This is a genomic window from Halorubrum xinjiangense (genome assembly GCF_900102375.1).
GTDB lineage: Archaea > Halobacteriota > Halobacteria > Halobacteriales > Haloferacaceae > Halorubrum > Halorubrum xinjiangense.
The window spans coordinates 169,432-224,342 of sequence record NZ_FNBO01000001.1; the positions used below are offsets into that span (position 1 = coordinate 169,432).

The window sequence follows — 54,911 nt, forward strand, 5'->3', positions numbered from 1 at the left end:
GAGCGCGTGAGCGACCGCTTCGACCACCCGATCGCGACGGGGAGCGATCTGGTCCCCCACAGCGACCACTGGCCGTTCGTGAAGCGGGGGATTCCCGGCTACATGGTCTCCGGCGAGACCGAGGGACGCGGCCGCGGCTGGGGCCACACCCACGCCGACACCCTCGACAAGCTGGAGTCGCGCAATCTCCGGGAGCAAGCGATCCTCCTCACCGAGTTGGTCGTCGACCTCGCCGAGGCGGACGCGTCGATCCCCCGCCGAGACACCGACGAGATCGCCGCGGCGCTCGAAGCCGAGGGGAAGGCGACGGGGATGAAGCTCACCGGCGACTGGACGTTCTAAGCAGCGAGCAGAGAGAGGAACCGCAAGCGGCGGAAGAAAGCGCGGTCGGGGGCGGAGTCCGTCAGGCGACGACGAACTGGTTCCAGATCCCTTCGATGAGGAAGAACAGCGCGTAGTACGACGACCACACTAACACGACGAGCGAGGCGGCGATCGAGCTCTTCGGCGCCTCGATCTCCATGTCGTTGCGGGCCTCGACGTTGCGCGCCTCCAGCTCGAAGAAGTCGGCGATGAACATCGCGAGCACGAGCACCGCTAGGATCGTCCCGCTCACCGGCGAGTCGAGGATGAAGAGGAACGAGAGGAGGACGAGCCCGACGTTGGTGAACACGTGCGGAGTGTACGCCTCCACGCTGTCGGCGTCCTGTCCCTGGTCGACGTGTCGCTTGTGCGCGAGGTGCCGCGTCGCGAGGTTCGCGACGGTCATCACGAAGATCGCGTACGGCAGCGCCGGCCCGGCGGCCGCCAGCCAGCCGAGGGGAACGAGGAACTGCAGTGGGTCCATATCCACCATTTCCGTTCACGACGTATTAGAGTGTTTCCGATCGCTGCGCTCGCGTCAGGGGCGCGAACGCGGCGACGGTGGGCGAGGCGTCGCCTCACTCGGCCGTCGGCGAGAGGAGATCGACCGTCGCCGCGACCTCGATATCGACCCCGCGGTGCGGCTCGACGGTCCCGCTGCGGGCGCCGTCGATAACAAGCGCGACCGGTTCCTCACCGCGCTCGACCGTGACGCGGACGCCGCCGCTCGCGACCCACGTGTCGGGACGAGTCGTGAACGGCGCCACGGGGACGACCGAGAGGCCGCCGCCGGGCGACACCACCGGGCCGCCGGCCGCAGCCGCGTACCCGTCGCTGCCGAGCGGCGTCGCGACCACAGCGCCGTCCGCGCGCACCGAAACCGACTCGCCGTCGGGGAACCCGATCCCGTACTCGGAGATACGCGCCGGTTCCGCCGTCACGAAGGCGACGTCCGCGGCCGCGAACTGCGGGCGATCGTCGTCCGTGCCGCCGACCGTCAACACCGGATGCTCGACGCGGGCGAACCCGTCGAACGCGGCCGCGTCCCCCCTGACACCGTCGACCACGTCCGCGAGGCGGTTGGCCGCGAGATCGGGGTCGATCGCGTGACGCTCGTCGCCGACCGGGAGGATCGGAACCGAGCGCGAGCCCTCGCTCGCGGCCGCGCGCATCGCGCTCCGGAGCGCGGCCGCACCGACGGCGACGACGGCGTCCGCCGCGGAGCGGTCGACGAGAGGCGCGTCCGCGGCGGTCGCCGCCGATCGGATGGCCGCCGCCGGCTCGCCGCAGCCGAGAACCGCGAGGCGGCGCGTCGGCTCACTCATGCGCAGGGCTGGGGCGAGCGGCGGTGAAAAGCTCTCGGTTCGTCGGCGGGTGCCGACGCGCCGCGGACGGACGAGACGGAAGGGTCAGAGAAGCGAGACGAGCGGTTTCGCGGTCAGTTCGCGGCCGCGTCGTCGTCGCCGTTGAGAGCCTCGCGGAGCTGGCGGCTGGCGGGGATGAGCACCCAGAACGTCAACGCGCCGATGACCATCAGCCAGAAGAACACGTCGCCCGCGAGCAGGCCGGCCTCGCCGTACGCCGTGTTCACGCCCTCCGCCGGGTTCACGAGCTGTGACACCTGGTAGTATGACGGTGTCCGGTACCAGCCGCCGAAGGTGATCCACCCGAGACCGCCGATCGCGAACAGGGCGAAGCCCTTCATGAACTCGTCTGCCATTATCTCACGTTTCGCTGGGGTCGTCTTGAGACTTTCCCATCTCTTGTCCGCGGAACCGGGTCCCGAGCACGTACACGGCGGTCCCGAGGACGATGAAGCCCACGCCGGTGATCGCCAGTATCGCCACGAGTACGTCTTCGGGGGGCAAGATCCCGGCGCTGTCGAGCAGGTAGACGATCGTCGTCCGGATAAAGCTGATCTGGAGCGTCGCAGCGTCGATGAGCGTGAACCCGACGAAGTAGGTGACGACCGCGGCCAGCGTCGAGAAGACGGTGACGGCCTTGTACAGCCGGAAGGGGACGACGACCTCTCGGCCGCTCGATCCCTCTCGCGGGCCCGTCGGTTCGTTGCGCGGGTCGGCGTCGTCGTCGGTCGCGATCGGATCGCCGGTCTCGTCGAACGACTGCGAGGAGTCGCCGTCTGTTGAGGATGACATTGGTATACGGAGCGTCGGAACGGCGGGAGCGGGGCCCGGAACGGGAGCCCGGTCGCGCCTCGGTCGCTTTACCGCGGCGGAGTGGTTTCGGCCGCTTACTTCGGCGGCCGCAGCATGTAGTACCGGCGGTTGAGGTCGTACATGTACCCCTCGCGCATCGTCTTCAACACCGCGTAGGTGATCACGCCGCCCGCGACCGGGAGCATGAACACGAGCGAGAACAGCAGCTCGAGCGGGACCGGGAAGAAGTTCTGGATGGCGAGCACCGCAAGCGTGATCGCCAGGATGACGCCGGCCACACCGAGCGCGGCCCAGCCCGGCTCCTCGACGGGGCGCCGCGCGTTCCCCTTGTTGAGGAAGGGAACGAGCGTGATGACGCCGAAGATGGCGCCGTGGGCGATGAGCCCGAGCAGCTCGTTCGACATGACGATGTTGCCGCCCAGCACCGCGAGGTCCGGGTTGATCGGGTCGAGCTTCAGCAGGCCGAACGACCAGTAGAGGTACCAGTCGGGGAGGATGATGGCCGGCGTCGAGCCGGGGTTGGCCGGATCGCCGAAGTGCCCCGGCATGATCGAAGCCACGAGGAGCATGATCCCGAGGAAAAAGGACGTGATCGCGAGGTTCCGGATCGTCTCGTGGGGCCACGTCGGGAAGCCGAGCACGTCGCGCTCGACGTACGTCGACTCCGTACGGAGGTCTTCGTCCTCGCGCCGGGAGCGCTCGAAGTACTGGTAGGTGAGCTGGGCGAGCCCCTGGCTCCGCTCTTTCCGCTCGGACCAGGTCGGCGTCTCGTCGTCCGGCGGGACCGTCGCCGGCGGGCCGCCGTCGGTGCGCGCCTCCTCGTCGGTGCCTCCGTCCGTCATGGGGGTGGTGTCGTCGGTCATTGGATTAGTGCGGCTCCGCGATGCCCTGCACCCAGACGATGCCGACGTGGATCGCGATGAGCGCGGTGACCACGAACGGCAGCACGAACACGTGCAGGATGTACATTCTCACGAGCGTCGCCTGTCCGAGGGTGAAGCCGCCGAACAGCAGCTGGGCCGCCCACTCGCCGATTATCGGGGTCGCGAGCGCCAGTTCGACGCCGATCTGCGCCGCCCAGAAGGACAGCTGCTTCCACGGGAGGACGTACCCAGAGAAGCCAAACAAAAGCGTCAGGGCGATGAGGACGACGCCGAGGATCCAGTTGACCTCGCGCGGCTCCTTGTACGCGCCGGTGAAGTAGACGCGCAGCATGTGGAGGAACACCGCGGCCACCATGAACTGCGCCGACCAGCGGTGGATCGACCGGAGCATGAAGCCGAACTGGACGTCCGTCATGATCATCACCATCGAGTCGTACGCCGCGGTGGGGTCGCCCTGCGCGGCCGCGCCGGCGGTCGACGGGGCGTAGTAGAACCCGAGCAGCGCGCCGGACACTGCCGCGAGCAGGTACGCGATGATAGAGAGGGACCCGAGCGAGTACAGCGGGTACCAGTACCAGAACTTGTTGTCGAGGTCGTACTGCTCGGTGTGGCTCTTCGGCATCTGGAGGTTGGCGCGGTAGTACATCGTCTCCAGCAGCTCGAGGTAGTCGACGATGCGGAGCCGCTTGTCCAGCCAGATGAGCGTGGTCAGGAACGCCGTCTCGATCGCGGTGAGGTCCTGACTCTTGAGCCACGCGTTGTGGTCCATATCGTCTTGTTTTTTCAGGCTCATTGTCGAATCACTTCTTGTAGTACGGGTACACCGCGCGCTTCAGCGTCTCGGCGAGTCCGCCGGTGTCGATTCCCTTGCCCTCCTTGTCCTCTTCGCGGACGTACAGGTCCTCCCACTTGCGGCGGCGCTTCTTCACGATCATCACGTCCGGGAGGAACTCCTTCCGGTACAACAGGAGGATGAACGCGAGATCAATAAAGATGAAGGCCAACAGCGCGCCGACGTACATGTTCCCGGCCTCCGTCGAGGCCCACGCGGACATCAGTCCGTAGGTGAACAGCGCGACGAAGACGACCTCGATGACGGTGAGGAGGACGATCGCAATCGCGGCGGCGGTGCTCTCGCGGGCCGGCTCGTACCGGTGGATATCGCCGTACGAGGAGCCGCCGGAACTCATCTCGCACCTCCGTGGCCGGTGTGGGCGGACTCGCCGTACTTGAGCATGTAGAACGTGAACACGAACGTCAGCCCGATGCCGAGGATCGCGGAGATGCCGACCCAGTGGGCGTGGAGCGGCACGCCGACCTTGGCGATGTCCTCCGGCCACCCGGTGTTCGCGCCGCCGACCTCGACCGTTTCGACGTCCTCGCCGACGGCGATACCGCCGTGCATGCCGACCGCGGTGTGGGGGACGCAGTGGTAGTGAGTGATACCGGCGTCCTCGCCAGCGGTCTCGTACTCGTATGTGTACCCCTCCTCGCCGACCGGGTCGCCGCTGTCGAGGGCGGCCGGGCCGCCGTCGTCGACCGTCTGGACGTTGTGGTCGCCGCCGTTTCCGGTCCACTCCCAGACGATGGTCGTCCCCTCGTCGACCCACACTAGGGTCGGGTCGAACGCGAGGCCGTCACTGCCGGCACCGACCGAAATGGTCACTTCGTCTTGGCCGCGGGCGTCGGTGTACGACCCGACGTTCCCGTCGGCCGCCCCGCTCGGCCAGTCGGGCTGTACCTCCTGTGCGGCCACCGTTCCGGTCGCCCCGGCGGAGGCCGCGACGGCGGCGGTCGCGCCGCCGGCCGTCCGCACGAAGTCCCGCCTTTTCATACAGACTCACTCAGGACGGGGTTCGCTTAAACCCACCGACTGAAACCGCCAACACGGAGGAGGCTTCGGGGGCTGAAACCGCCGAAATCGGCGGATTACGCGTCTCGGTCACGATCGGTTGCGGCGGCCTCCTCGTCGGTCACCACGCCGTCCTCGACGGGGACGAACTCGGGCCGCTCTTTCGCCTCGCGGAGCGCGCGCAGACGGTCCCGGTACTCCTCCGAACGGAACCGGTCCGAGAGCCGCGCGTTCGCCACCATCGCGAACAGGAAGACGCCGACCAAGAGGAAGACGATCCCCATCGCGGGGGCGACGATGGTTCCGAGGTCGGCCACGGCGCTCGCGACGAGGAGCGCCGCGCCGGCGAGCACCTGAACCGCCGCGACGGCCTGTATCACGAGGTTGCCGAACTCGCCTGACCCCTCCGGGACGCTGTCCGGGTGCGGGAGCGACCAGTCGTCCGGCGGCTCGGGCACCTCGTACGAGTCCATCGCCGCCAGCGCGACGACCGGCTCGATGTCCCGGAGGACCGTCCCCTCGCCGCGGACCTGACCCGTGGGGCTGATGATCGCGTACCCCTCGTCGGAGTAGACGAGGATACGCTCCTCGCCGTCCTCGCGGACGCGCTCGAGGACGCCGAACACGTCTCGGGTCGCGATCCGCGACTTCAGTTCGGCGTCGACGCGGTCGAGGAGCCTGTCGCCGGTGATCCACGTGTCGGGGTCGAAGGCGGCGTCCCACTCCTCGGCGCTCATCTGAGCCATGTCCGACGGCCCAAAGTCGTCGAAGTCGTACTCCGACTCGACGCGCTCGCGGAGGGCCTCGATGTCGGTCTCGTCCGCCCGAGTCCGGTCGGCGTCGGCGGGCGAAGCGCCTCCCGCCGGAGTCCCGTCGGCGTCGCCGTCCGGAGATCCGTCGTCTCCGGTCGCCGAGTCCGGGTCTCTCGGACCGTCGGGCGCCGGATCGGCAGACTCCTCCGGCGGCGACTCCGACTCTGACCGCGTCGAGGTGTCCTCCATCGGCTCGGTGTACGTGCTCCTGACGCTAACTGTTTTCGTCCGCGCCCGGCCGCCGAGAACCCGGGACCGCACGCCGAGCGGCGGGAGTCCGGGCACGGATCGCGGGGCTTTACGCGCCGGAGCACGTAGCCGCGGACATGGTCGACGAGTCGGTCATCGCGGCGCTCGCCGGGATGTCCGTGACGACGAGCCTCCCCTTCCTGCTGTACGGCGCCTGGATCATGATCGACGCGGAGACGGTGTCGTGGAACGTGCTGATGCGGCACCTGCGGTACATCGTCGCGGGGCTGGTGCTCACGACGGTCCCCATCGTCGGGTGGATGATCCCGCGCGTCCTCGACCAGCTGACGGGGATGGCGATCCTCCACGCGTTCTTCGGCGTTCAGGCGTACGCCCTTCTGGCGTTCGCGCTCACCGGGATCGTGCGGATCTTCCAGGCGAAGCGGAACGCGGACGCCTACGAGGACCTCGACGTCGACATCGACGAGATCCACGAGGACATGGGCCACTGGCGGAAGCGGCTCCGCGCCGGCGTCGCCGGCTTCATGCTGCTGTGGCTGTGCGCGTGGGTAACTGGGCTCTACCGCCTGTACACGCTCCACCTCGCGTCGATGATCTGACGGCGGCGCGGGGGCGACTCGCATCGATGATCTGACCGGGACCCGCCGGCGGAGCCACCGCGACGCCCGCCCCCGCGACCGACAGCTTCAATCCGCGTTTGGCCCTAACGGTGGTATCGTGGCAGTCACCTTCGATCTCTTCGGGACCCTCGTCGACGTCGAGTACCCGTCCGACCCGGCGGAAGCGGTCGCGCGCGAACTGGAGTCCCGCGGCGTGCCGGTCCCCGACGACTGGCACGTCGCGTACGGGGAACGGCACGTCGAGGCGCCGGCCGGCGCAGAGGTCCCCCTCCCCGCGCACGTCGCCCGCGCGCTCGACTCCCGCGGCGTCGACGCGGATCAGAACGTCGCCAGACACGCCGTGATCGCGGCGTTCGACCCGGACGTGACCCGACGCGACGGCGCGCTCGACGCGGTCCGGGGCGCGGGCGAGCGCGGCCCGGTCGGGCTGCTCTCGAACTGCGCGGTCCCCGAACTCGTCCCGCGGACGCTGATCCGCGCCGGCCTCCGCGGCGAGTTCGATGCGGTCACGACGAGCGTCGGCTGCGGCTGGCGCAAGCCGCACCCCTCGGCGTTCGAAGCCGCGGCGGAGGCGCTCGGCGCGACCACGACCGGGCTCGTCCACGTCGGCGACGACCCGGAGACGGACGGCGGGATCGTCGCTGCCGGCGGTCGCTTCGTCGACGTGACGGAGACGCCGCTGTCCGAGGTCGTCGGCGAACTCGAAGCAGAGCAGTAGGCGGCTCGCCGGGGGAGAGGACGGCGATATCCCGAGTCAGTCGAGTCCGTGGTCCGCCAGTCGCGCGCGCCACGCCTCGTCGACCCGTCCCTCGGCGACCAGCTTCTCGACGTGCGCGGCGACCGTCGCCAGCGCGAGGTCCCGCACGCCGGAGAGGTCCTTCGCGTAGGCGCCGTCGACGACCGCGTCGAGGTCCGCGGCGCCGCCGTCGATCGCGGCGATCACGTCGCGCTCGCGGGCCAGCCGATGATCGATCAGACGGTCGCACACCGCCGTGGGGTCGTCGATCGCGGGCCCGTGTCCGGGAAGGAGTCGGTCGTAGCCGGCGTCGCGCACACGTTCGAGGCTCGCAAGGTACGCCGAGAGGTCCCCCTCCGGCGCGGCGACCGCGACGCTCCCCTCGGCGACGGCGAGGTCGCCGCAGCACAGCGCGGACCGGGTCGACGGCTCCCCCGCTTCGGGCCCGCCGACCGCGAACCCGACGTGGTCCGGCGCGTGTCCCGGCGCGTCGACGACGCGGACCCCGGTGTCGCCGACCGTCTCGCCCGGCGCGACCGTCTCGTCAGGGGCGACCCCGGCCGCCGCGGCGAACCGGTCCGCGTGGCCCTCGCGCGCGACGACCGTCGCGTCGGTTAGCGCCGCGTAGTCGGCGACCGCGCCGACGTGGTCCGGATGGGCGTGAGTGACCGCGATCGCGTCGATCGATGGACCGGCCGCGTCGGCCGACCCCCGCTCCGCGAGCGCGGCGTCGAGCGCGTCGGTCCGGCTCGCCGGGTCGACGAGGACCCTATCGAGGAGGTACGCGTTCGTGGTCCCGCCCGGGGCGCGGGTGTCGACGGGGACCTCGATCCGGGTGACTGCGGGGTCGTCGACCGATCTCGGCCCGTCGCCCGCCATCGCTCAGTCCCCGCGGCCGAGCGACGACCGCGCGGCCGGGCCGGGGCCGGATCCGGGCCGGTCGCGGCCGGGGATCGGCACGTCGGTGTCGCCGGCGACGGCGTACGCCGCGAGGTCGACGGTCCCCGGAGCGACCGCGTCGACGGCCTCGACGGAGTCGTAGGGCCGTCCGACCACCACGTCGCCGGCCGTGCTCCGGTTGATCCCGGGGATCGCGGTGAGCTCGTCCATCGAGGCCGCGTTGACGTCGAGGGGGTACGGCACGCCCGTCACGGAGCGGTAGCCGTGGTCGGTGATCGCCACGTCGATGCTGGTGCCCAGCTCGCGCTCCCCCGGGACCGCGACGAGGAGCGCGTAGGTGCCGAGCTGGCGCCCGAACGTCTTGCCGTCCTGATGGTACTCCAGGTGGACGTCGGGGAGGACAGTTCCCGGCGGGACGACGCGGTCGAGCATCGGGTTGTCGATGGTCTCGCGCACCTCCCGCTTGTACGCCTGGAACTGCTCTTTGTGCTCCTGCGCGATATCGGCGCCCGTCTCGGCCATCTCCGTGCCCGCGAACGCCATCACCTGCCGGATGTTGATCCGGCGGAGCATCAGCCCCTCGTCGTACACTGTCTGGAGGAACTCCTTGTTGTGTTCGTACGTCTCGGGGCGCTCGCCGGTCAGGCCGTGGACGAGGTTGATCCCGGGGAGGAGCTTCGGCAGCCGCGGCGAGGCGTCCGGACCGGTGGAGGGACCGGTGACGCGGGTGGTGTCACCGGGCGTCGTCTCCGGGGTGTCGCCCGGGCGCCAGCCGCCCTCCTCGTTGACGACGCGGACGGCCTCTAAACACTCCTCGGCGGTGACGAGCAGGTTGTTCTCCTCTTGGACGACCGGGTCGGCCGATTCGAGCCCGAACGCCGCCGTGTCGCCGGGCGTGTTGTGCGCGGCGATGACGCGGATCGCCTCCCGCGACGCCTCGGGGTAGTCCGTGATCGTCACGGGGTTCATGTTGTCGAGGTGGAGCGTCCGGAGGTCGGGCGCGACCTCGCGGATCCCGCCGTACAGCTCACGAAGCGCGTCGGGGTCCGGCGCCTCGCCGTCGCCGCCGAACGCGAGGATGTCGGCCTGCCGGCCGAGCCGGAAGTGCCGAACGCCGCGGTCGGAGAGCGCGTCGACCTCGTCGACGACCGAGCGCGGCGCGCGGAACGCCGGGTCGCCGTACAGCGGCTCCGTACAGAACGAGCAGCGGTACGCGCACCCGCGAGAGGTCTCCATCTCGCAGATGAGGTAGTTCGGGTGGTTCGGGTGCTGCTCGACGACGAACGCCCCCCGCCGGGCCCAGCGGTCTACCTCCTCGTTCGTCCGCATCCGGTTGCCGTACCCCTCTAACCCCTCGCGGACGAGGTCGTGGGCCGCGGCCTCGACGTCGCCCATCGCGACGAAGTCGTAGTCGAGGTCGTCCCGCTGCGTCTCCTGTGCGCCCGCGTTCTCCTCGCCGACCCCGAACCGTACCGGGCCGCCGAGCAGCGTCACGCCGTCGGCCGTCCAGCCGAGCTCGCGCACCTCGTCTGGCTCCGCGGGGGTCCCACCGACGTACTTCCCGGGCACCGTCATCCCGCCGACGTACACCATGAGGTCCGCGTCCGCGACGTCGGCGTGTTTCGACCGGTCCTCGCGGAGCTCGTCGATGGTGTGGTAGGTGATCTGCGACTCCGGGACGCCGGCGTCGACGAGCGCGCCCGCCGTGTACCGGGGGTACGTCGAGAGGTACGGCGGGACGCCGAAGTGGGCCGGCTCGTCGACGTACCCGTCGACGATGGTGACGGAGAGGTCGTTCGGGTCGGCCGGGAGCGACCCCCGGGCCGACGCGGGCGAATCGGTCATGTTACCCTCCGTACTCGGCCGAGACGGGAAAAGCGTGCGGAAGGTCGGCCGGGAGGGACGCCGGATCGCTTATGATGGAACGCGCGGAAGCGCCGGCTATGCCCTCCAACACGCCCGCGACCGGTGAGACGTGCTCGGGCGACGGCACGCCCCCGGCCGCCGACGAGCCCTCTCGCTGGCAGCGGGTGGGGAACTACCTCTCGTTCGCCGCGCTCTGCGGGCTGGCCGCGATACAGTTCCTCGGTGCCGAGCCCCGGCCGTGGGGACTCGCGGGCGGCTGGGCCGCGGCGACCGCAATCGCTCTGGGACCGATCGCGTGGCTCGCCCGCGACCGCCTCTCGCCGGACCGCTACGAGACGCTGACCTACGTCGCCTTCGGCGCCGCGATCCTCTCCATCGCCGTCGGGCTGGGCGCCGCGCTCGCGTTCGGGGTCCCGTATTACCCGTACGGTCCCGGCTTCCTCGCCGGCGTGGCGCTCGGCACTGCGGTCGTCTCGGTCGCCGAGCGTGCGGTCGTTCCGGAGCGGCTCCGCGGATCCGCGGTCTGATTGCCTCCGGGGAGTCGGCACACCTCCTCGACCGCCGCCGCCACGCCGTTTAAGCCCTCGCCGACACAACTGGTTGGTATATGCCATCGACGATGGAGGTCAAGTGCGTCAGCGACGACTGCGAACTCGACATGTTCGAGAATCACTACACCTACGACGTGCCCGACGACCACGCGGTCGAGGACCTCTCGTGTCCGTACTGCGGCGGGAGCGACCTCGTCGAGATCGAGGTGTGAGCGCGTGAGCCGACTCGTCGAGACCGGTCGGTCCGCGCTCCGGAGCGCCCTCGAACGCGTCGGCCGCGGGTGGGGTCGCGTCCAGGAGCGCCGCCCGCTCTCCACCGACCTCCTCGAGAGCGACGACGCGTACCTGGTCGTCTTCGACGCCCCCGGCGTGCGCGGCGAGGACGTCGACGTCACCTTCCTCGACCGCACCGTCGAGGTAAACTTAGAGCGCTTCCGCGACTTCTACGACGGCTATGACCTCGTGTTCCCGGGCCGCGGCGTCTCGCTGTCCGGGAGCGTCACCCTCCCGCGCGACGCCGACGTGACACCCGAGGGGGCGAACGCGACGCTCACGCGCAACGGCACGCTCCACGTCGAGATACCCAAGCGCGGCGGGTCGAGCGACGTCGACGTCGTCGAAGAGAACGACTGACGCGGCGGCTGTTTTTTAGCTCTCCTCCGTCCGAGTCGACAGCGACATCCCCTCCGCGATCTCGAACGACTCGTCGCCGTCGAACCGCGCCGGGTCGAACGCGCCGATCCACGGGGAATCCGGAGCGTCGAACGCGACGCCGGCGAGCGACGCCAGCACACCCTCGGCGACCGTCTCGCCAGTCGCCGGCGCGCGCATGAACCCGTGTCCCTGCCAGCCGGCGGCGACGAAGAGCGTTGGAGAGACATCGCCGTCCCCGTCCACCGGCCCGACGAGCGGGTCGCCGTCGGGCGTCGCGGTACAGAGCCCGGCCCACGCCCGGGAGACGTCGAGGTGGCGGTCGACTCGCTCGGGAGCGTCGCCGCGATCGGTTCCGGCGAGCCGCTCGTCGAGGACGGCGGCGATGTCCTCGCGGAACCAGTCGTCCGCCTCGCGCCGGTAGTCGTCGGGGTCGGCCGGGACCGGTTCCGTGCCGTCACCCGCGAGCAGGCCGTCCGGGTGTGGGCGGAGGTACGCGTCCGCGCTCGCGTCGTATACCATCGGGCCGTCGTAGGTCCCTCGGGCGACGAGCGCCTGAACGCGGTAGGGGACGACCGGGACTGAAATCCCGGCGTCCGCGAGCAGCGACCGCGTGTGTGCCCCGGCGGCGACGGCGACCGCGTCGAAGGCGCGCGTTTCGGCCCCCGAGTCCCCGTCGGCTCCGGCATCGCGGACGCGGAGCTCTCGGCCCGTATCGGTCCGCGAACCGAGCGCGACCGCCGTCTGCGTCTTGACCGCGACGCCCTCCCGGGCGGCCCGCTCGCCCAGCGCGCGGACGTAGCTCGGCGGGTCGGTCCAGCCGGCCCCTTCGGCCACCGCCGCGACGGCGAGGTCGGCGGTCCGGAGGGCGGGGAAGCGCTCGCCGAGCGCGTCGGGGTCGACGAGCGACACTTCGCGACCGTGGTCGCGCATGCGCTCGACCATCGCCGGGACGGCGTCGGCGTCGGGGTCGCCCTCGCGGACCGCGATCACGTACGGGCAGGAGAGAAAAGAGAAGCCGGGGAGCGACCGGTCGAAGGCGCGGAACCGCTCCAGCGCGCGGGCGCCGACCGCGGCGTCGACGTCCTCGGCGTAGGCGTCGTAGAGGACGCCCGCCGCGCGCCCCGAACTCTCGGCCGCCAGCTCGCCGCGCTCGTAGAGCGTCACGTCGGCGCCGCGAGCCGCGAGATCGCCGGCCGCCGTGACGCCGACCGCGCCGCCGCCGACGACCGCGACCGACGGCGCCGGCTCGACTTCCTCGGTCATGGGTCGAGATACGCGAGCGACGACGAAAAGCCACCGGGACGACGACCTTTGTTTATAAACGAACGCTGTGCGGTGGCGCGTGCCTGCGAGCGGCCGCCCCCGGCGGCCGCGAGGCAGCACGCGCGAGGTCGCCGGCGCTACGCGCCGGCTGCCAGAGGGACCTTCGGTCCCTCGCTGGAGTCGGCGGTCCGGAGCGAAGCGAAGGACCGCCGACGAGGCTGGGGAGGCGTGAGGCGCTGTGCGGTCGCGGTCGGGTGGGACTCAAAGGGGCAGTCGCGAGGGCGGCGCAGGCGACGCAAGCACTGGAGGGAGTGAGCGAAGCGAACGACCGAAGCGCGCAGCGAGCGTGCGCCGCCCTCGCGACTGGGGCTTTGGAAGTGTTCTCCGGCGTCCTGCTGCCAATCGTTTATAAATGATCGACTGGGGCTTTGGAGGTGTTCGCTACCGATCCACAGTCAGTCATTTATAAACGAGCGATTGGGGCTTTCGAAGTGTTCTCCGGCGTCCCGCTGCCAATCATTTATAAGCGATCGACTGGGGCTTTGGAGGTGGTCTCCGTCGATCCGCAATCAACGATTTATACTCGATCGGATCGAGAGCTCTCACAGAACCCAACTTAAAGAGGTGACACGCGTGTCCCCGCCCACGTTATACGGGTCGAACCCCAACTATCGAGTATGAATCAGCTCGTGGACGGCGAGTGGCGCACGGACACCTACGAAACGACCGACGAGGAGGGCGCGTTCCAGCGCGGCGAGACCACCTTCCGGAACTGGGTCGCGGGCAGCGACGTACCGGACCACGTCGACGCGGAGCCGGACGAGCGCTTCCAGCCGGAGGCCGGCCGGTACCACCTGTACGTCTCGTACGCGTGCCCGTGGGCGCACCGGACGCTGCTCGCGCGGTCGCTGCTGGGCCTCGAAGACGCGATCGGCGTCTCGGTCGTGGACCCGTACCGGGGCGAGGACGGCTGGCAGTTCACGCCGGAGAAGGACGGCTGTACGCCCGACCACCTCCACGGCAGCGACTACCTCCGCGAGCTGTACGTCGAGGCTGACCCCGACGCCACCTGCCGGGTGACTGTGCCCGTGCTGTGGGACACCGAAACGGAGACGGTCGTCAACAACGAGTCCAGAGAGATCCTCCGAATCCTCTCGACCGCGTTCGCGGACCTCGGCAACGGCGCCTCGCTGCTCCCCGACGCCGAGGACGACGCGACCGTCGCGGACGTCGACGAGACCATCACCGACATCTACGAGCCGATCAACAACGGCGTCTACCGCGCCGGCTTCGCGACCTCGCAGAGCGCCTACGACGAAGCGATAGACGACCTGTTCGACGCGCTCGACCGCTACGACGACCACCTCGCGGACCAGCGCTACCTCGTCGGCGACTCGCTCACCGAGGCGGACATCTGCATGTTCACCACGCTGGTCCGCTTCGATCAGGTGTACCACACCCACTTCATGTGCAACCGGAAGTTCATCCACCAGTACGAGAACCTCTGGCCGTACCTGCGCGACCTCTACCAGACTGAGGGCGTCGCGGAGACGGTGAACATGGCGCACATCAAGGAGCACTACTACACCACGCACCCGGACGTGACTCCCTCGGGCATCATCGCGCGCGGCCCCGACCTCGACTTCGAGGCCGCCCACGACCGCGGCCGGCTCGCGGGCGCGCCGCCGACGCCGACCGCCGACGACTGAGTGAGAACGGCGCCGACTGGCTGCGGCCATTTTTGGATGCTGACACCTTGGCGCGCCTTCGAGCGGCCGCCATCGGCGGCCGCGAGAAGCCCGCGAGGGAGGCGGCGGCTCGGCGCGGCTCCGCCCGCGCCGGGCCGCCCGCCGAGGCTGGGGAGGCGTGAGGTGCGTGGCCGTGCGGAGCGGTACCGGACAGTGCGGAGCGGTACCGGACGGTGCGGAGCGGTGCCGACGATCGAACGCGAGTCGGACCGCTCGGCCGAAACCGAACCACGAAAGCGAGAAACGAGAACAGCAGACGGACGGCCGACGGACCGCGCTCGGTCCGTTACCCTTCCATCCCGCCGAACGAGAGGCCGTCCTCGACGGAGCGCTGCGCGGCGAAGTAGACGATCGCGACCGGCAGCGCGAACAGGTTCGCGAACGCCGCGAACCGCGTCCACGGCGTCGAGAACCGACCCTCCGTCGCGATGTTGTACAGCTCCACCGAGAGCGGGTAGTTCTCGGGGCGCAGCAGTGTCTGCGCGATGATGAACTCGTTCCAGCCGGCGAGCCAGACGAAGATCAGGACGACGGCGAGCCCCGGCTTCGTCAGCGGGAGGATCACCTCCCGGATCGTGTCGAGGAAGCTCGCGCCGTCGACCATCGCCGCCTCCTCGTAGGAGACGGGGATGTTGTCCATGTACGTCTTCAACAGCCACGTGTTGAACGGGATCGCCCCCGCGGCGTAGAACAGTCCGAGGACGAACAGGTTGTTCGTCAGGCCGTACGAGCTGAAAAGCGAGTACAGCGCCACGAGCGTCGCGATCGACAGCCCGGCGCCGATCTGCGTGAAGAGCACGTAGCCGTAGAGGATGCGTTTACGCGCCACGAACTGCCGGCGCGAGAACGCGTACGCCGCCGGGACGATCATCCCGAACCCGGCCGCGAGCGTCACGCTGACGATGTAGAGGCTGTTGAACAGCGCGCCGGGACCGGTTTCGGTGCCGGCCCACCGGAAGCTCACCAGCCCGCCGCCCCCGCCGAGGACGAGCTGGGGGTACCCCCAGTCGCCGTCGACGAAGAAGAAGTCGGACTCGAAGATCACCCACCGGTACGCGCCGAGGTTGTACGTCGACGGGTCGGGGAAGATTCCGCTCGTGTTGAACAGCCGCGACCCCTCCGCCAGCGACGCGGTCGTGATCCAGAACAGCGGGAACAGAAGCACGAGCACCATCACGAGCCCGAACAGCGTCATGATGACGCTCTTCGTCACGTCCCACGAGCTGCGCTTCCCCGTGCGAACGTCGTAGACCGCCCGCTGGACCAGCACCGAGAACCGCTTCGGCGCGGTCGCGAGCCCGACCAGCTTCGAGCGCACCAGCGCGAGCGCGCCGCCGATCAGTCCGGTCGCGGAGTCGAGGGGGCTCATTCGTCACCCACCCCCTCGGCGAGGCCGCCGTAGCGCACGGCCACGTACATGAACATGCCGACGAACGCGATCCCGACGATCAGGATGGCGGCCGACAGGCCAAACTGGTTGAACGTGATCGCCTCGCGGTAGCCGTACACGATGATCAGCTCGTTCTGTCGCGACGGCCCGCCCTGGTTGAACACCCACGGGATCAGGAACTGCTGGAACGACGTCGCGGCCGTGAGGATCGACGCGAACAGCACCGGCCCCTTGATCGCGGGCAGCGTCACGGTGCGGAACCGCTGGAGCGCCCCAGCGCCGTCGACCATCGCGGCCTCGTGGAGCGACCGTGGCACGTCTTGTAAGGCGCTCACGATTATGATCACCATGAACGGGTACGCCAGCCACACCTCCGTGGTGACGTACGCGAAGAACGCCTCCCAGCGACCACTGAGGAAGCCGATCGGCACGTCGAACAGGAGGAGTTCCGGGGCGGACAGCGACGACATGAACTCGTTATATCGACCCAGTATCGTGTTGAACACGCCGTAGCGCGCGTCGCTGAACATCCCGCGCCAGACGGTGATCGTGAAGATGCCGGGGAACCCCAGCGGGACGATGACCGCCGCGCGCATGTACCGCTTGCCCGCGACGCGCACGTGGTTCAACAGCAGGGCGATCCCCACCGCGAGGAACACCTTGATCACGAGCGAGACGGCGACGAACAGCCACGTCGTCGTCATCGACGTCCAGAACTGCGAGTCCCCGATCAGCTGGACGTAGTTCGCCAGCCCGATCAGCTCGGCACCGCCGCCGATCACCGACCCGGCGAACGTCGCGTCGGTCAGCGAGATGTAGAAGAGATAGAAGATGGGGTACAGCATGAAGCTCGAAAAAAGCAACACGCCGGGCGCGACGAGGAGCAGCCCCCAGTCGCGACTGGAGAACGGCAACGCTGACTGCAGCCGCGCCAGTCCGCTCACGCCGGTTCCGGATTGCGAAGAGGCCATCGCTCCGGGAGGTGCCTACAGCGCCTCCCGGATCTCGGAGGCGGCCTGGTCGAGCGCAGCGTCGCCCTCCTGGTCGCCGTTGAAGACGCGCTCTAACGCGTCCGTCACGGGCGTCCAGACGCTGTCCATGTCGGGGTGCGTCGGGATCGGAACGCCGTGGTCGACCTGCTGGGCGAACGCCTGGACCTCGCTGGAGAGGTCGTCGTTGCCCACCACGTCGGCCAGCACGGGGATGTACCCCTGCTCTTCGGCGTTGGTCTGGATGATGTCTTCGTTAGTGGTGTACCACTCGGCGAGGCCGGTCGCGGCGTCGACCGTGGACTGGTCCGCGTCGGCCAGCATCGACGAGAAGTAGAACAGCTGGATCCCGGAGTACGAGCGCGGGTTGTTCCCGTCGACGGTCGGCAGCGTCGTGACGCCGAGGTTCTCGATCTCGCCGCTGAGGTTGCCGAGCTCCCACGGGCCGTTGATCGCGAACGGCGCGAGTCCGTCGGCGAACGCGACGATCTGCGACTCGTAGCCGGGGTCGGACGGGACGTAGTCGAACAGCGTTTCGAGCGCGGCCATTCCCTGCTTACACTCGTCGCTGTCGACGCCGACTTCGAGGTTCTCCTCGTCGAAGATGTCCCCGCCGTACGCCTGGATGAAACCGCTGACGAAGTACGGGTCGACGACCGGGTACGACAGGCCGTACTGGCCGTTGTCCGGGTCGTGGTGCTCGTCCATGATCGACACCATCTCCTCTAAGCTCTCCGGCGGCTCGTCGACCATGTCCTCGTTGTAGAACAGCGCGACTGTCTCGGAGGCGAATGGGAGCCCGTAGAGCGAGCCGTCGAACTGTGCGGCCTCGCGGGCCGCCTGCGTGTAGCTGTCGAGCGAGACATCGATCTCGTCGCTCGCGTCGTAGAGGAACGGTGGGTCCTCGCGGACCGCGAACCGGCCGACCCAGTCGTGCGCCCAGATCCACGAGTCGGGGCCGTCGCCGGCGGGGATCGCCGTTTCGAGCTGCTGGTCGAGATCGCCGCCTGGCGCCTCCTTGTTGATCGTGTTCCCCGTGTCCGACTCGTACTGGTCGATGAAGCCGGAGATCGCCTCGTCCTCTGCGTCGGAGAGGTCCGCCCACAGGCGCGCGGAGCCGGTGTCCCCACCGTCGGAACCGTCGTCGCCGTCCGAACCGTCGCCGCCGTCGCTTCCGTCCGACCCGTCGCCGCCGTCACCGCCGTCACCGCCGTCACCGCCGGTGCTGATACAGCCCGCGAGCCCCGCGAGCGCAGTCGTTCCCCCCATCGCCTTGAGCAGCGTTCTACGTTTCTCGTTCATGTGGCTAGAACAAATGATGAATTATATTTTCATACATTTAGTGTTTGGGGTACATCCCGATCGATCCGGATCGATCCGTGTCGACCGTGAGATTCGACGATCGACTGTCTCGGCGCAGCGGGTCGATATTTGAGAAGAGATTCTTCACCAAATATCAGGAAAACAGCAAAGAACTCATATGCCAGCGGACCAGTTTTGAGGAAAATGGCACGAGTCACGCTCGATACGCTCCGGAAGGAGTTCGACCGGGGAACCATCGTCGCCGTCGACGACCTCGACTTAGAGATCGACGACGGGGAGTTCGTGACCGTGGTCGGGCCGTCGGGCTGCGGGAAGACGACCACGCTCCGGATGGTCGCGGGGCTCGAAGAGCCGACGTCGGGTACCGTCCACTTCGACGACGAGGACGTCACGGAGATCCACGCGAAGGAACGCCCGGTCGCGATGGTGTTCCAGAACTACGCGTTATACCCGCACAAGACCGTCCGCGAGAACATGGCGTTCGGGCTCAAGATGAGCACCGACATGACGAAAGAGGAGCGCCACGAGCGCGTCCGCGAGATGGCGGAGATGATGGGCATCGCCGACCTCCTCGACGACAAGCCCGACGAGCTCTCCGGCGGGCAGAAGCAGCGCGTCGCGCTCGGCCGCGCCATCGCGCGCGAGCCCGAGGTGTTCCTCTTCGACGAGCCGCTCTCGAACCTCGACGCGAAGCTCCGCACGGAGATGCGCGCGGAGATCCAGAAGCTGCAAAAGGAGTTCGGCGTCACCGCGATGTACGTCACCCACGACCAGGAGGAGGCGATGACGATGGGCGACCGCCTCGCCATCTTAAACGACGGGAAGCTCCAGCAGGTCGGCGCGCCCACGGAGGTGTACCAGAACCCCGTGAACGAGTTCGTCGCCGGCTTCATCGGCTCGCCGTCGATGAACTTCCTCGACGTCGACGTGGAGACGGACGGAACGACGGCGACGATCCGCGACGAGTCCTCGGGGCTCGCGCTCTCGCTCAGCCGCGAGTACGTCGCCGGCCACGACATCGAAAGCGGCCCGTACACCCTCGGGATCCGCCCCGAGAACATCGAGATCATCGAGGAGCCGACCGGCGGGGAGACGCTCACGTCGACCGTCGAGGTCGTCGAGCCGATCGGCTCCGACAACTACGTCCACCTCGACGTGAACGAGGACTTCCTCGCGCGGTCGCCCGCCGACGTCCAGCCCGAGGCCGGCGACGAGGTCGGCGTCACCTTCGCGGAGGAGAATCTCCACCTGTTCGACGCCGAGACCGGCGAAGACGTGTTCCTCACCGACGAGGAGATCGCGGCCGCGGTCGCTTAAGAGGGGTCGATTTTCGGATCGGGCCTTCGCTGTGAACCGATCGTTCGTACTTTCTCACCGTTTTGAGAGTGAGCGTCGTCGGTAGTGAGCAAGCCTCCGAGGGTTCGGTACCCCAGTCACTCCTCGAAGGACGCCGAATACACCCGCCCCTGAGTGTGATGTTCCGTCGCGGACACGTATCGAAACCCGCCGCTGCGCGTTGCCTCCACGCGGTAGCCCTGTGATGCTAACGCGTCGTTACAACCACTTTTGGCACCGTCGTCAACGCCGGCGACCAGCAGGTCCAGACGCTCTTGTGACTGTTGGTACTGAGCGTAGACCAGTTCGAGGTCGGCACAATCGGTCGATCCGTACGTGACAGTCCCTTCTACAAGTATCGTCTCGCCCTCGACCGTGATCGCAGGTGGAGAGTCGGCGTCGATGTCAGTTTCCACCTGTTCGAACGTGACGTCGAAACCGACCACCGGAAGCCTGTCGAGACACCCACCGCTGACGGTGGCGAGTACCGTTCCGGTTCCGGCGAGGAGGGCTCGTCGGTTCATGGCTGAAACCACTTAAGCCAGCGGAATATGTGTTATCCCGGCCGTTTTGGTTCCGGATTATCCCTGTCTCGAATCGGATACTACGGGCCTTCGGAATGGCCCGTTCCGCGCGAGCATATTCCTGACAAGCAGGAGTTTTGGCAGCGCCTGGTTTATAAATAACTGGCTGCGGATTGACCGAGAACACCGCCAAGGTCCCAGCCGTTCGCTTATAAATAGTTGACAACGGATCGGCGGCAAACACCTCCAAAGCCCCAGCCGCGAGGACTCGCGCGGCTTGCTGCGCGCCTCGCTCAGTCGCTGGCTCCTTCGCTGCGGTGCTTCCGTCGCCGTGCTTCGTCCTCGCGGCTGCCCCTTTGAGTCCCGCCCCGCACAGCACCGCGCCTCACGCCTCCCCAGCCTCGTCGGTGGTCCTCCGCTTCGCTCCGGACAACCGACTCCAGCGAGGGACCGAAGGTCCCTCTGGCAGCCGGCGCGTAGCGCCGGCGACCTCGCGCGTGCTGACTCGCGGCCGCCGAGGGCGGCCGCTCGCAGGCACGCGCCACCGCAGTTTTGTTTATAAATAGCGCACTCGCAGAGCTTCAGTCTGTCTCGCGTCGCCGCGGACGACAACGGCTTGAAGTGCGCGCTCGTCAGACGGAGCGTACGAATGGAGCCGCCAGATATCGAGCGGTTGGACGAGCGGACCGTCCAGCGGATCGCGGCCGGTGAGGTCGTCGAGCGCCCCGCGAGCGTCGTGAAGGAGCTGGTCGAGAACAGCCTCGACGCGGGCGCGAGCCGCGTCGCGGTCTCCGTCGAGTCGGGCGGCACCGAGGGGATCCGCGTCCGCGACGACGGCGTCGGTATCCCCGAAGGCCAGCTGGAGGCGGCCGTCGCGGAGCACGCCACCTCGAAGATCGGCGACATCGAGGACCTCGACCGCGGCGTCGCCACGCTCGGCTTCCGCGGCGAGGCGCTGTACACCGTCGGCGCCGTCTCCCGACTGACGGTGCGGTCACGCCCCCCGGACGCCGAGGCTGGCGCGGAGATCACCGTCGAGGGCGGCGAGGTCGGCGAGGTCCGTCCCGCGGGCTGTCCCGCGGGGACGACCGTCGAGGTCGACGACCTCTTTTATAACACGCCGGCCCGCGAGAAGTTCCTCAAGCGGACCGCCACGGAGTTCGACCACGTGAACACGGTCGTGACCGGCTACGCGCTAGCGAATCCCGACGTCGCGGTCTCCTTAGAACACGACGGCCGCGAGACGTTCGCGACCGAGGGGAACGGCGACCTCCGGTCGGCCGTCCTCGCCGTCTACGGCCGCGAGGTCGCCGAGTCGATGATCGACGTGGACTGGGCGCCGGAGGGCGAGGGGAACACGGACGGAGCGGCTGACGCCGACGAACCCCCGGTCAAGCGAGTCACGGGGCTGGTCTCGCACCCCGAGACGGCGCGCTCGACCCGCGACTACCTCTCGACGTACGTCAACGGCCGGTACGTCACCGCGAGCGCGCTCCGCGAGGCGACTCTCGACGCCTACGGCGGGCAGCTGGCGCCCGACCGCTACCCCTTCGCGGTCCTCTTCGTCGAGGTCCCGGCCGGCGACGTGGACGTGAACGTCCACCCGCGCAAGCTGGAGGTGCGCTTCGACGAGGAGCCCGCGGTCCGGTCAGCGGTCGAGACCGCCGTGGAGGAGGCGCTACTCGATCACGGCCTGATCCGCTCGACGGCGCCCCGCGGCCAGTCGGCGCCCGACGAGACCGCCGTCGAGCCCGAGACGCCAGACGTCGAGGCCGTCGGGGGCGCGAACACCGACCACGAGCGCGCCGCGCGTGAGGGGCGCGATTCCGGGGCGTCGGCGGGCGTCGCAGACTCGCCCGACGCCGGCGACGACGCGTCGCCGACCGAATTGGACCCCTCGGACGACGCGGCCTGGGCGGTCGACGGCCTGGGCGGCGAGGACGCGGACGAAGACGCCCGTCCCTCGCCGCGGAGCTGGCAGGAGGACGCCGCGGGTCGCGATCCGGACCTGCCGACGGACCCCGGCGACGCCACAAGCGGGACCGACAACGCCGGGAGCGGGACCGGCGACGACGCCACAGATACCCTGACCGACGCGGTCGACCGCGCCGCCGACAGCGCGGACGCGGGCGCGCCGTCCCGAACGCCCTCGGTCGACGAAGACACGCCGGCCCCGGGCGAGACGGAGTCCAGCGACGACGCGACGCGCCCGACCGCCCGATCGCGCTCCGCGACGCGACAGCGGACCCTCGACGGCGACGGGACGGAACGCGAGCGCGAGTTCGACTCGCTGCCCTCGCTGCGGGTGCTGGGACAGCTCCACGAGACGTACGTCGTCGCCGAGGTGCCGGACGGGCTCGTGTTGATCGACCAGCACGCGGCCGACGAGCGGGTGAACTACGAGCGGCTGAAGGCCGTCTTCGCGGACGGCGCGGACGCGCAGGCGCTCGCGGAGCCGGTCCGCATCGAGCTGACCGCGCGTGAGGCGGCGCTGTTCGAGGAGTTCGTCGACGACCTAGCCGATATCGGGTTCCGGGCGGAGCGCGCGGGCGACCGCGAGGTGGCGGTGACGGCGGTACCGGCGGTCTTCGACGCCGCGCTCGACCCGGACCTCCTGCGCGACGTGCTCTCCGCGCTGGTCGACGACGCCGCCGCGGCCGACGACCCGGTCGCGGACGTCGTGGACGAGCTCCTCGCCGACCTCGCCTGCTACCCCTCGATCACCGGGAACACCTCGCTGACCGAGGGGCGCGTCGTCGACCTCCTCGACCGCCTCGACGACTGCGAGAACCCCTACGCCTGTCCGCACGGGCGCCCGGTCGTGATCCGGCTCGACCGCGACGAGATCGGCTCCCGGTTCGAACGCGACTATCCGGGTCACGGCGGGCGGCGCACGGAGTAGCGTTTCCGGGGCGACCCCGGCGATGCCGTGGGGAGAGTCGTGGCTCGGCGACGAGCGGAAATATCACGACTGATACCCTCGGGGGGCAGTTTAACACGGTGGTTCTCCTGATCGATCACATGCTGATAGCAGCGGTGAAAGACAGCTACGGGGCGAAACTAGGCGCCGGCTACGTCGCGACGGGCGCGTTCGTTATCGCCGTCGGTCTGGTCACCGACGACGCCAACGCGACGGTCGTCGCGGCCGTCGCCGGACTGTTAACCTTGGGGTCGATCAACGCCGCCGAGACGATCGCGAGTGTCACCGAGATCGGCGCGCAGACACGGCGCGTCGCGAACGGCGACATCGATCAGGCGGTCCGGTCGACGCGGACCGACGAGTTCGGGCGACTGGCCGGATCGATCGAGGAGATGAGAGTCTCGCTGAAGGATCGCTTGGGGGAGATGGAGCGGACGCAGGACGAACTCGAAGACGCTCGGTCGGAAGCGACCGAGATGGCGGACCGATACCGACGGACCGCCGACCGCTACGCCGAGGTGATGGAGGAGGCGGCGACCGGCGACCTCACGCGGCGCGTCGACGTCGACGAAACCGACGAGAGCCTCGCGACCGTCGGCGAGTCGTTCAACCGGATGATGGACGACCTTCAGGGGACGGTGGAGACGGTACGAGAGATGGCCGACCGGATCGAGGCCGACGCCGGGGAGATGGCCGAGATGAGCAACGAGGTCGAGCAGCGCGTCGCCAGCGCGACAGGGAGCGCGACGACGATCCGCGGGCAGGCGAGCGACCAGCGCGCCGAGCTGGAGTCCATCGCGGCCGACATCGAAACCGTCAGCGCGTCCGCCGAGGAGATCGCGGCGACCGTCGACGACCTGTCTGACCGGAGCGAAACGGTCGCGGCGACGAGCGACGACGCCCGCAGCTCTTCCCAGAGCGCGCTCGACGAGATGGCCGAGGTCGAGTCGGAGGCGGAGCGCGCCGTCGACCGCGTCGAGCAGCTCCAAGACGGGATGGAAGAGATCACCGAGATCGTCGACATCATCGGCGAGATCGCCGAACAGACCAACATGCTCGCGCTGAACGCCTCCATCGAGGCCGCCCGCGCCGACGGCTCCGGCGACGGGTTCAGCGTCGTCGCCGAGGAGGTCAAGGGGCTCGCCGAGGAGACGCAGTCGCGCGCGAACGAGATCGACAAGATGATCGACGACATCGCCGACCAGACCGAGGAGGTGACGGTCTCGATTCGGTCGACGCAGGAGCGCGTTCAGACCGGGACCGACACCGTCGAGTCGACGCTTTCCGACATCGAGGCGATCGCCGACTCCGTCGACGAGATCAGCCGCTCGCTCGGAGAGATCCGGCGGACGACGGCCGACCAGGCGGACACGGTACAGGACACGGCGAACTCCGTCGACGACATCACGGAGCTGAGCACGGAGACCGCCGAGACGGCGGAGCAGACGGCGACGGAGATCCAGGAGGGGCAGTCGGTTGTTGAGGACGTGTCCAGCTCGCTGCGGGAGTTCCAGACCGACGCCGTGACCACGCTTCAAGACCGAGTCGCGGCGTTCACCGTCGAGGGGGGTGAGTCCGCTTCCGGCGGTCCGGCGGCCGACTCCGGGACGGCGCACTCGCGGGCGACGACCGACGGGGGTGCGCGATGACGAGCGCCGTCACCGTCGCGTACGGCCTGGCGGCGGCCGCCTTCCTCGTCGGAGTCGGGATCGCTGCGGTCCTGTATACGAAACTGGAGGGATCGAGGGACCGCAGCCGACTGGCCGCGCTGGCGGTTATCCCCGGCTTCGCCGGGATATCGTACGTCGCGATGGCGTTGGGGATCGGAACGGTCACGATCAACGGGACCGAGCTCGTCGGGTTCCGCTATGTCGACTGGGTCGTCACCACGCCGCTCCTAGTCGGCTTCATCGGCTACGTCGCGGGCGCGTCCCGCCGCGCCATCGCGGGCGTGATGCTCGCCGACGCGCTGATGATCGCGTTCGGCACGGGAGCGGTCGTCGCTGACGGGACGCTCAAGTGGGCGCTGTTCGGCGTCTCCTCAGCGTTCCACCTCTCGCTTTTCGCGTACCTGTACGTGGTGTTCCCGCGGACGGTTCCGAACGACCCGATGCAGAAGGGACTGTTCAGCCTGCTGAAAAACCACGTCGGACTGCTGTGGCTGGCGTACCCGTTCGTCTGGCTGATGGGCCCCGAGGGGATCGCCTTCGCCGGTGCGGTCGGTACCGCGATGACGTACGTCTTCCTCGACGTGCTGGCGAAGGTGCCGTACGTCTACTTCTTCTACGCCCGACGGCAGGCGTTCATGGACGTGACGTCGGCGTCGACGGCGGCCGTCGAGGGCGACCCGACCGCGCTCGGCGACGACGCCCCGACCACGGCCGACTGAGTCGGCGGGCGTCTCGCCGCGGCCGACCGCCCGAGACTGCGTTCGTCCCGCGACCGCAGAGAGGTACGTTTTAGGCGACCCCGGTGGACCCACTGACATGGAACGCGTAGCGATCGTCGGCGCGTCGATGACCCGGTTCGGGCAGCGCGACGCCTGGGTGCGGGAGCTGCTGGCGGAGGCGGGCGCGGCCGCGCTCGACGACGCCGGCGTCGACGGCGACGACCTCGATCACCTGTACGTCTCGAACATGGCCAGCGGCGAGTTCGAGGGGCAGACCGGCGTCCCGAACGCGCTCGCCCACGACCTGGCGGCCCAGCCGGCCTACACCGCGCGGATCGACCAGACCTCCTCGTCGGGCGGCGCGGGCGTGTACGCCGCGTGGCAGTCGGTCGCCTCCGGCGCGAGCGACCTCACAATGTTGGTCGGCGGCGAGAAGATGACCCACCGGACGACGGCGGAGGCGACCGACGTGATCGCGTCGCTCACCCACCCGGTCGAGTACAAACAGGGGGTCACGCTCCCCTCCTTCGCGGGGCTCACCGCCCGGCTCTACCTCGACACCTACGACGCGCCGCGCGAGAGCCTCGGGAAGGTCGCCGTGAAGAACCACAAGAACGGCGTGGACAACCCCCACGCGCAGTTTCAAAAGGAGGTCGACCTCGACACGGTCCTCGACTCGCCGATCGTCGCCGACCCCCTCCGCTTGTACGACTTCTGTCCGATCACGGACGGCTCCGCGGCGCTCGTGTTCTGTCCCGAATCGGTGGCCGAAGAGTACGCGCCCGACGGCAACTACGCCGTCATCTCGGGGATCGGCGGCGCGACCGACACCCACGTCGTCCACGAGCGCGCGGACCCGACGACGATGGGCGGCGTCGTCGACTCCTCCGACATCGCCTACGAGATGGCCGGGATCGGCCCGGACGACGTCGACGTCGCGGAGCTTCACGACATGTTCACCATCCTCGAGTTCCTCCAGAGCGAGGACCTCGGCTTCTTCGAGAAGGGCAAGGGGTGGAAGGCGGTCGAGGAGGGCGTCACCGACCGCGACGGCGACCTCCCGATCAACACCTCCGGCGGCCTCAAATCGAAGGGCCACCCGCTCGGGGCCAGCGGCGTCGCACAGGTGTACGAGATAGTCCAGCAGGTCACGGGCGACGCCGGCCCGCGGCAGGTCGAGGCCGACACGGGCCTCGCCTGTAACGTCGGCGGGTTCGGGAACTGCGTGACCACGACGATTCTGGAGGGAAGCCAATGAGCGACCACGAGACGACTGACGACGCGGCCGGAAGCGACGGACGAGGGAGCGACGAGCCGGTGAACGGCGACGAACCGGCCTTCGAGGCGGCGGAGTACGCGGACGGGACGGTCACGTACCCGCCCCACACCGTGGGCCCGAACGGCGCCGAGCGCGTCGGGACGGTCGACCTCCGCGAGTACGCGGGCCGGGTCGTCACGTGGACGACCTCGACCGCGACCCCGCCGGGCGTCCGCGAGCCCAACACCCTCGCTATCGTCGAGTTCGAAATGGACGACGGGTACGACGGACCGCCGGTCCGCGCGCTCGGGCAGATCGCGGAGCGCGGGGACGGCTCCGGGGAGACCTTCGACGTCGACATCGGCGACCGCGTCGAGCCCGTCTACGCCGACGAGCTGCGCGAGCCGGGCGCCGGCATCCGCGAGCCCGAGAGCCAGGAGTGGGACGGGTTCCGGTTCCGGCCGGTAGAGGAGTAGTCGAAGGGGAGTCGGACTCGTTTTCCGCGGTTCAGACCCGGCGGTAGTCCCCGAGCCGCGTCCCGTCGAGCAGGTACGCGTCCGCGCTCGGCAGCGCGGCGGGGAGGTACGGCGCGAGGAACGACTGCCCCTCGACGTTGACCCAAGTGCCCCCAGATCGCTCGTTGAACGCCGGGAAGACGACGATTTCGGGCGGATCTGAACAGTTCCCCTCGTTTCCGCCGTTCTCCACGAACGCCGCGGGGTCGAGTTCCCCGCGGAGCCACGCGCGCTCGACGCGCGAGCCGCCGACCGCGTCCTCCAGCCGCACCTGCGGGTGTTCGTGGCCGGTACATACCACCTCGGCGTCGAGGAGCGCGGGGTCGGGCCACGTATGGCCGTGACAGACCGCGACGTCGGCCGCGGAGTCGCCGGCGAGAACCCCGCCCTCGGGGCCGATCACGGCGAGGTCGGCGGCGAACGCCTCGGCGACGCCCGCGTCGTGGTTCCCCTCGACGAGCGTCATCGGGACGCGGTCGGTGACGGTGGCGATTAGCGTCTCCAGCTCCTCGCGCTCGTCGCCGTCGGGCGCCCCGATCCGGTGCGCGAGGTCGCCGAGGACGACGAGCCGGTCGGCGTCGGTCTCGCGGATGAGGTCGCAGAGGCGCTCGCGCCGCGCGTCGGCCCGGGAGTCCAGTTCGACGCCGCGCTCGTAGCGCAGGCCGACCTCGATGCCGGCGTGGACGTCCGCCACGAGCAAAGCGCGCTCCCCGCCGAGGTCGGCCACGGCCGCGGGCTCACCGACGACCGGCTCGACCCGCGCCATCAGATCGGCTTGAGCAGTCCGTCGCCGGGCTCGTAACACTGCCCGCTCATCAGTGCGTCCTGGATCGCGTCCTCGACGGCGCCGGGATCGACCCCGTGGTCGTCGGCGACGCGCTCGACGACCGCCTCGCGGGGCGCCCCGTCGCCGTCGTCGAGGTCGCCCATCGCCGCGACCGCTGCGGCTTCGAGGTCGACCTCCTCGTCGTCGCCGTCGGCGTCGGTCTCACCCTCGGCGTCGGCGGCGGTCGTGGAGTCGGTGGCGTCGGCCTCGTCGCTTTCGGCACCGGGCGCGACCGCGTCGTCCGCGTGCGCCGCGGAGTCCTCGGCCGCCGCGGGGTCGTTGGCCTCCTCGGCGAGATCCTCCGGGTCGGGCACGTCGATGTCGGCCTCGCCGGGCTCGTCGACCTCGGTCCCGGTCGCGAAGTCGGTGCCGAACTCGGACTCGATCTCCTCGCGCTCCTCGTCATCGAGCTGGTACATGTCGTCGGCGTCGGGATCGAGGTCCGCGGTCGCGTCCGCGTCGCTTCCGGCGTCGAAATCGCCGACAGCGTCCGCGTCGCCGCCGGCATCCTCATCGCGTCCGGCATCAAAGTCGCCGAGACCGCCATCGTCGCTCGCGGCATCGGCGGTGTCGGCGGCGGCGGTATCGTCGTCAGCCGCGGTATCGTCGGCGGCCCCGGCGTCGACGGCGGCCGGCTCGGTAGAGTCGCCCGCGTCGCCGAGCGACTCGGGTTCGTCGGTCGAAGCCGGCTCCGACTCGGTGGTTGCGTCCGTCCCGGGTTCGGCGGTTTGGTCGACGTCCGGCTCGGTCGAGTCGTCGAGCGACGCGGCGGCATCGGTAGTCGCCGACCCGGAGTCGGCGGTCGATTCCGACTCCGCGGTCGGTCCGGCGCTGCCTTCGCCGGGGGACGGTGCCGACTCGGCGTCGGCGTCTTCCCCGCTGGCCTCGTCGCTTCCGGGCGTCGCCGACGGCTCCGCGACCGTCACGTCGGTGTCGGGGAGCGGGCCGATCGCGGTCGCGTCCCCCTCGTCGGGCGCGAGGTCGAGGGACCGGACCTCGTCGCGGTCGCCCGCGATCATCTCGAGGGCGTCGACCGCCATCTGGCGGACCGCCTCGGCGTAGGCCGCGGTGGTGCCGTAGTGGTCGAGCGCCTTCGGGATCCCGGCCGCGAGCGGGGCGGGGGCGCCGCCCGCCTCCAGCCCGGCGCGGAGGTCGTCGCCGCGCAGGTCGGAGTCGAGCGCCGTCGCGAACACCGCGAGGCGGTCGAGCGTCGCCTCGGCGGCGGAGACCACCCAGCGGTCGCGGGTGTCGGCGTCGACCTCGTTGAGGCTCTCCGGGCGGACGGAGGTGAACACGCGGTCGGAGTCCTCCGGTTCGAAGGTGCGCGCCTTGCCGGTGAGCGCGACGAACGCGGGCGGCTCGGCGCGTTCGAGGAAGGTCTGCGCCTCCGGCTGGTACTGGCCCGCGTAGGTGACGAACGCGCCCGAGGGATCGACGACGCGGCCGCGGCGCGTCTCGTCGTTGACGCGCTCGACCTCGGTGAGCACGCCGGCGGTGAACAGGCGGTTCACGCGCGCGCCGGTCGGGGTGACGACATAGTTCGGGGCGCGCTCCTCGTCGCTCTCGGAGTAGGAGAGGGAAGCGTCGTCGAACTCGGCGGCGAACACCCGGTAGGCGACCTCCCGCGTGCCCGGCCCGTCGTCGCTCATTCGCCCACCTCCGCGAGCGCGGCGCGGGCGTGGTCGGCCGGGTCGTCGGCGGCGAGCTCGAACTCGACCGCGTCGAGGGTGGCGCCGTAGTCGTCGACCGAGAGGTTCCCGCGGACGCGGTAGGCGCGCCCGACGAGCGAGTCGGCGATGTCGTCGGCGACGACCGACTTGTCCATCGCGTCCTTCGCGGCGTCGAGGGCGTCGTTGAGCCCGCCGCCGTACACCTCGGCCGTGAGCTCGTCGTCGAGAACGACGGTGACCGTGTCGGTGCCGTCGTCGAGGATGGCCTTCACGCGCAGGTCGTCCTCGCCGTCGACGTCCCCGTGGCTGCGGCACTGGCCGTTCTGGACGACGCGGCCGCACTCCGGACAGCGCTCGATGAGCCCGGAGCCGTCCCGGACCTCGAGGACGTTCCCGACGACCTCGACGTCGAACATCCCGCCGGAGCCGACCGCGTCCGCGACCGAGAGCCGCGGGGCGTCCTCGGCGACCTCGACGGGGTCGGGCAGCGGCGTCACCGTCGAGAACTCGGTGAGGTTGATCGAGGGGACGCCGCGGAACTCACGGACGTACACGTCTTCGATCCGGAGGTCTGCGCCGGCCTCGATCTCGGAGCGCGGCTGCCAGTCGGTGAACGGGAGCTTCGCTGTCTCGTCGCCGACGACCCCCTCGAGGATCTCCGTCTCGCCGTCGCGCCCGGAGATGGTCTTCTCGTCGACCTCCAGCACGCGGACCTCCACGTTGCGGCCGCGGTCGCCGGCCGCGATGTCGACGAGGCTGCGGTCGCCGCCGACCTCGTGATCGACTTCGACCGACTCGTCGGCGATGGCGACCGTCGTCGAGTCGTTGAGGTTGAGCTCCGGTGCCCCCTCCCACTCGCGGACGCCGGCGTTGCCGATCGTCAGCGAGTCGCCCGGCTCGAAGCCGAAGTCCTGCCAGGCGGTGTAGGAGATGACGCCGGTCTCGTCGGCGATCTCCCCCTCGCGGATCGTGAGGTCGTCGCCCTGGTACCGGATCGTGCGCGTCCCCTGCGTCAGCACGCGGACGGTGACCGTCACGCCGTCGTGATCGGTGGTGATCTCGCCGACGTCGACGGCGTCGGGGGTGGGCGAGGAGCCGCCGCCACCGCCGCCGTGCTTCCGGCGGACGCTCTGTTTCGCCTCGTCGATGGGGACGCTGTACTCCAGTAAGTTCTCCAGGTCGGCTTTGACCTCCTCTTTGTCGACGCCGAGGTCGGAGGCGAGCTCCTCGGCATGGCTGTTGACGTCCATCGAAGCGAGGTTCGGCGCGGCCGCACAAAAGGATTCACCACCGACGGGGTCTCCACGACCCCCGACGCGCCGTCGGCACAGCTAAACCGCTCCCGGTCGCACGGGCCCACATGGACGACACCGACATCGACGTCGACGCGCGGATCACCGAGGACCGCACGGTCATCGACGTGACGGGCACGAGGGACGTCGCCGTCGTCGTGCGGTCGGACGACGGCGAGCGGATCTACCTGCCGCCGGAGGGGTTCGACGACCCGGTCGGCGGGTCGCCGTACACCTCGCCGTATCAGGGGGCCGGCGCGGGCGGCGAAGAGAGCCCGTACGGCGGCGCGACCGGCAGCACGCGCGGCGTGATGGAGACGGCTGACGGATTCCGGGTCACGCACCCGCAGCCGGTGACCGAGTTCGACGTGTTCCGGGGCGGGAGGGACTGAGCCGGGGGCGTCGCGGAGGGGGAAGCGGGATATCGGCGGTCAGGCGACGTCTTCGTACACGGCGAGCGTGTCCTCGGCGACGTCGCTCCACTCGCGACGCTCGTACGCCGGCGGCTCCTCGCGGTCGAGCGCCTCGATGAGCCCGTCGACGATCGACTCCGAGTCCGTCTCGACCTCGACGAGGCAGCCGTCGGGGAGCACCTCGGCGACGCCGGAGGGGGTCGCGACGACCTGCGTCCCCGCCTCCAGCGCCTCCGTGATCGTGATCCCGAACGGCTCCGCGTAGGAGGGCGAGACGAACGCGTCCGAGGCGGCGTAGTAGTCGCCCAGCTCCGCCTCCGGGACGTAGCCAACGAACTCGACGCGGTCCTCGATGCCGAGCAGCTCGGCGAACCGCTTCAGCTGCTCGGTCTGGTGGCCCGACCCGCCGACGACGAGGGTCACGTCGCGGCCGCGGAGCTTCTTGGTCGCGTACAGGAGATGAGAGATCCCTTTCTGGTCCGTGTGACGGCCGACGAAGAACAGCATCTCGCCGTCGATACCGAGGTCGTCGCGCACGTCCTTCCCGGAGAACTGCGGCGTCGAGAAGCCGTTGTACACGACCCGCGAGTCCGCGTCGTACAGCTCTCGGATGTCCTCGCGGACGATCTCGCTGACCGCGATGTTCGTGTCGGCGGCGTTCGCGAGCCGGCGCTCGGTCTCGACCTCGCGGCTCGGCGGGTCGATGTTGCGGTCGCTCGCCAGCGAGTGGAACGAGGAGATCCAGGTGGCGTCGGACTCGCGGGCGGCGGCGCGGCCGGGCCCGTACCCGAACCAGTCGTGGGTGTGGATCACGTCGTGGTCGGGCGCGAGCTCGGCGAAGCGGTCGGAGAGCTGCCCGACGCGCGCCGCGACGTCGCCGTCGCCGGTCTCGACGGGTTCGAGCCCCGGCTCGTCGTCGGGCGCGAACTCGGCGGGCAACACCAGCGTGGCGTCGACGCCGAGGTCGTCGCGCAGCCCGGTGAACAGTTCCCCAACGTGGACGTCGAGCCCGCCGGTGATGTTCGGCGGGTACCCCCACCCCAGCATGAGTACGCTCGGCGGCATACACCCCCGTTTCGGGAGTCGGCACTTAGGTATGCCCCTCGTGGCGCGCGCTGGAGCGAGGCCCAAGCGGCGGAGGTATCGGAGAGAACCGGGCGGAGAAGGGAGTTAGAGCAGTCGGACCGTACGGATCGCAGTCAGGCCGTGCGAACCGCAGTCAGGCCGCGCGGACCGCGTCGCGCAGCGCGTCGGTGCGCTCGGTGATCGACCCGGCGGCGTCCGCGAGCACGTCGAGCGGGTCGCCCTCCGCGGCCTTGACGGTGAGGACGGGCTCGGTCTGGCCCCCGGACTGCTCGGGGTTCATGTCGTAGGTCGCGGCCGCGACGTCGTCCGACTCCAGCAGGGCGCCCTTCAGCACGTTCATGAACGTGTGGTCCTCGCCCGCAATCTCGATGTGGAGTTCCGTGTCGGTCTTCTCGATGACCCGCAGTTCCATACCCGTGAGGTCGGGCGAGCGGCGTTTCAAGCTTTCGTCTCCCGAATATCACCGGATGCGGACGGGTCGCACGCGACCCGAAAGCGTATGCTGCCCGCTCCGCTGGCCGCCGTATGGAGATCCGACGGTTGCCCGCGACGGAACCGGCCGCGGAGCGATACGCGAGGGAACTGTGGCTCCCGTACCACTGCGACCTCGCGGCCGCGGCGGACGGCCACGCGCTCGCCGACCGGCCCGACGAGGAGCTGATCGCCGCGGAGGCCGCGTTCCGGCTCGACCGGCTCGAAGAGACGGACAACCGCACGTGGGTCGTCGCGGTCGATTCGGGGGCCGATCCGGGCGAGGTCGATACCGCGATCCTCGACCCCGAAGATCCCGCGCCCGTCGGCGTTCCCGACCCCGACCGCGACCTCGTCGCGTTCGTTTCGACGAGCGTCGACGCGTGTCCTGAGGTGTTCGACCGCCCGGACCGACTCGTGGTCGGCGACGTCTACGTGGCCGAGTCGTACCGCGGAACCGGGTTGGCGGACCGGTTGATGGAGCGGGCGGAGGTTGACGCGCGCGAACAGGACTGCGGCGAGCTTCGGCTCGACGTGGACGTCGACAACGAGCGCGCGATAGCGTTCTACGAGAAGCAGGGGTTCGAGCCGTACCGGAAACAGCTGACGCGAGAGGTGGAGTGAGTGGACGATTTATAGGTCGTTGTTCGCGGAGCGGCGATGAACTCCGCCGGATCCGCGATCGCCCACTTATAAATGGTTGTTAACGAACCGGCGGCAGACACCGCCAAAGCCCCAGCCGCTCGCTTATAAATGGCTGACAGCCGGACAGCGGTGGACACTTCCAAAGCCCCAGCCGCGAGGGCGGCGTACGCTCGCTGTCGCCCGAAAATCTTCGATTTTCGGGATGACGAGAGAGCTTCGCTCTCTCGAACCACGCTCCTTGGTCGCTCACTCCGTTCGCTCCCTGCGGTGCTTGCGTCGTCATCAGAACGCGAAGCGTTCTGATTGGCTCACGAGAGCTCCGCTCTCGTGAACGCCTACGCCGCCCTCGCGACTGCCCCTTTGAGTCCCGCCCCGCACAGCACCGCAGCCTCACGCCTCCCCAGCCTCGTCGGCCGCCCTCCGCTTCGCTCCGGGCGGCCGACTCCCTCGCACGCGCTCCTCGCGGCCGTTTAAAAACGGCTGCTCGGAGGCGCGCGCCACCGCATTCCCCACAGGCGCAGGAATTGTGTTTATAAATAGAATCACCACACCACGCTCTCACTGGCGGTGACCTGCGTGCGCAGTGCGGCCGCTAAACGGTCGATAAACGCAAAACGGGTCGCGTCGGTCGGCCGAGTCGTTACTCGTCGGCGTCGACCGCGACTTCGTCGGCGTCGACGTCGACGGACGCCTCCTCCTCGGCGGCGACCTCGCTCGGGCGCGCTTCGAGGGTCAGCTTCTGGACCTCGACGCGGCGCAGCGGGTAGATCTCCTTGGCGTCGCCGTAGATGGCCGACGAGAGGTTCCCGTCGACGATCGCGTCGACGAACGCCTCGAAGGTGCGCTCCTCGGCCGCGGCGTGGACCTTGTCGATCATCACGCGGCGGATCGCCTTCTCCTGGGAGCGGTCCGCCTTCTTCGTCGTCAGCGCGACGGGCTGGACGCGGACGCGGTAGTCGTCCGTCGTCAGCACCGTGATCGACGCCTCGACCTTCGAGGCGCCGCGGCGGACGAGCGAGCGCAGGTAGTCGCGCGTCAGCTCGTACTTGATGAACTCGGTGTACGCCGAGTCGCTGCCGACGTCGGTGATCTTGAAGGTCAGCTTCGTGTTGTTCGCGTTGGAGTCGCCCGTCAGCTGGTCGAGCGTCGTCGTGATCGTGCGGCCGACGACCTGCTGAGGCTCCTCGGCGAGGGTCTCGCCGAGCTCCTGTCGGTCGAACTGTTCGGGCGCCAGCACGTTGTACCAGCGCTTCTGTTCTCTGCTCTTGGATACGGATCGTTCGCTCATGTGTCGGGTTATGTGTCGGTGTCGGTCGTCTGCGGTTCGTCTCCGGAGTCGAAGGTGTCGATGGAGTCGGCGTGTGCGACGGCAGCGGCGTCGGCGTCCGCGGCGGTGGTCCGCGACGCGTCCGCGGCGGCGTGGTCGCGTGCGCGTTCGACGACGCGGTCGGCGACGCGCAGGTTCACGAGGTGGTCGTCCAGCGTCGACTGGAGCCCGCCGGTCGTCGGGCGCGCGACGGTACAGGCGACGACGTCGCCGTCGACGCGCGTGCGCATCGAGTCGGTCTCGTCCGGCCCGAGCGCGGCCGCGACCGTCGCGGCGTCGGCGTGCGTCGTCCGGACCGTCGCGGTCCGGTCGGCGTTGTCTCCGGTCGATTCGGGGGCGCCCTCCGCCATCTCAGATCGCCTCCCTGAGTGCGGCCAGCGCCGCTGTGATGTCGGAGTCCTCGGTCGATATCCCGCCGCGTGCGGGGGTCCCCCAGCCGTCGCCGCCGACCTCGCCGGCGGCGGTCCGGCAGGCGTCGCCGAGGCCGATCGGGCCGGTGGCCGCGTCGTCCGCTGCGCGGCCCCCGCCGGTCGAACTGGCCGCGAGCCGGCCAGCGCCCTCGTCGAGCGCGACCGCGACGGGCTCCGGCGACCGGAAGTCCCGGACGAGCCGGGCGACCGTCGGCAGGACCGCCGGCGAGGCGTCGACGCGGGCGACGACGCAGCCGTCGTACCGGCCGACCGTCGCGGCGTCGAGCGCGCGGTGGGCCGCCAGTCCGTGGCGGCGCCACGCGTCGAGCGCGGCCGCTCGGAGCGACGCGTCGGGGTCGCTCGCGAGGGCGAGCGCGATCCCCGTTCCGGGCGCCTCCCGGGCGAGCGCGTCGAGCACGTCGGCGTAGCCGCCGACCGTCTCGAACGGGCCGTCGGTCGCGTACGGGCGGAGCGCGCGCTCGACCGCCGAGGCCGCGCGCTCGCTCGCGTCGTCGCCGTCGACCGCGTCGACCGCGACCAGCGACGCGAAGCGCCGGCGGCCGTCGGTGTCGGGGTCGACCGGGAGCCCCAGCGGGGCGAGCGCGTCGCGCGCCGCCTCGGGGTCGCCGGAGTACCGCGTTACCGCGAGCGTCGAGGCCGCGAGGGCCTCGGCGCGCGAGGGCGCGTCGGTCTCCTCGCCGTCCACGTTTCCGCCCGAGACCGGAAGCGCGACGCCGGGGCGCCGCTCGACGCGCCCGGCGCGCTCCGCGGCGTCGAGCGCGTCGCCGGAGCCGTCGGCGCCGGGTATCGACCCGGCCGCGACGACGCCCGCGAGCGCGACCACGGGGTCGGGTTCGACGCCGAGCGCGCGGGCGACCGCGAAGGCCGCCGTGCTGGCGGGCCGTCCCGTTCCGGGGATCGCGTGCGGGCCGCGGTCGACGCCGACGGCCACCGCGACGCCGTCGTCGACGTCGTCGGGGACCGGGTCGGGGTCGACGCGCGCCTGGAACGGCGTGTCCGTCGCTCGGAGCGCTCGCGCGAGCAGCCCCGCGGCTGCCAGCGCGTCGCCGTCGTCGGTCGCGACGAGCCGGACGAACGGCGCGTCTGCGAGGACGCCGGCGAGCGCGTCAGGGGTGAGCGTGGCGGACGTCGCTTCGGTCATGGATTAGGTCTCGTGGGCCGCTGTCGACGCGTCGGGGCCGCGTTACTCCTCGAGGTACTCGACGGCGTTCTCGTAGGTGTACGTGAACTCCTCGTCGATCTCGTCGCCGCGGTAGTAGTTCGCGAGGCGGCGGATCTTCGACTCCGTGTTCTGGAGCGCGCGCTTGTTCTGGTAGTCCTGCCCGTTCTCCTCCATGTGCTCGCGCAGGCCGATCGCCTGCGACATGAGGTTGCGGAGGTCTTCGGGGATGTCGGCGTCGGCGTCGTGTTCCGCTAAGATTTCGGTGACCTTCTTGCCGGTCGCCAGCTTCACGTCGGGGACCGGGACGCCCTTGACGCCCTCGTCGCGCAGCTTGAGGCCGATGACGCTGGGGTCGTGGCCCTGCTCCGCCAGTTCGACGACGCGGGACTCGATGTCCTCCGCGTCGACGTCGCTCCACTCCGGGGTCTCGTCCGTCGCCGGCTTGTCCGAACCGGACGAACCGCGACGGCGCGTGTGCATTCGTGCCATTGTCTGTCTGGTTGGAACGGCACAACCGCAACGTGACCGCGACTCCGCGCGACGCGGCTACGGATCGCTCGCGGACCGAGCGTGTCCGACCGGGCGGCCCGCGCGAGCGAGCCGACCGACCGCGACGCCGGAGGCGTCGGCGCACTGCTACATTCCCAAGCCGCGGGCGAAAGGGCCCCGGCGAGTCGGATCTGCAGCTGTGCTGTTCCCGTATGCGAGGTCGCCGTCGGGGTTCTTAAGCGTGTTCTTGTGGGTCGGAGCGGCGAGACCGTCCTCGCGCTCGGCCCGCTTGGTTCGTTCCGCGTCGTCCGGGGTTTCGTTCCGCTTGGTTGCGGATTTCGTTCCGCGCGAGTTCTCCACAGAAGGGAGGATTTAGGTGGGTCGTCGGTATCGGGAGGTTTGTGAACGATCGATGACCGACACGGCAGACGGGGGTCCGCCGGCGACCGATGGCGGGGAGCCTCCCGACGGAAGCGAGTTCGGCGTCGGCGAGCAGGACAGCGACGGCCAGCGGATCGAGTTCCGCGGCGGGAAGTGGGCAAGCACGGTCCCGCTCGCCTTCTTCATCGGCTGGGCGATCCTCCAGAGCGGCGTCCTCGGGATCGGTGACACGAACGGGCTCGTCGTGGGCGCGCTGATCGGGACGACCCTCGGGATGTTCCTCGTGCGCGGGGACTGGAAGGCGTACGCCGACACCATCTTCGAGGGGATGACCCAGCGCGTGGCCGCGACCGCAATCGTCGCGTGACTGTGGGCCGGGATGTTCGCCCAGACCCTTCAGGTCGGCGGGTTCGTCGAGGGGCTCATCTTCGCGGCCGACGCGCTGAACGTCGGCGCTGCGACGTTCCCGGCGGCCGCGTTCGTGCTCTGTGGTCTCCTCGCGACCGGCATCGGCACGGGGTACGGCGCGACCGTCGCGTTCGTCACCCTGTTTTTCCCGGCCGGCGTCCTCATCGGCGCGAACCCGGTGCTGCTTTTCGCCGCCATCCTGTCGGGCGCCGTCTTCGGCGACAACCTCGCGCCCGTGAGCGACACGACGATCGTGAGCGCGGTGACCCAGGACGCCGACATCGGCGGCGTCGTCGCCTCGCGGTTCAAGTACGCCATCGTGGCGGCGGTCCCGGCGTTCGCCGCGTACCTGATCGCCGGCTCCGTCATGTCCGGCGTGGAGCTCGAGGGCGCCGTCGCGCTCCGCGAGTCCGCGAATGCGCTCGGCTTGGTCCACCTGCTCTCGATGGGCATCGTCATCGTCACGGCGGTCGCCGGCCGCCACATCGTCGAGGCGATCTCGTGGGGGCTCCTCGTCGCGGTCGGCTTCAACCTCCTGTTCGGACTCTCGAGCGCGAGCGACATCGTCGTCTTCACCGTCACCGAGGCCGGCGCGCTCTCCGGGCTGCCGGTCGTGGAGGTCGGTGAGACCGCCGGCGTCGGCGGGAGCCTCTACGCCGGCGCGGTCGGCTTCTTCCCGCTCATCGTCCTCACGCTGCTCATCGTCGCCATGGCGCAGATCATGATCCGCGGCGGCGGCTTCGAGGCGATCCAGACGTTCCTCCTCGACCGCGTCGCGACGACCGTCCGCCGCGCGGAGCTGACGATGGTCCTCGGCACCGCGACGATCAACGGGATGATCACGATAAACACCGCGGCCGAGATCGCGATCGCCCCGTACGTCGCCCGCATCGGCGAGAAGTTCAACATCAACGGCTACCGGCGCGCGAACATCTTAGACGCCAACACCTCCGCGCTCGGCTACATCTTCCCGTGGGCGGGCGGCGTGCTGGTGGGGTACCAGGTGATGGTCGGTCCCAACGGTCTCGGCGCCCAGTACGGCTCGGAGATGGTCGTCAACCCGATCGAGGTCGTGCCGTACGTCTTCCACGGCTGGTTCCTCGTGGCCATCTTCGTCCTCGCCGCGATCACCGGCTTCGGGCGGGAGTACATTCCCGACCGCGTCTCCGAGGAGGTGTCGCGCGCGTGAGCGTCTTCGACAAGTTCCTCGCCGGCTGGTCGTTCCGCGGGTCGACGCCGGACTACGCCGCCGGCGACGTCCTCGAAGTGATGGTGACCGGCGAGGAGGGCGGCGCCCACGTCGCCCGCATCGGCGACTCGACGCTGCGGATCGCGGACGCGCCGGACGACGCGGTCAACACGCGGATCGTCGTCGACGTGGAGTCGTGGGACGACTCGGCGCACACCGGCAGGGCGACCTACCGGAAGACGGTGGGCGAGAGCGCGTTCTAATCAGTGCCCGAGGCGTACTTTTTCGAGGTCGTCGATTCTGTCGTTTATTTATAAATAGCTGTCGGCGGATCGGCGGTGAATATCTCTAATTTCTCGGATTCTCGTTTATAAATGATTAACTGCGGATCGGCGGCAAACACCTCCAAAGCCCCAGCCGCTCGGCGATACGTGATCGACTATTCCGCGGTGACCGCTTCCAAAGCCTCAGCCGCGAGGGCGGCGCACGCTCGCTGTCGCCCGAAAATCTTTGATTTTCGGGATGACGAGAGAGCTTTGCTCTCTCGGACCACGCGCTTCAGTCGCTCGCGTCGCTCGCTCCTTCCAGTGCTTACATCGCCTGCGCCGCCCTCGCGGCTGCCCGTTTGAGTCCCACCCCGTACCGCACAACACCGCACCTCACCCCTCCCCAACCTCGTCGGCCTCCCTCCGGTCGGCCGACTCCAGCGAGGGACCAGAGGTCCCTCTGGCAGCCGGCGCGTCGCGCCGGCGACCTCGCGCGTGCGATTCGCGCCCTCCGGGCGCTCATCGGCACGCGCCACCGCAGTTGGGTTAAATACCACGTTTCAGAGGCGGGGTTCAGCCGCCGAGAGTCACCGCGAATCGCCGCGAATCACCGCGAATCGGCGGGGAGCGGCGCGGACCGGGGCGCTTTTTATGACCACGCTCGAATCGAAGGACGTGCTATCGGTCGAGCTACACGCGCACTCCGCGCTGTCGTACGACGGGCGCGACCCGGTCGAGCTCCTCTTGGAGCAGGCGGCCGCGGTCGGGCTCGACGCGCTCGCCGTCACCGACCACGACGAGATCGACGCCAGCATCGAGGCGGCCGAGAAGGCCGCCGACTACGGCCTCGTCGGCATCGTCGGCATGGAGGTGACCTCGGCGGTCGGCCACGTCCTCGCGTTCGGCATCGAGGAGCGCGTCGAGAGCGGCCTCCCCTTCGACGAGACGCTCGACCGCATCCGCGACCAGGGCGGGATCGCGGTCGTCCCCCACCCCTTCCAGAAGTCCCGCCACGGCGTCGCCGCCCACATCACCGACGAGCAGCTGGCGAGCGCCGACGCCATCGAGGTGTACAACTCCCGGCTGTTCACCGGGCGCTCGAACCGACAGGCCGAGAAGTTCGCCGTCCGCAACGGCCTCCCGATGACCGCCGGCAGCGACGCCCACATCTCCGAGATGGTCGGGCAGGCGGTGACGGAGGTGGGCGCCGACGAGCGCTCCGCGGCCGCGATCCTCGACGGCATCGCCGACGGCCGGACGAGCGTCGTCGGCAAGCGCACCCCGTGGCGGATCTCGCTCCGCCAGTTCGGCGGCGGCGCCAAGCGCCGCGCGCTCCGCGCGCTCGACGTCCTCCGGTGACCGCATGACGAACGCGCCAGCCACCGACCTGCGCGGTGCCTCCGCGAACCGCGTCCGCGCCGCGCTCCGCGACGCCGACCCCCTGCCCGGCGGGCGCGGTTTCGCCGGCCTGCTGGCCGACCCGCCGGACAGCGAGGGGTCGGACCGCGACTCGCCGAACCGCGACGGACCGGTCCTCGTCCGCGACGTCCTCGGCCGACACCCCCTGTTCGTCGAGTCCGCGGCGCTCGACCCCGAGACTGACCGCCGGCCGACGGCCCCCGACGCGTGGGCCTTCGACCGCGACGCGCTCGCCGATCCGGAGTCGGTCCCGGCCGGAAGCGTCGTCTCGACGACGGGGACCGAACGCATCTGGCGGCTCCCCGACTCCGAGCCGACCGCGGACCGAGGGGCTGCGCTGGCGGCGGTCGACGACGCGGTGAGCGCGGCGCTCGACGGCCTCGCGGCCTCGGCCCGGCCGGCGGGCGGCGACGGGGACGAAGACGTCGTCGGAACCGACGGCGACCTCGCGGTCGCCTTCTCCGGCGGCGTCGACTCCGGGCTCGTCGCGGCCGCCGTTCCCGAGGCCCCCTGTTACGTCGCCGGCTTCGAGGGGAGCCACGACGTCGCCGCCGCGCGCGACGCCGCGAGCGCGATGGACCGCGACCTACGGGTCGTCGAGATCACGCACGAGGACCTCAGGCGCGCCGTCCGCGCGGTCGCGGCCGCGACCGGTCGCCGGAACCCGATGGACGTCGCCATCGCGGTGCCACTGTACCTGACGGGGGAGGCCGCCGCCGCGGACGGGTTCGACCGGCTCGCGGTCGGGCAGGGCGCGGACGAGCTGTTCGGCGGCTACAGCAAGGTGGTCGACCCGGCAGACGACCCCCGCGTCGACGCCGACACCGTCCGCGGGGCGCGGACCGAGACCGTCCGCACGCTGCCCGACCAACTGGAGCGGGACGTGCTCGCGCTGCGCGCCGCCGGCGTCGAGCCTGCGACGCCGCTGCTCGACGACCGGGTCGTCGCCGCCGCGCTGGCGCTCCCGGGCGACCTGCTCGTCGACGGCGACGAGCGGAAGGTCGCGCTCCGGCGCGTCGCGGCCGGGCGCGTGCCGGCGTCGGTCCACGCCGCGGACAAGAAGGCGGTCCAGTACGGAACGTACGTCTCCCGCGAGCTCGACCGGCTGGCGCGGCGGGCCGGCTACAAGCGGCGGATGGACGACCACGTGGGGAAGTACGTCGCGGCGCTGTGTAGCGAGGAAAAACCGGCCGGTGAGGGCCGGAGCTGACCAAGTCGCCGCGTGGAGTACCAGTCCTGCGGCCGACGCCCGATCGGTCGGGCGTCTGCGTAGAGATCCGCAGGACAGGTATAAAATCCGGGCAGTAGCGACAAATATGACACCCTCGCGACCGAGTAGAAAACGATCGTCCGCAGACCCGACCGATTACTGACGGATCGGCGCATTGGGAGTCCGCTTTGCCGGGGAAAACGCACGTCCATCCGCCCGAAAACCGACCGGTTCGTTGGCGCGGCGAGCGGCCGCCGCGTCAGCGGACGAGATACGGGTCGCTGCCGGCGATGAACCGGCCGAGGTCGCTCTCGCGGCGGAAGTCGGTCGACCGGAGCTCCCGGAGCGAGTCGACGAGGTCGTCGGCGTCGCCGTCGGTCCAGTCGGCTGGGTGTTTGACCGGGACGACGAGCCAGCCGGCGCCGAGCAGCTCCTCGCCGTGGAGCGCGTCCATGTCGATCTCGGTCTTCCAGGCCCGCGCGGTGTAGGTCTCGAGGACGTGTTCTGTCGCCCGCGCGCCGACCGGGAGCAGCACGTGTGCCGCGATGGCGCGGAGTTCGGCGTCGAAAAAGCGCTCCATGTCGTCGTAGGCGTCGTCGTCGGGCGCCCCCTCGCTCGCGCACATGTGGAGGTACGAGAGGAACGTCCGGTCGGTTCGGACGGGATCGACCGCGGTCGGATCCCCGTCGCGCGCGACGCCGTCGGGGGCGACCCCGTCGGCGAGCCGGGCGATCAGTCCGGCCTCGGAGAGCGCCGACAGGAAGGCAGGCGACCACGGCTCCCCGGTGAAGGGGACGCCCGCCGCGGTCCCGCCGTGGACGCCGGGGTAGTCGCCGACGACGTGGAAGTCGGCGTTGGCGTCGCCGTAGCCGGGGACGAACGAGGGGCAGTCGGGACGCATCCCGAAGGGGTTCCGGATCCGGTCGGTGACGTTCTGCACGCCACCTGTTAGGCGCGCACGGCGTTAAATCCCGTTCGGTCCGGCACGAATCCCGTTCGGTCCGGCACGACGCGGTCCGACGGGGCGGAGCAGCGGGATGGGACAGCGGGACGGAGCCGCGCGAGAGCCGTCGATGCGAGGCGCACGAGGCGACGAGGATTCTCATAAGTTATGGCGATAAACGTGGTCAAACCGGTCTGGGATACGCGTCGATCGGCGCGGGATCGGAGAAGTTTCAGGATCGTTAATTTATGACCCAAAACCGCAAGACCGCGTCGGGGGCTGCTCGTCGGCGACCACGGAAGATATTTATATATCCCCGCGTTCGGGTCGGGCAGAAGTCCAATGTTCGACCGCATCCGAACCGCGGCCCTCTTCGGGCTGCACCAAGCGTCCGTCGCCGTCGGGATCTCGCTGTTCCCAGTGGCCGTCTTCGCGCGCCGGCGGCTCGGTATCAACGTCCCCGTCGGCCGACTCGTCGAGACCACCACCGAGGCGTTCGAGGCCGCGGACGAGGAGTGATCGGGCGGCCGTCGTAGCTCGTTTTGCGGAGCCGACCGAACGCCGAGCCTATTCCGAGCAACCGCGCCGCCGGCCGGTCCGCCGGTCGCGCCGCCACCGCGTCGTCAGCAACCGCAGCCCCGCGACACCGCAGCCCCGCGAGGAGTACCGTCCCCCGCCGCGGTCTGCTGGTCGCGACCCGGTGACGGATAGGCCCGTCGGAACCGGTCGGCGGCCCCCGAAGGGTTGCCTTTATCAGCGCGCCGAGCCAACGAATGTGTAATGCGAACACCGACTGGCGACCTCTCCGACGGGCCGGCCGCCGACCTGGGCCGTGACCAGCCCGTCTTCGGACCGGAGCTCGGCGAGTTCGAACACAGCGAGCGCCGCGCCGCGAAGGCGGAGGAGGACGGCGAGATGAAGACCGGGACCACGACCGTTGGCATCAAGGCCGACGAGGGCGTCGTGATGGCGACCGACATGCGCGCCTCCCTCGGCGGCATGGTCTCCTCGAAGGACGTCCAGAAGGTCGAGGAGATCCACCCGCGCGGCGCCTTGACCATCGCGGGCTCCGTCTCGGCGGCCCAGAACCTCATCTCGACGCTCCGCGCCGAGACGAGCCTCTACGAGGCCCGCCGCGGCAAGGACATGTCGATGGAGGCGCTGTCGACCCTGACGGGGAACCTCCTCCGCTCCGGGGCGTTCTTCGTCGTCCAGCCGATCCTGGGCGGCGTCGACGACGAGGGCGCACATATCTACTCCATCGACGCCCTCGGCGGCACGACCGAGGAGGAGTACACCGTCACCGGCTCCGGGTCGCAGTACGCGCTCGGGGTCTTAGAACAGGAGTACGACGACGACGTCACCATCGACGAGGCGAAAACCATCGCCGCGAAGGCGATCCAGTCCGCCGTCGAGCGCGACCTCGCCTCCGGTAACGGGATCAACGTCGCGGTCGTCACCGACGACGGCGTCGAGATCACCCGGTACAAGGAGTTCGACGACCTGCTGTAAGGCGGCTCGCCGACGGGGCGAGTTCGCCGATCGTTTTTCGTTGCCGCGTTCCGACGAAGTCCACCCGCTACCGGCGGGACCGTCCGTCGGTCCGTTCTCGATTCACCGCCGGAGGCCCGGCGGCGCCCGGATCCCGTCGCCCCAGTAGAAGCGTGGACCGAGGAGGAGGTAGCCGCACGAGAGGAACAGCAGCGCGAACGCGAACCCCTCGCCGATCCACGCCGGGAGCGCGCTCATCGCCATGTGGCCGGCGGGGGTGACGATTACCGCCGCCTGAACGACGCCCATCACGAGCGCGTCCTGCGCGTGGAGGTCGGGGTACGTCACCGTCGAACCCATGAGCAGCGCGAACGCCGCCGTCGCCGCGACGAGGAGGAGCGGGGCGGTGTAGCCCGCGATGACGGCGGCCGCGAGCACCGTCGCGGCCAGCGTGGTCGGGACGCCGACCGTCTCGCGGGCTCCGTCCTCGTCGACCGTGTAGAGCCCGAGCCGGGCGACCGCGGCGGCGACGAACAGCCCGCCGGCGCCGACGCCGGCGGCGACGAGGAGGGGGTCCGTCGCGAACGAGCGCCCGTCGCGGACGACCGCGGCGACGAGGGCGGCGGGCGCCACGCCGAAGGAGGCGACGTCAGCCAGCGAGTCGAGGTACGGGCCGGCGGGCGTCGACCCGCGGTGGCGGGCGACGACGCCGTCGAGCCCGTCGGCGACCGCGGCGAGGAGGACGAGCCGGGCCGCGAGCGCGACGTCGACCGTCGCGGCGACGACGGCGAGGAAGCCGACGGCGGCGTTGGCCACGGTCACCGCGTCCGCGAGCCCGAGCCGCCGGGCGAACCGCAGAGGCATACCGTATCGGTCGACGAGCCGGGTTTTAGGGCTTGTTATCTCGTCGACCGCGGGCGGGGAGTCCGCTCTGCGAGGCGCGCGCCGCGGGCCGGAGCGCGGCCGCGGTCAGGGAACGTACCAGATCCCGCGCCCGAAGTCGAGCCACTCGCCGACGACGACGTGCGGCATGGCGATGACGCAGACGAAGATGGTGTAGAAGGCGACGGCGCCGGAGAGCAGCGAGCCGCCGGCCAGCGGGTTCGGCGCGACGGTCCACAGGGCGGTCGCGACGCTCGCCGTGACCAGCGCGCCGACGACGAGGACGCCCCACGCGACGACGAGCGAGACGCCTTCCGTGCGGTCGGGTTGCTCCTGTTCGACGACCATGCTCCGCGCCGACTGGCGCAGCGAGTACCACAGCGGGAAGTAGAGCCCGATGGCGACGACCACGGGCACGAGCGCGAAGTACGCGACGAGCAGCAGCGTTTCCGCGGCGTCGAGGAGCCACGACCGGCTGACGCCGCCGGTCGAGCGCAGGCTGGTCGCGAGGCCGCCGCCGAGGTGCGCAACCACGCCGAGTCCGAACGCCCCGCCGAGCGCCGTGGTGAACGCCTCGGGATTCGACGCGGCCGGCCCCGCCAGCTGACCATCGAAGACGCCCAGCATGATACCGGTGAACCCGTAGAACGTTTCCGTCCAGAAGACGGCGGGGACGATCATCACGGCTCCGCCGCGTATCAGGGCGGCGAGCGCCCGCTGTGGCTTGGTCGGCAGGTGGTCCGTCCCGACCAGGGCGTCCATCACGCGGAGGTCGCCGTGCCCCCCCTTCGCGACCGCCGTCCCGAACGCGAGCGCGAGCGCGGGCAGCGGCGCGACGACGAACAGCGCCACGAACGCGGCGACGAAGCCGAGGTACAACACCACGTACCGCGCGCCGAACGGGAGCCCCCGCCGCCGGAGGTTCGAGAAGTGTTCGTACCCCCCGTGCGGGAGATTCAGCGCGACCATCCCCACGAGATACGCGATCATCTGGGTCCGGAGCGACACGTCGGTGCCGGCCGCGGACAGCGCGCCGAACCCCACCGCGAGCAGGAGTAACGCCGCGCGGGACGCACCGATGGCCGTCCGTTCCGGTTCACCGAGCAGCCGCCGCACCGGACTCACCGTCGACGTCGACATGAGTGTGGATACGGGCGTTACGGGGTTAGGGCCTCGTCGTCATTATTCGGGCTTTTATATCCCCGTTCGCGACGCGGTGCGAAGAGAAACCGAGCGGTACGGGCCGGGTCAGGTGGATCACCGGAGTCAGTACGCGTGGATCACCGGAGTCAGTACGCGTGGATCACCGGAGTCAGTACGCGTGGATCACCGGAGTCAGTACGTGTGGATTACTTCGCCGCAGCGCGTGCACTCGATCGTGTCTGACCGGAACAGCCGCTCCTTCTTTTCGGTGGGACCGTTACACTCCGGACAGACGCCGAGGTTCCGACCGTCGGCGACGCGGGCGGAGAGGTCGAGGAACTGTCCCTCGAGCCTGTCGATCTGCTCTGACTGCTCCTCGACGACCGACTTGAGCTCCTCGATGGTCTCGTCGCGCTCCTCGACCGCGGTCGACAGCTCGTCGATGCGTCGTTCGTACTCGTCGATCGCCTCGACGTCGATGGTGACGTCGTCGGTCGCGGCCGCTTCGGCCTCCACTTCCGCAGTGGTTTCGGTGGTCGATTCTGCCTCCGCCTCGGTGTCGTCGTCTGCCATGTGAAACGACTGGGGCCCCAGGTTCATTACTTTCGGGCCGACTACGTTTCCCCCGAGGGGTGATTCGACACCGGCCGGGGGCGCCGAGAGGTCCCCGCGATGGACCGCCGATCGACGTCGATACCTAACTGGGTTGGCATCGGTCTCAATAGCATATGTACAGTATCGTCATGTGGGTATGGACCCGATAGCGCTACAGGCGGGATACGACCTGCTCGGGGACGGACGCCCCGAGACACTTTGGTTGGGTATCGGCACGTTACTAATGCTCATCGGGACCTTCTACTTCATCGTCAAAGGATGGGGGGTTACCGACAAGGAGGCCCGTGAGTACTACTCGATTACGATCCTCGTGCCAGGGATCGCGTCGGCAGCGTACCTGTCGATGTTCTTCGGCATCGGCCTGACGGAGGTTCAGGTCGGCAGCGAGATGCTCGACATCTACTACGCGCGGTACGCGGACTGGCTGTTCACCACGCCGCTGCTGCTGCTCGACCTCGCACTGCTGGCGAAGGTCGACCGTGTGAGCATCGGAACGCTCGTCGGCGTCGACGCGCTGATGATCGTCACCGGTCTCATCGGCGCGCTCTCGCACACGCCGCTCGCGCGGTACACGTGGTGGCTGTTCAGCACGATCTGTATGATCGTCGTGCTGTACTTCCTCGCCACGAGCCTGCGCGCCGCGGCCAAGGAGCGCGGGCCCGAGGTCGCGAGCACGTTCAACACGCTGACCGCGTTGGTGCTCGTCCTCTGGACGGCCTACCCGATCCTGTGGATCGTGGGCACTGAAGGCGCCGGCGTCGTCGGCCTCGGCATCGAGACCCTGCTGTTCATGGTTCTCGACGTGACCGCCAAGGTCGGCTTCGGCTTCATCCTGCTCCGCAGCCGCGCCATCCTCGGCGACACTCAAGCGCCGGAGCCCTCCGCGGGCGCCGACGCCCAGGCCGCGGACTGATCGGGTGAGCCACCCGACGCAGCGGAACAGCACGGTTCAAGCGTTTCCAGCGTTCATTTTTCGACATGACCGACACTACCACCGAACAGCCGCCAGTGCTGCGTACGCGGTCCGTCGTCGGCCTGGCCGTCTGCGTCGTGACTGCGCTCGTCGGAATCTTCCTGATCCCGACGCTACAGGAGCCGGGAGGCGGACTCAACGTGCGGTTCTGGACGATGGCGGCGCTGGAGCTGCTCGCGATGGGCGGCGTCGTCTACTTCGTCCTCAACCTTCACGAGGAGCCGAACTAACGGCGGCGGCCAGTCGCTGAAAAGCGAGACGGCGGCCGCTCACTCCGCCGGCGGATCGCTGCCCGGCCGCTCGGCGTCGCCGCGCCCGCCGCGGGTCGAGGGCGACGTCGCGACCAGTGCGCGCTCGAAGTGGTCGCGGCCGACGACCGCCTCGGCGGGCGGCCCATCGTCCACGATGGCATCTTCGATCGACAGGAGTCCGGCCTCTCGGACCAACGCGGCGATGTCGCCGCCGCTGTACCCGGCGGTGCGGTCGGCGAGGGCGTCGAGGTCGACGTCCGGCGCGGTCGGCATCTCCCGGGCGTGGATCGCGACGATCTCGCGGCGCGCCTCGCGGTCCGGAAGGGGCGTCTCGACCGCCTTCTCGATCCGTCCCGGGCGGAGCAGCGCCTCATCGATGCTCTCCGGGCGGTTCGTGGCCGCGATGACGGCCACGTCGGTGAGCGGCTCTAACCCGTCGAGCTCGGTCAGCAGCTGCGACACGACGCGCTCGCCGGCGCCCGTGTCGTCGCCGCTGCGCTTCGGCGAGATGGCGTCGACCTCGTCGAAGAAGACCACCGCCGGCGCGTTCTCGCGCGCCGTAGCGAACAGGTCGCGGACCGCCTTCTCCGACTCGCCGACGTACTTGTCGAGCAGCTCCGGCCCGTTCACCGGGATGAAGTTCGCGTCGCTGAGGCTCGCCGCGGCGCGCGCGAGCAGCGTTTTCCCGGTCCCCGGCGGCCCGTACAGCAGCACGCCTGACGGGGGGTCGATGCCCAGCTCCGCGAAGCGGTCGGCGTACTCCAGGGGCCAGTACACCGCGCGCACCAGCTCCCGTTTGGCCGCGTCGAGCCCGCCGACCTCGTCCCAGCCGACCGCGGGGAACTCGACGGTGACCTCGCGGAGCCCGGTGGGGTCGACGTCGTCGAGCGCGTCGTCGAAGTCCGCCATCCGGATCGCCGTGCGGCCGTCCCGGCGGACCGCGCGCTCTAGGGCGGCGTCGACGAGGACGGCCAAGTCGGCGAACACGTAGCCGTTGAGCCGCCCGGCGACCGCCCCGAAGTCCACATCCATCGCCAGCGGCGCGCCCTCGGAGAGCGCCTCGAGCGCGTCCGCGCGCTCCGCGATCGTCAGCGGCTCGACCGCCAGTTCGCGGTCGAACCGGCCGCCCCGGCGCAGCGCCGAGGGAACGCCGCTCGGGTCGGTGGTGACGCCGATCACGACGGTCTGATCCCCGGCGCGGAGGTCGTCGATAGTCGACCGGAGGCGGTCGGCCAGCGCGGATCCCCCGCCGTCGTCGGCCCCGAGCGCTTCGAGGTCGTCGAGGAGGACCACGGTCGGCTCTCCCGCCGGGACGGCTTCGACGACGCGGTCGAGCCGGTCCGTCTGGTCGCTCGTCGGGTGGCCCCGAAGTCTGGCCGCGGAGACGCGGACGAGCGTCGCGTCGGTCGCGGCCGCGACGGCCTCGACCAGCGCCGTCTTGCCCGATCCCCGCGGCCCGTGGAGGAGGAGGCCGAGCGTCGGGCGGCCCGCGGACGCGAACGTCTCCGCGGCGTCGAACCGGGTCGCGACCGCGTCGCGGAGGCGCTCGAACGTCGCCGTCGAGACGAACGCGTCCCCCGCGTCGGTGCCGCCGGGGCGCTCCGCGACGACGCCCGGGTCGGCGCTGTCGGCGACAGTGATCTCGGTCTCGTCGTCGACGACGGCCGGCGACGAGGGGGCTACGTCCCGCACGTCGAACCGGAGCGTGAGCGCGCCGCCGAGGCGCGTGACTTCGACCTCGTCGCCGACGGCGACGACCCGCCGGGCGAGCCGGCCGCGGATGGCGTCCTCGCTTCGCTCCAAGTCGACCGACTGGCGGAGCCGCAGCGTGACCGACGACGCGACCGGGAGCGTCGACGGCGACACAGTTGCGGCGTCGCCCGGGTCGAGCCCGGCGGTCCGGCGGAGTCGCTCGGGCAGGAAGACGGCCCGCGACCCGGCGTCGACCGCGACGACCGGGGCGGCGACGCGGTGTGCGCCCTCGACGACCACCGAGTCGCCGAGGCCGATCTCGAGGTCGGCGAGGACGGCTTCGGAGAGCCCGACGCGGTCCCCCGGAACCGACGTGGGCGGCTCTCTGACGGGGACGCGCACGCTCATGGTCCGGGGGCTCGCTCGGAGGACGACTCGTCGGTGGCGACGGTCCACACCATACGTCGAACTCACGCCCACCGACCACAAAGTAGCCACGGCCTAACTGGACAGTCGCGCCTCGGCGATCCTGCTTGCCGACCGATCGAAGTCAGGTTATTTCGCCGTTTATTGATCTAAAAATCTCATAAGTTGTTCAGAAGACGACTGTACGTTTGTTTTATCCATAATAACCGATCGATCAGAGATAAATCAGACCGGGAGAAAACAGGTAACCATTAATCCGTAGGATGTAAACTACCGTGTATGGCGAACGCTCGAGCGCTCCTCGTCCACCCGGAGGAGGGGAGCGATCGGATCGTGACGGCGCTCGACGCCGCGGGGTTCGACGTGACCCGCACGGACACCGCGGCGTCCGCGGTCGCGAAGGCGACGACCGGCGAGTACGACTGCGTCGTCAGCGAGTACGCGCTGGCCGGCGACGACGGGGTGGCCCTCGCGACCGCGATAGAGGAGTCCGACGCCGGCGTGCCCGTCGTGATGTTCACGGCGACGGACGAGGAGGGCGTGCCGGAGGCCGCCTTCGAGAGCGGCGTCGACAGGTTCCTCCAGAAGAACGGCTCGGCGTCGATCGACCGGCTCGTCGCCGACGTCTCGACGGTCTGTTCGGGGGTCCCGACCTCGGAGCCGCGGCAGGACGTCTCCGACCACGAGCCGACCGCGTCGGAGGTGACGCGCGCGGTCGAGGACGCGCCGATCGGGATCAGCATCAGCGACCCCGACCTCCCGGACTACCCCCTCGTGTACGTCAACGACGCCTGGGAGGAGCACACCGGCTACCCGGTCGAGGAGGCGCTCGGTCGCAATCCGCGGTTCCTTCAGGGGCCGGGGACGGACCCGGAGACCATCGACGAGATCGGGGAGGCGATCGCGAACGAGAAGGAGGCGACCGTCGAGATCCGAAACTACCGGCGCGACGGGACCCCGTTCTGGAACGAGCTGACGGTGGCGCCGATATACGACGAGGACGGCGATCTGGCGCACTACGTCGGGTTCCAAAACGACATCAGCGACCGGAAGGAGGCGGAGCGGCTCGCCGAGGAGCGCGCCGAGAAGCTCGCGACGGAGCGCCGCTCGCTCGACAGGGTTCTCGGCCGGGTGAACGGATTGTTCAGCGACATCAGTCGCATCCTCGTCGAGAACCGAGACACAGGCGTCATCGCGGAGCGCGTGTGCGAGGTCGTCGCCGGCGAGCCGGGGTACGCCGGCGGCTGGATCGGCGAGGTGTCGTCGGCGACCGGGCGGCTCGAGATCCGCGCCGCGAACGGCGTGGCGGTCGAGCCGGGCGCGACGTTCGACGTCGACGAGACGCCGAGAGAGGTACAGGAGGCCATCGAGAGCGAGGAGCTCCGGACCGGGTCGATAGAGGACGCGTCCGACGGCCCGCTCGAACCGAAGTCCGCGGGCGGGCGGCGGCTGCTCGTCGTACCGCTCACCTACGGCGATCGCCACTACGGCCTGTTGGGGATCTACGGCAGCGGCGCGGACGTGCTCGACCGCCGCGAGCGACGGGTGTGTGAGTCCGTCGGGAAGATGATCGCGAACGGGCTCCACTCGATCGAGACGACGGAGATGCTCACGACCGACCGCGTCGTGGAGCTCGTAGTCGAGATCCGAGACTCGACGGGCCCGCTCGCGCGGATCGCCGACGCGGTCGGCGGGGAGGTGGAACACCTCGGGACGACGCGGCTCGACGACGACGCCTGCGAGCTGTACTTCCGCGCCGACGGCGAGGACCCGGACCTCGACGAGCTCGCCGCCCTCCCGCTGGTCGAGTCGATGCGGACCGTCTCGGAGACGAACGACGGCGCCAGCTTCGCCGTCACCGTCACCGAGTCGCCGCCGCTCACGCAGCTGGCCGACCACGGCGGCGTCGTCGCCGAGGCGACCGCCACGCCGGAGGGGGCGACCCTGACGATCGAGGCGCCGCCCGAGCACGACGTCCGGTCGATCCTCGACGTGTTCCGCGACGAGTACGCGGGCGTCGAGCTCCGGTCGCGCGTCGAGCGCGAGAGCCGGGACCGCACCGTCGCGGAGTTCGCGGCCGCGGTCGACGAGCGGCTCACCGAGCGGCAGCGCGCCGCCCTGAAGACCGCGGAGCTGAACGGCTACTTCGAGTGGCCGCGACCGGTCGACGGCTCGGAGATCGCAGAGCAGATGGGGATCACCCGACAGACGTTCCACCAGCACCTCCGCGCGGCCGAGCGGAAGCTGGTCGAGGCGTACGTCGACCCCCGGTCGGACGAATGAACCGGGAGTGCGCCGCGAGCTCGGGAGGCGACGCGTGAGCGACGAGGAGCCCGGCGACGGGCCGTTCGCCCCGGAAGCGGACCCGTTCGCCGCGAGCGACGCGATCGTCGTCGCGGCCGACCCGGAGACCGTGTTCGCGTTCCTCGACGACCCGGCGAATCACGCGGCGATCACTCCGGGGCTCACGGACGTCAGGGACGTCGAACCGCTGGAGAACGGCGGGAAGCGCCTCTCGTACACCTACCGGATGGCGGGGATCGGGATCGACGGCGAGATCGTCCAGACGGTCCACGAGCCCCCCGAGCGCCACGCCTTCGAGCTGCGCGGCCGACTCACCGGCACCATCGACCTCCGGCTCGACCCCGTCGACGGCGGGACGGAGCTGACGTACGCCGCGACGTACGACCTCCCGGAGAACGCGCTCACGAGGGTCGGCGCCCCCGTGATCCGTCGGTTCAACGAGCGACAGCTCCGCGCGGCGCTGGAGAACGCCGCCGCGGAGTTCGACGCGGACGGGTGAGGGCGTCCGGAAGCCTCGGCGCGGGAGAGTGGCTGTCACGACTCGACGACCGGGGGACTGCGGGCCGATACCCGGCGGCGTGCGAACTATTAAGCGTGCCATGCCCTAAACAGGGGGCATGGATCCGATCACCCTCCAGTCCGGACTCGGCTTCGGGCTCGTGAGCGTCGGCCTGCTCGCGCTCCTGCTCGTGGTCGTCACGCTCTGGCAGTCGTTCGAGATCGTCGACGCCTACGAGAAGAAGACGCTCACCGTCTTCGGCGAGTACCGGAAGCTGCTCGAACCGGGTATCAACCTCATCCCGCCGTTCGTCTCCCGCACGTACCCGTTCGACATGCGGACCCAGACGCTCGACGTCCCCCGCCAGGAGGCGATCACCCGCGACAACTCCCCCGTGACCGCCGACGCCGTCGTCTACATCAAGGTGATGGACGCCAAGAAGGCGTTCTTAGAGGTCGACGACTACAAGAAGGCCGTCTCGAACCTCGCGCAGACCACGCTCCGGGCCGTCCTCGGCGACATGGAGCTCGACGACACGCTGAACAAGCGCCAGGAGATCAACGCGAAGATCCGAAAAGAGCTCGACGAGCCCACCGACGAGTGGGGGATCCGCGTCGAGAGCGTCGAGGTCCGCGAGGTCAACCCCTCGAAGGACGTCCAGCAGGCGATGGAGCAGCAGACCTCCGCCGAGCGCCGCCGCCGCGCGATGATCCTCGAAGCGCAGGGTGAACGCCGCTCCGCCGTCGAGCAGGCGGAGGGTGACAAGCAGTCGAACATCATCCGCGCGCAGGGGGAAAAGCAGTCGCAGATCCTCGAAGCGCAGGGGGACGCGATTTCGACCGTCCTCCGCGCCCGCTCCGCGGAGTCGATGGGCGAGCGCGCCATCATCGAGCGCGGCATGGAGACCTTAGAAGAGATCGGCAAAGGCGAGTCCACCACGTTCGTCCTCCCGCAGGAGCTCACGAGTCTGGTGGGGCGCTACGGCAAGGCCCTCTCCGGCTCCGACGTCCAGGAGATGGAGGGACTCGACGGGAAGGAGTTCGACGACGACACCCGGAAGATGCTCGGGCTCGACGACATCGACGAGATCCTCGGCCAGATCGAGGAGTCCGCGGAGATGAACGTCGAGGAGTTAGAGAAGGAGGCGGAGGCCGTGAAGTCGGGCGACGCCGGCGCGAGCATCAGGTCCGCGGACGAGGTCATTCAAGAGATGGACGACGAGGAGGCGGCCGCGGAAGCGGAGACGGAGAAGTAGATCGGCGCGAGGCGCCGCAGCGAACGGGATTTTCCGCCGCTGACCCCCGCGAGCGAAGTGCTTTTGTCGAGGCGTAGACTAGTACGGGTGTGACAGAGGGGTTCGACGGCCAGAAGCGTGAGACGCTCCGGCGGTTCGCCGCGGTCGGAGCCGCCGCGCCGTTCGTCGGGACCGCGAGCGCCGACGACGCCGACGACGAGAACGAGACGCGAGAGGCGATTCGCGGCTACGTGCCGACGACCCCCGGCGCGCACTTCTCGAAGCTCCGCGACGACCTTCGGCTCGGCACTGGCGAAGCGCAGTACCATCTCCGGAAGCTGGAGAAGGCGGGCGCGATCGAGTCGGTGAAGGACGCCGACTACCGGCGCTTCTTCCCCGCCGGCCGGTTCGACGAGACCGACAAGCGGGCGCTCGGCTACCTCCGCCGGGAGACGCCCCGCGGGATGGTCCTCGCGCTGCTGCGCGACCCCGAC

The 54,911-nt window shown here is 69.9% G+C and carries 56 protein-coding genes and 1 pseudogene (2 of these 57 only partly in view); 27 read left to right on the forward strand and 30 right to left on the reverse strand.

Annotation, left to right across the window (positions count from 1 at the left end):
- Positions 1-342 carry the final stretch of a M28 family peptidase gene (locus tag F3H13_RS00765; protein WP_149797167.1) on the forward strand. Its footprint begins 981 nt before the window's first position, so the window shows 342 of its 1,323 coding nt (coding positions 982-1,323); its start codon lies beyond the left edge, outside the window; it ends in the stop codon at positions 340-342.
- A gap of 61 nt (positions 343-403) precedes the next feature.
- Here F3H13_RS00765 and F3H13_RS00770 read toward each other — a convergent pair whose 3' ends face one another.
- The 9 genes from F3H13_RS00770 to F3H13_RS00810 all read right to left on the reverse strand — a co-directional run bounded on the left by F3H13_RS00770 (position 404) and on the right by F3H13_RS00810 (position 6,277).
- Positions 404-847 (reverse strand): DUF7313 family protein, encoded by a 444-nt coding sequence (locus F3H13_RS00770; RefSeq protein ID WP_149797168.1) that lies wholly within the window; start codon positions 845-847, stop codon positions 404-406.
- Positions 848-941: 94 nt separating this feature from the next.
- Positions 942-1,688, reverse strand: coding sequence for an NAD(+)/NADH kinase (locus F3H13_RS00775; protein WP_149797169.1), 747 nt, complete (start codon positions 1,686-1,688; stop codon positions 942-944).
- A gap of 113 nt (positions 1,689-1,801) precedes the next feature.
- Positions 1,802-2,083, reverse strand: a complete 282-nt coding sequence (locus F3H13_RS00780; protein WP_149797170.1) for a DUF7314 family protein — start codon at positions 2,081-2,083, stop codon at positions 1,802-1,804.
- A gap of 4 nt (positions 2,084-2,087) precedes the next feature.
- Positions 2,088-2,519 (reverse strand): DUF7315 family membrane protein, encoded by a 432-nt coding sequence (locus F3H13_RS00785; protein ID WP_149797171.1) that lies wholly within the window; start codon positions 2,517-2,519, stop codon positions 2,088-2,090.
- A gap of 95 nt (positions 2,520-2,614) precedes the next feature.
- Positions 2,615-3,403, reverse strand: a complete 789-nt coding sequence (locus F3H13_RS00790) for a cytochrome b family protein (RefSeq protein ID WP_149797172.1) — start codon at positions 3,401-3,403, stop codon at positions 2,615-2,617.
- 4 nt (positions 3,404-3,407) lie between these two features.
- On the reverse strand, positions 3,408-4,217 hold the full coding sequence (locus tag F3H13_RS00795) for a cytochrome b (RefSeq protein ID WP_149797173.1): 810 nt from the start codon (positions 4,215-4,217) through the stop codon (positions 3,408-3,410).
- A 7-nt stretch (positions 4,218-4,224) separates the two neighbouring features.
- A complete protein-coding gene (locus F3H13_RS00800; RefSeq protein WP_004598369.1) occupies positions 4,225-4,614 on the reverse strand; it encodes a DUF7318 family protein in 390 nt (129 codons plus the stop codon).
- Positions 4,611-5,258 (reverse strand): halocyanin domain-containing protein, encoded by a 648-nt coding sequence (locus tag F3H13_RS00805; RefSeq protein WP_149797174.1) that lies wholly within the window; start codon positions 5,256-5,258, stop codon positions 4,611-4,613. The genes F3H13_RS00800 and F3H13_RS00805 overlap by 4 nt, the downstream gene beginning before the upstream one ends.
- A 95-nt stretch (positions 5,259-5,353) precedes the next feature.
- The gene (locus F3H13_RS00810; RefSeq protein WP_149797175.1) at positions 5,354-6,277 is read right to left on the reverse strand and encodes a DUF7319 domain-containing protein; all 924 of its coding nucleotides are present in this window, start codon (positions 6,275-6,277) and stop codon (positions 5,354-5,356) included.
- Positions 6,278-6,414: 137 nt separating this feature from the next.
- Between F3H13_RS00810 and F3H13_RS00815 the strand changes: the two genes are divergently transcribed.
- Both F3H13_RS00815 and F3H13_RS00820 read left to right on the forward strand, forming a co-directional pair.
- Positions 6,415-6,897 (forward strand): DUF7321 family protein, encoded by a 483-nt coding sequence (locus tag F3H13_RS00815; protein ID WP_149797176.1) that lies wholly within the window; start codon positions 6,415-6,417, stop codon positions 6,895-6,897.
- Positions 6,898-7,015: 118 nt separating this feature from the next.
- Positions 7,016-7,636 carry an HAD family hydrolase gene (locus F3H13_RS00820; protein WP_149797177.1) on the forward strand — a complete coding sequence of 207 codons (621 nt, stop codon included), beginning with the start codon at positions 7,016-7,018 and terminating at the stop codon, positions 7,634-7,636.
- Between the two features lie 36 nt (positions 7,637-7,672).
- On the opposite strand, the gene F3H13_RS00825 is transcribed toward F3H13_RS00820, so the two are convergent.
- Together F3H13_RS00825 and F3H13_RS00830 are read right to left on the reverse strand one after the other, a co-directional pair.
- Positions 7,673-8,533: an MBL fold metallo-hydrolase gene (locus tag F3H13_RS00825; RefSeq protein ID WP_149797178.1), complete on the reverse strand. Its 861-nt coding sequence runs from the start codon at positions 8,531-8,533 to the stop codon at positions 7,673-7,675.
- A gap of 3 nt (positions 8,534-8,536) precedes the next feature.
- A complete protein-coding gene (locus F3H13_RS00830) occupies positions 8,537-10,399 on the reverse strand; it encodes a radical SAM protein (protein WP_149797179.1) in 1,863 nt (620 codons plus the stop codon).
- A 98-nt stretch (positions 10,400-10,497) separates the two neighbouring features.
- On the opposite strand from F3H13_RS00830, the gene F3H13_RS00835 reads away from it, so the two are divergent.
- The 3 genes from F3H13_RS00835 (at position 10,498) to F3H13_RS00840 (ending at position 11,604) form a co-directional block, all read left to right on the forward strand.
- Complete coding sequence (locus tag F3H13_RS00835; protein ID WP_149797180.1) at positions 10,498-10,947, forward strand: hypothetical protein; 450 nt, start codon at positions 10,498-10,500, stop codon at positions 10,945-10,947.
- A gap of 80 nt (positions 10,948-11,027) precedes the next feature.
- Complete coding sequence (locus tag F3H13_RS16030; protein WP_017342671.1) at positions 11,028-11,183, forward strand: DUF7559 family protein; 156 nt, start codon at positions 11,028-11,030, stop codon at positions 11,181-11,183.
- Between the two features lie 4 nt (positions 11,184-11,187).
- A complete protein-coding gene (locus tag F3H13_RS00840) occupies positions 11,188-11,604 on the forward strand; it encodes an Hsp20/alpha crystallin family protein (RefSeq protein WP_149797181.1) in 417 nt (138 codons plus the stop codon).
- Between the two features lie 15 nt (positions 11,605-11,619).
- Here F3H13_RS00840 and F3H13_RS00845 read toward each other — a convergent pair whose 3' ends face one another.
- Entirely contained in the window at positions 11,620-12,888 is a 1,269-nt protein-coding gene (locus F3H13_RS00845) for an NAD(P)/FAD-dependent oxidoreductase (RefSeq protein WP_149797182.1), read from the reverse strand.
- Between the two features lie 677 nt (positions 12,889-13,565).
- Between F3H13_RS00845 and F3H13_RS00855 the strand changes: the two genes are divergently transcribed.
- Positions 13,566-14,597 carry a glutathione S-transferase family protein gene (locus F3H13_RS00855; RefSeq protein ID WP_149797184.1) on the forward strand — a complete coding sequence of 344 codons (1,032 nt, stop codon included), beginning with the start codon at positions 13,566-13,568 and terminating at the stop codon, positions 14,595-14,597.
- Positions 14,598-14,922: 325 nt separating this feature from the next.
- On the opposite strand, the gene F3H13_RS00860 is transcribed toward F3H13_RS00855, so the two are convergent.
- From F3H13_RS00860 to F3H13_RS00870, 3 genes are read right to left on the reverse strand one after another with little or no spacing between them, the layout of a single operon-like run.
- Positions 14,923-16,005, reverse strand: coding sequence for a sugar ABC transporter permease (locus tag F3H13_RS00860; RefSeq protein ID WP_149797185.1), 1,083 nt, complete (start codon positions 16,003-16,005; stop codon positions 14,923-14,925).
- A complete protein-coding gene (locus F3H13_RS00865; protein WP_149797186.1) occupies positions 16,002-16,997 on the reverse strand; it encodes a carbohydrate ABC transporter permease in 996 nt (331 codons plus the stop codon). The genes F3H13_RS00860 and F3H13_RS00865 overlap by 4 nt, the downstream gene beginning before the upstream one ends.
- Before the next feature lie 15 nt (positions 16,998-17,012).
- On the reverse strand, positions 17,013-18,317 hold the full coding sequence (locus F3H13_RS00870) for an extracellular solute-binding protein (RefSeq protein ID WP_223174353.1): 1,305 nt from the start codon (positions 18,315-18,317) through the stop codon (positions 17,013-17,015).
- Positions 18,318-18,521: 204 nt separating this feature from the next.
- On the opposite strand from F3H13_RS00870, the gene F3H13_RS00875 reads away from it, so the two are divergent.
- Entirely contained in the window at positions 18,522-19,655 is a 1,134-nt protein-coding gene (locus tag F3H13_RS00875) for an ABC transporter ATP-binding protein (protein ID WP_149797187.1), read from the forward strand.
- Between the two features lie 116 nt (positions 19,656-19,771).
- On the opposite strand, the gene F3H13_RS00880 is transcribed toward F3H13_RS00875, so the two are convergent.
- Positions 19,772-20,197: a hypothetical protein gene (locus F3H13_RS00880; RefSeq protein WP_149797188.1), complete on the reverse strand. Its 426-nt coding sequence runs from the start codon at positions 20,195-20,197 to the stop codon at positions 19,772-19,774.
- A 649-nt stretch (positions 20,198-20,846) separates the two neighbouring features.
- Between F3H13_RS00880 and mutL the strand changes: the two genes are divergently transcribed.
- From mutL to F3H13_RS00910, 5 genes are all read left to right on the forward strand, one after another.
- The gene (mutL, locus tag F3H13_RS00890) at positions 20,847-23,099 is read left to right on the forward strand and encodes a DNA mismatch repair endonuclease MutL (RefSeq protein ID WP_149797190.1); all 2,253 of its coding nucleotides are present in this window, start codon (positions 20,847-20,849) and stop codon (positions 23,097-23,099) included.
- A 119-nt stretch (positions 23,100-23,218) separates the two neighbouring features.
- The gene (locus F3H13_RS00895; RefSeq protein ID WP_149797191.1) at positions 23,219-24,766 is read left to right on the forward strand and encodes a methyl-accepting chemotaxis protein; all 1,548 of its coding nucleotides are present in this window, start codon (positions 23,219-23,221) and stop codon (positions 24,764-24,766) included.
- Positions 24,763-25,506 carry a bacteriorhodopsin gene (locus F3H13_RS00900; RefSeq protein WP_149797192.1) on the forward strand — a complete coding sequence of 248 codons (744 nt, stop codon included), beginning with the start codon at positions 24,763-24,765 and terminating at the stop codon, positions 25,504-25,506. Before F3H13_RS00895 ends, F3H13_RS00900 begins: the two co-directional genes overlap by 4 nt.
- Positions 25,507-25,603: 97 nt before the next feature.
- Entirely contained in the window at positions 25,604-26,764 is a 1,161-nt protein-coding gene (locus tag F3H13_RS00905) for a thiolase family protein (protein ID WP_149797193.1), read from the forward strand.
- Complete coding sequence (locus F3H13_RS00910; RefSeq protein WP_149797194.1) at positions 26,761-27,240, forward strand: PhlB family protein; 480 nt, start codon at positions 26,761-26,763, stop codon at positions 27,238-27,240. Before F3H13_RS00905 ends, F3H13_RS00910 begins: the two co-directional genes overlap by 4 nt.
- 31 nt (positions 27,241-27,271) lie before the next feature.
- Here F3H13_RS00910 and F3H13_RS00915 read toward each other — a convergent pair whose 3' ends face one another.
- The 3 genes from F3H13_RS00915 to F3H13_RS00925 are packed head-to-tail and all read right to left on the reverse strand — an operon-like array spanning position 27,272 to position 31,025.
- Positions 27,272-28,045 (reverse strand): metallophosphoesterase, encoded by a 774-nt coding sequence (locus F3H13_RS00915; RefSeq protein WP_149797195.1) that lies wholly within the window; start codon positions 28,043-28,045, stop codon positions 27,272-27,274.
- Entirely contained in the window at positions 28,045-29,754 is a 1,710-nt protein-coding gene (locus tag F3H13_RS00920) for a hypothetical protein (RefSeq protein ID WP_149797196.1), read from the reverse strand. The genes F3H13_RS00915 and F3H13_RS00920 overlap by 1 nt, the downstream gene beginning before the upstream one ends.
- Complete coding sequence (locus F3H13_RS00925) at positions 29,751-31,025, reverse strand: Single-stranded DNA binding protein (RefSeq protein ID WP_149797197.1); 1,275 nt, start codon at positions 31,023-31,025, stop codon at positions 29,751-29,753. Before F3H13_RS00925 ends, F3H13_RS00920 begins: the two co-directional genes overlap by 4 nt.
- A 110-nt stretch (positions 31,026-31,135) precedes the next feature.
- Between F3H13_RS00925 and F3H13_RS00930 the strand changes: the two genes are divergently transcribed.
- Positions 31,136-31,459 (forward strand): DUF7510 family protein, encoded by a 324-nt coding sequence (locus F3H13_RS00930; protein WP_149797198.1) that lies wholly within the window; start codon positions 31,136-31,138, stop codon positions 31,457-31,459.
- A 39-nt stretch (positions 31,460-31,498) separates the two neighbouring features.
- Here the strand turns inward: F3H13_RS00930 and F3H13_RS00935 are convergent, their stop codons facing one another.
- Positions 31,499-32,527, reverse strand: coding sequence for a glycosyltransferase family 4 protein (locus tag F3H13_RS00935; protein ID WP_149797523.1), 1,029 nt, complete (start codon positions 32,525-32,527; stop codon positions 31,499-31,501).
- A 172-nt stretch (positions 32,528-32,699) separates the two neighbouring features.
- Positions 32,700-32,978: a DNA-directed RNA polymerase subunit L gene (locus F3H13_RS00940; protein WP_149797199.1), complete on the reverse strand. Its 279-nt coding sequence runs from the start codon at positions 32,976-32,978 to the stop codon at positions 32,700-32,702.
- A 113-nt stretch (positions 32,979-33,091) separates the two neighbouring features.
- On the opposite strand from F3H13_RS00940, the gene F3H13_RS00945 reads away from it, so the two are divergent.
- Complete coding sequence (locus tag F3H13_RS00945) at positions 33,092-33,661, forward strand: GNAT family N-acetyltransferase (protein WP_149797200.1); 570 nt, start codon at positions 33,092-33,094, stop codon at positions 33,659-33,661.
- 661 nt (positions 33,662-34,322) lie between these two features.
- Here F3H13_RS00945 and F3H13_RS00955 read toward each other — a convergent pair.
- Genes F3H13_RS00955 through F3H13_RS00970 form a run of 4 tightly spaced genes read right to left on the reverse strand, consistent with a single transcriptional unit; the run spans position 34,323 to position 37,091 of the window.
- A complete protein-coding gene (locus F3H13_RS00955) occupies positions 34,323-34,970 on the reverse strand; it encodes a 30S ribosomal protein S3ae (protein WP_149797202.1) in 648 nt (215 codons plus the stop codon).
- Between the two features lie 8 nt (positions 34,971-34,978).
- Positions 34,979-35,359, reverse strand: a complete 381-nt coding sequence (locus tag F3H13_RS00960) for a KEOPS complex subunit Pcc1 (protein ID WP_149797203.1) — start codon at positions 35,357-35,359, stop codon at positions 34,979-34,981.
- A gap of 1 nt (position 35,360) precedes the next feature.
- A complete protein-coding gene (locus F3H13_RS00965; protein WP_149797204.1) occupies positions 35,361-36,581 on the reverse strand; it encodes an exonuclease RecJ in 1,221 nt (406 codons plus the stop codon).
- A gap of 42 nt (positions 36,582-36,623) precedes the next feature.
- Positions 36,624-37,091: a 30S ribosomal protein S15 gene (locus F3H13_RS00970; RefSeq protein ID WP_149797205.1), complete on the reverse strand. Its 468-nt coding sequence runs from the start codon at positions 37,089-37,091 to the stop codon at positions 36,624-36,626.
- Between the two features lie 412 nt (positions 37,092-37,503).
- Here F3H13_RS00970 and F3H13_RS00975 point away from each other — a divergent pair.
- The 4 genes and pseudogenes from F3H13_RS00975 to F3H13_RS00990 all read left to right on the forward strand — a co-directional run bounded on the left by F3H13_RS00975 (position 37,504) and on the right by F3H13_RS00990 (position 41,964).
- Positions 37,504-39,069 (forward strand): annotated as a pseudogene (locus F3H13_RS00975) (Na+/H+ antiporter NhaC family protein).
- On the forward strand, positions 39,066-39,332 hold the full coding sequence (locus F3H13_RS00980; protein ID WP_149797206.1) for a DUF7513 family protein: 267 nt from the start codon (positions 39,066-39,068) through the stop codon (positions 39,330-39,332). The pseudogene F3H13_RS00975 and the gene F3H13_RS00980 overlap by 4 nt, the downstream one beginning before the upstream one ends.
- Positions 39,333-40,010: 678 nt before the next feature.
- Positions 40,011-40,694 carry a PHP domain-containing protein gene (locus F3H13_RS00985; RefSeq protein ID WP_149797524.1) on the forward strand — a complete coding sequence of 228 codons (684 nt, stop codon included), beginning with the start codon at positions 40,011-40,013 and terminating at the stop codon, positions 40,692-40,694.
- Positions 40,695-40,698: 4 nt separating this feature from the next.
- A complete protein-coding gene (locus F3H13_RS00990; protein ID WP_149797207.1) occupies positions 40,699-41,964 on the forward strand; it encodes an asparagine synthase C-terminal domain-containing protein in 1,266 nt (421 codons plus the stop codon).
- A 259-nt stretch (positions 41,965-42,223) separates the two neighbouring features.
- Here the strand turns inward: F3H13_RS00990 and F3H13_RS00995 are convergent, their stop codons facing one another.
- On the reverse strand, positions 42,224-42,904 hold the full coding sequence (locus F3H13_RS00995; RefSeq protein WP_149797208.1) for a uracil-DNA glycosylase family protein: 681 nt from the start codon (positions 42,902-42,904) through the stop codon (positions 42,224-42,226).
- Between the two features lie 345 nt (positions 42,905-43,249).
- Between F3H13_RS00995 and F3H13_RS16035 the strand changes: the two genes are divergently transcribed.
- Positions 43,250-43,426: a hypothetical protein gene (locus F3H13_RS16035; protein ID WP_188127967.1), complete on the forward strand. Its 177-nt coding sequence runs from the start codon at positions 43,250-43,252 to the stop codon at positions 43,424-43,426.
- Positions 43,427-43,687: 261 nt separating this feature from the next.
- Complete coding sequence (gene psmB, locus F3H13_RS01000) at positions 43,688-44,419, forward strand: archaeal proteasome endopeptidase complex subunit beta (RefSeq protein ID WP_149797209.1); 732 nt, start codon at positions 43,688-43,690, stop codon at positions 44,417-44,419.
- 102 nt (positions 44,420-44,521) lie between these two features.
- Here the strand turns inward: psmB and F3H13_RS01005 are convergent, their stop codons facing one another.
- The 3 genes from F3H13_RS01005 to F3H13_RS01015 all read right to left on the reverse strand — a co-directional run bounded on the left by F3H13_RS01005 (position 44,522) and on the right by F3H13_RS01015 (position 46,996).
- Positions 44,522-45,262, reverse strand: a complete 741-nt coding sequence (locus F3H13_RS01005; protein WP_149797210.1) for a protein sorting system archaetidylserine synthase — start codon at positions 45,260-45,262, stop codon at positions 44,522-44,524.
- 105 nt (positions 45,263-45,367) lie between these two features.
- Positions 45,368-46,420, reverse strand: a complete 1,053-nt coding sequence (locus F3H13_RS01010) for a Brp/Blh family beta-carotene 15,15'-dioxygenase (protein WP_149797211.1) — start codon at positions 46,418-46,420, stop codon at positions 45,368-45,370.
- A 195-nt stretch (positions 46,421-46,615) separates the two neighbouring features.
- Positions 46,616-46,996, reverse strand: a complete 381-nt coding sequence (locus F3H13_RS01015) for a SlyX family protein (protein WP_149797212.1) — start codon at positions 46,994-46,996, stop codon at positions 46,616-46,618.
- Positions 46,997-47,174: 178 nt separating this feature from the next.
- Between F3H13_RS01015 and F3H13_RS01020 the strand changes: the two genes are divergently transcribed.
- Both F3H13_RS01020 and F3H13_RS01025 read left to right on the forward strand, forming a co-directional pair.
- The gene (locus F3H13_RS01020; protein ID WP_149797213.1) at positions 47,175-47,951 is read left to right on the forward strand and encodes a bacteriorhodopsin; all 777 of its coding nucleotides are present in this window, start codon (positions 47,175-47,177) and stop codon (positions 47,949-47,951) included.
- Between the two features lie 65 nt (positions 47,952-48,016).
- Positions 48,017-48,241 (forward strand): hypothetical protein, encoded by a 225-nt coding sequence (locus F3H13_RS01025; RefSeq protein ID WP_149797214.1) that lies wholly within the window; start codon positions 48,017-48,019, stop codon positions 48,239-48,241.
- A gap of 39 nt (positions 48,242-48,280) precedes the next feature.
- Here F3H13_RS01025 and F3H13_RS01030 read toward each other — a convergent pair whose 3' ends face one another.
- Positions 48,281-50,362 carry an AAA family ATPase gene (locus F3H13_RS01030; RefSeq protein WP_149797215.1) on the reverse strand — a complete coding sequence of 694 codons (2,082 nt, stop codon included), beginning with the start codon at positions 50,360-50,362 and terminating at the stop codon, positions 48,281-48,283.
- Between the two features lie 297 nt (positions 50,363-50,659).
- On the opposite strand from F3H13_RS01030, the gene F3H13_RS01035 reads away from it, so the two are divergent.
- The 4 genes from F3H13_RS01035 to F3H13_RS01050 form a co-directional block, all read left to right on the forward strand.
- Positions 50,660-52,663, forward strand: coding sequence for a bacterio-opsin activator domain-containing protein (locus F3H13_RS01035; RefSeq protein WP_149797216.1), 2,004 nt, complete (start codon positions 50,660-50,662; stop codon positions 52,661-52,663).
- Between the two features lie 34 nt (positions 52,664-52,697).
- Positions 52,698-53,183 (forward strand): SRPBCC family protein, encoded by a 486-nt coding sequence (locus F3H13_RS01040; protein WP_149797217.1) that lies wholly within the window; start codon positions 52,698-52,700, stop codon positions 53,181-53,183.
- A 118-nt stretch (positions 53,184-53,301) separates the two neighbouring features.
- Entirely contained in the window at positions 53,302-54,438 is a 1,137-nt protein-coding gene (locus F3H13_RS01045) for an SPFH domain-containing protein (protein ID WP_149797218.1), read from the forward strand.
- An 89-nt stretch (positions 54,439-54,527) separates the two neighbouring features.
- Positions 54,528-54,911, forward strand: partial view of a winged helix-turn-helix transcriptional regulator gene (locus F3H13_RS01050; RefSeq protein ID WP_149797219.1) — the 5' portion only. Its footprint extends 225 nt past the window's final position; the window shows 384 of its 609 coding nt (coding positions 1-384); it begins with the start codon at positions 54,528-54,530; its stop codon lies beyond the right edge, outside the window.

Coding starts and splice junctions, on each gene's coding strand:
- F3H13_RS00770 (WP_149797168.1), bottom strand. CDS start 847: ATGGACCCACTGCAGTTCCTCGTTCCCCTCGGCTGGCTGGCGGCCGCC.
- F3H13_RS00775 (WP_149797169.1), bottom strand. CDS start 1,688: ATGAGTGAGCCGACGCGCCGCCTCGCGGTTCTCGGCTGCGGCGAGCCG.
- F3H13_RS00780 (WP_149797170.1), bottom strand. CDS start 2,083: ATGGCAGACGAGTTCATGAAGGGCTTCGCCCTGTTCGCGATCGGCGGT.
- F3H13_RS00785 (WP_149797171.1), bottom strand. CDS start 2,519: ATGTCATCCTCAACAGACGGCGACTCCTCGCAGTCGTTCGACGAGACC.
- F3H13_RS00790 (WP_149797172.1), bottom strand. CDS start 3,403: ATGACCGACGACACCACCCCCATGACGGACGGAGGCACCGACGAGGAG.
- F3H13_RS00795 (WP_149797173.1), bottom strand. CDS start 4,217: ATGAGCCTGAAAAAACAAGACGATATGGACCACAACGCGTGGCTCAAG.
- F3H13_RS00800 (WP_004598369.1), bottom strand. CDS start 4,614: ATGAGTTCCGGCGGCTCCTCGTACGGCGATATCCACCGGTACGAGCCG.
- F3H13_RS00805 (WP_149797174.1), bottom strand. CDS start 5,258: ATGAAAAGGCGGGACTTCGTGCGGACGGCCGGCGGCGCGACCGCCGCC.
- F3H13_RS00810 (WP_149797175.1), bottom strand. CDS start 6,277: ATGGAGGACACCTCGACGCGGTCAGAGTCGGAGTCGCCGCCGGAGGAG.
- F3H13_RS00815 (WP_149797176.1), top strand. CDS start 6,415: ATGGTCGACGAGTCGGTCATCGCGGCGCTCGCCGGGATGTCCGTGACG.
- F3H13_RS00825 (WP_149797178.1), bottom strand. CDS start 8,533: ATGGCGGGCGACGGGCCGAGATCGGTCGACGACCCCGCAGTCACCCGG.
- F3H13_RS00830 (WP_149797179.1), bottom strand. CDS start 10,399: ATGACCGATTCGCCCGCGTCGGCCCGGGGGTCGCTCCCGGCCGACCCG.
- F3H13_RS00835 (WP_149797180.1), top strand. CDS start 10,498: ATGCCCTCCAACACGCCCGCGACCGGTGAGACGTGCTCGGGCGACGGC.
- F3H13_RS16030 (WP_017342671.1), top strand. CDS start 11,028: ATGCCATCGACGATGGAGGTCAAGTGCGTCAGCGACGACTGCGAACTC.
- F3H13_RS00845 (WP_149797182.1), bottom strand. CDS start 12,888: ATGACCGAGGAAGTCGAGCCGGCGCCGTCGGTCGCGGTCGTCGGCGGC.
- F3H13_RS00855 (WP_149797184.1), top strand. CDS start 13,566: ATGAATCAGCTCGTGGACGGCGAGTGGCGCACGGACACCTACGAAACG.
- F3H13_RS00860 (WP_149797185.1), bottom strand. CDS start 16,005: ATGAGCCCCCTCGACTCCGCGACCGGACTGATCGGCGGCGCGCTCGCG.
- F3H13_RS00865 (WP_149797186.1), bottom strand. CDS start 16,997: ATGGCCTCTTCGCAATCCGGAACCGGCGTGAGCGGACTGGCGCGGCTG.
- F3H13_RS00870 (WP_223174353.1), bottom strand. CDS start 18,317: ATGAACGAGAAACGTAGAACGCTGCTCAAGGCGATGGGGGGAACGACT.
- F3H13_RS00875 (WP_149797187.1), top strand. CDS start 18,522: ATGGCACGAGTCACGCTCGATACGCTCCGGAAGGAGTTCGACCGGGGA.
- F3H13_RS00880 (WP_149797188.1), bottom strand. CDS start 20,197: ATGAACCGACGAGCCCTCCTCGCCGGAACCGGAACGGTACTCGCCACC.
- mutL (WP_149797190.1), top strand. CDS start 20,847: ATGGAGCCGCCAGATATCGAGCGGTTGGACGAGCGGACCGTCCAGCGG.
- F3H13_RS00895 (WP_149797191.1), top strand. CDS start 23,219: ATGCTGATAGCAGCGGTGAAAGACAGCTACGGGGCGAAACTAGGCGCC.
- F3H13_RS00900 (WP_149797192.1), top strand. CDS start 24,763: ATGACGAGCGCCGTCACCGTCGCGTACGGCCTGGCGGCGGCCGCCTTC.
- F3H13_RS00905 (WP_149797193.1), top strand. CDS start 25,604: ATGGAACGCGTAGCGATCGTCGGCGCGTCGATGACCCGGTTCGGGCAG.
- F3H13_RS00910 (WP_149797194.1), top strand. CDS start 26,761: ATGAGCGACCACGAGACGACTGACGACGCGGCCGGAAGCGACGGACGA.
- F3H13_RS00915 (WP_149797195.1), bottom strand. CDS start 28,045: ATGGCGCGGGTCGAGCCGGTCGTCGGTGAGCCCGCGGCCGTGGCCGAC.
- F3H13_RS00920 (WP_149797196.1), bottom strand. CDS start 29,754: ATGAGCGACGACGGGCCGGGCACGCGGGAGGTCGCCTACCGGGTGTTC.
- F3H13_RS00925 (WP_149797197.1), bottom strand. CDS start 31,025: ATGGACGTCAACAGCCATGCCGAGGAGCTCGCCTCCGACCTCGGCGTC.
- F3H13_RS00930 (WP_149797198.1), top strand. CDS start 31,136: ATGGACGACACCGACATCGACGTCGACGCGCGGATCACCGAGGACCGC.
- F3H13_RS00935 (WP_149797523.1), bottom strand. CDS start 32,527: ATGCTGGGGTGGGGGTACCCGCCGAACATCACCGGCGGGCTCGACGTC.
- F3H13_RS00940 (WP_149797199.1), bottom strand. CDS start 32,978: ATGGAACTGCGGGTCATCGAGAAGACCGACACGGAACTCCACATCGAG.
- F3H13_RS00945 (WP_149797200.1), top strand. CDS start 33,092: ATGGAGATCCGACGGTTGCCCGCGACGGAACCGGCCGCGGAGCGATAC.
- F3H13_RS00955 (WP_149797202.1), bottom strand. CDS start 34,970: ATGAGCGAACGATCCGTATCCAAGAGCAGAGAACAGAAGCGCTGGTAC.
- F3H13_RS00960 (WP_149797203.1), bottom strand. CDS start 35,359: ATGGCGGAGGGCGCCCCCGAATCGACCGGAGACAACGCCGACCGGACC.
- F3H13_RS00965 (WP_149797204.1), bottom strand. CDS start 36,581: ATGACCGAAGCGACGTCCGCCACGCTCACCCCTGACGCGCTCGCCGGC.
- F3H13_RS00970 (WP_149797205.1), bottom strand. CDS start 37,091: ATGGCACGAATGCACACGCGCCGTCGCGGTTCGTCCGGTTCGGACAAG.
- F3H13_RS00990 (WP_149797207.1), top strand. CDS start 40,699: ATGACGAACGCGCCAGCCACCGACCTGCGCGGTGCCTCCGCGAACCGC.
- F3H13_RS16035 (WP_188127967.1), top strand. CDS start 43,250: ATGTTCGACCGCATCCGAACCGCGGCCCTCTTCGGGCTGCACCAAGCG.
- psmB (WP_149797209.1), top strand. CDS start 43,688: ATGCGAACACCGACTGGCGACCTCTCCGACGGGCCGGCCGCCGACCTG.
- F3H13_RS01005 (WP_149797210.1), bottom strand. CDS start 45,262: ATGCCTCTGCGGTTCGCCCGGCGGCTCGGGCTCGCGGACGCGGTGACC.
- F3H13_RS01010 (WP_149797211.1), bottom strand. CDS start 46,420: ATGTCGACGTCGACGGTGAGTCCGGTGCGGCGGCTGCTCGGTGAACCG.
- F3H13_RS01015 (WP_149797212.1), bottom strand. CDS start 46,996: ATGGCAGACGACGACACCGAGGCGGAGGCAGAATCGACCACCGAAACC.
- F3H13_RS01020 (WP_149797213.1), top strand. CDS start 47,175: ATGGACCCGATAGCGCTACAGGCGGGATACGACCTGCTCGGGGACGGA.
- F3H13_RS01025 (WP_149797214.1), top strand. CDS start 48,017: ATGACCGACACTACCACCGAACAGCCGCCAGTGCTGCGTACGCGGTCC.
- F3H13_RS01030 (WP_149797215.1), bottom strand. CDS start 50,362: ATGAGCGTGCGCGTCCCCGTCAGAGAGCCGCCCACGTCGGTTCCGGGG.
- F3H13_RS01035 (WP_149797216.1), top strand. CDS start 50,660: ATGGCGAACGCTCGAGCGCTCCTCGTCCACCCGGAGGAGGGGAGCGAT.
- F3H13_RS01045 (WP_149797218.1), top strand. CDS start 53,302: ATGGATCCGATCACCCTCCAGTCCGGACTCGGCTTCGGGCTCGTGAGC.